The 55903-nt window shown below is 59.2% G+C and carries 52 protein-coding genes and 1 tRNA gene (2 of these 53 cut by a window edge); 20 read left to right on the plus strand and 33 right to left on the minus strand.

Features of this window, described 5'->3' with window-relative positions:
• From ACHQGU_RS02235 to tkt, 4 genes are all read right to left on the minus strand, one after another.
• Positions 1-604, minus strand: the 5' portion of a protein-coding gene (locus tag ACHQGU_RS02235) for an HAD family hydrolase (protein WP_395495723.1). The gene continues 311 nt to the left of window position 1, outside the view; 604 of the gene's 915 nt are visible here — the first part of the coding sequence; it begins with the start codon at positions 602-604; the stop codon falls past the left edge of the window.
• 46 nt (positions 605-650) lie between these two features.
• A complete protein-coding gene (gene gnd, locus ACHQGU_RS02240; RefSeq protein WP_395495724.1) occupies positions 651-1649 on the minus strand; it encodes a phosphogluconate dehydrogenase (NAD(+)-dependent, decarboxylating) in 999 nt (332 codons plus the stop codon).
• A gap of 34 nt (positions 1650-1683) precedes the next feature.
• Complete coding sequence (locus tag ACHQGU_RS02245; RefSeq protein ID WP_395495725.1) at positions 1684-4539, minus strand: bifunctional transaldolase/phosoglucose isomerase; 2856 nt, start codon at positions 4537-4539, stop codon at positions 1684-1686.
• 86 nt (positions 4540-4625) lie between these two features.
• Positions 4626-6728 (minus strand): transketolase, encoded by a 2103-nt coding sequence (gene tkt, locus ACHQGU_RS02250; RefSeq protein WP_395495726.1) that lies wholly within the window; start codon positions 6726-6728, stop codon positions 4626-4628.
• A gap of 581 nt (positions 6729-7309) precedes the next feature.
• On the opposite strand from tkt, the gene ACHQGU_RS02255 reads away from it, so the two are divergent.
• The 5 genes from ACHQGU_RS02255 to ACHQGU_RS02275 all read left to right on the plus strand — a co-directional run bounded on the left by ACHQGU_RS02255 (position 7310) and on the right by ACHQGU_RS02275 (position 12290).
• On the plus strand, positions 7310-7885 hold the full coding sequence (locus ACHQGU_RS02255) for an ankyrin repeat domain-containing protein (protein WP_395495727.1): 576 nt from the start codon (positions 7310-7312) through the stop codon (positions 7883-7885).
• Between the two features lie 93 nt (positions 7886-7978).
• Positions 7979-9046, plus strand: a complete 1068-nt coding sequence (gene hisC / locus ACHQGU_RS02260; RefSeq protein WP_215754338.1) for a histidinol-phosphate transaminase — start codon at positions 7979-7981, stop codon at positions 9044-9046.
• Between the two features lie 174 nt (positions 9047-9220).
• Positions 9221-9496 carry a hypothetical protein gene (locus ACHQGU_RS02265; protein WP_062142194.1) on the plus strand — a complete coding sequence of 92 codons (276 nt, stop codon included), beginning with the start codon at positions 9221-9223 and terminating at the stop codon, positions 9494-9496.
• Between the two features lie 147 nt (positions 9497-9643).
• On the plus strand, positions 9644-10702 hold the full coding sequence (locus ACHQGU_RS02270) for a transporter (RefSeq protein WP_062250179.1): 1059 nt from the start codon (positions 9644-9646) through the stop codon (positions 10700-10702).
• A gap of 232 nt (positions 10703-10934) precedes the next feature.
• A complete protein-coding gene (locus ACHQGU_RS02275) occupies positions 10935-12290 on the plus strand; it encodes an inorganic phosphate transporter (protein ID WP_395495728.1) in 1356 nt (451 codons plus the stop codon).
• Positions 12291-12342: 52 nt separating this feature from the next.
• On the opposite strand, the gene ACHQGU_RS02280 is transcribed toward ACHQGU_RS02275, so the two are convergent.
• Genes ACHQGU_RS02280 through ACHQGU_RS02290 form a run of 3 tightly spaced genes read right to left on the minus strand, consistent with a single transcriptional unit; the run spans position 12343 to position 14440 of the window.
• Positions 12343-12678, minus strand: coding sequence for a YnfA family protein (locus ACHQGU_RS02280; RefSeq protein WP_043549575.1), 336 nt, complete (start codon positions 12676-12678; stop codon positions 12343-12345).
• 17 nt (positions 12679-12695) lie between these two features.
• Positions 12696-13544 (minus strand): ABC transporter ATP-binding protein, encoded by an 849-nt coding sequence (locus tag ACHQGU_RS02285; RefSeq protein ID WP_062142175.1) that lies wholly within the window; start codon positions 13542-13544, stop codon positions 12696-12698.
• Positions 13541-14440 (minus strand): ABC transporter permease, encoded by a 900-nt coding sequence (locus ACHQGU_RS02290; RefSeq protein ID WP_252353899.1) that lies wholly within the window; start codon positions 14438-14440, stop codon positions 13541-13543. Before ACHQGU_RS02290 ends, ACHQGU_RS02285 begins: the two co-directional genes overlap by 4 nt.
• Positions 14441-14668: 228 nt before the next feature.
• Between ACHQGU_RS02290 and ACHQGU_RS02295 the strand changes: the two genes are divergently transcribed.
• Positions 14669-16105, plus strand: coding sequence for a transglycosylase SLT domain-containing protein (locus ACHQGU_RS02295; protein ID WP_395495729.1), 1437 nt, complete (start codon positions 14669-14671; stop codon positions 16103-16105).
• A gap of 137 nt (positions 16106-16242) precedes the next feature.
• Here ACHQGU_RS02295 and ACHQGU_RS02300 read toward each other — a convergent pair whose 3' ends face one another.
• From ACHQGU_RS02300 to rfaD, 8 genes are all read right to left on the minus strand, one after another.
• Positions 16243-17616, minus strand: coding sequence for a DUF2142 domain-containing protein (locus tag ACHQGU_RS02300; protein WP_395495730.1), 1374 nt, complete (start codon positions 17614-17616; stop codon positions 16243-16245).
• A complete protein-coding gene (locus ACHQGU_RS02305) occupies positions 17613-17960 on the minus strand; it encodes an EamA family transporter (RefSeq protein WP_062142171.1) in 348 nt (115 codons plus the stop codon). Before ACHQGU_RS02305 ends, ACHQGU_RS02300 begins: the two co-directional genes overlap by 4 nt.
• Positions 17957-18961 carry a glycosyltransferase family 2 protein gene (locus ACHQGU_RS02310; protein ID WP_395495731.1) on the minus strand — a complete coding sequence of 335 codons (1005 nt, stop codon included), beginning with the start codon at positions 18959-18961 and terminating at the stop codon, positions 17957-17959. The genes ACHQGU_RS02305 and ACHQGU_RS02310 overlap by 4 nt, the downstream gene beginning before the upstream one ends.
• A gap of 46 nt (positions 18962-19007) precedes the next feature.
• Positions 19008-19955 (minus strand): hypothetical protein, encoded by a 948-nt coding sequence (locus tag ACHQGU_RS02315; RefSeq protein WP_395495732.1) that lies wholly within the window; start codon positions 19953-19955, stop codon positions 19008-19010.
• Positions 19952-20752, minus strand: a complete 801-nt coding sequence (pgeF, locus tag ACHQGU_RS02320; RefSeq protein WP_395495733.1) for a peptidoglycan editing factor PgeF — start codon at positions 20750-20752, stop codon at positions 19952-19954. Before pgeF ends, ACHQGU_RS02315 begins: the two co-directional genes overlap by 4 nt.
• On the minus strand, positions 20749-21750 hold the full coding sequence (locus ACHQGU_RS02325) for a class I SAM-dependent methyltransferase (RefSeq protein ID WP_395496362.1): 1002 nt from the start codon (positions 21748-21750) through the stop codon (positions 20749-20751). The genes pgeF and ACHQGU_RS02325 overlap by 4 nt, the downstream gene beginning before the upstream one ends.
• A gap of 104 nt (positions 21751-21854) precedes the next feature.
• Entirely contained in the window at positions 21855-22709 is an 855-nt protein-coding gene (gene lgt / locus ACHQGU_RS02330) for a prolipoprotein diacylglyceryl transferase (RefSeq protein ID WP_062250166.1), read from the minus strand.
• 26 nt (positions 22710-22735) lie between these two features.
• Positions 22736-23716 (minus strand): ADP-glyceromanno-heptose 6-epimerase, encoded by a 981-nt coding sequence (gene rfaD, locus ACHQGU_RS02335; RefSeq protein WP_395495734.1) that lies wholly within the window; start codon positions 23714-23716, stop codon positions 22736-22738.
• Between the two features lie 194 nt (positions 23717-23910).
• Between rfaD and ACHQGU_RS02340 the strand changes: the two genes are divergently transcribed.
• The 3 genes from ACHQGU_RS02340 (at position 23911) to ACHQGU_RS02350 (ending at position 25898) form a co-directional block, all read left to right on the plus strand.
• On the plus strand, positions 23911-24504 hold the full coding sequence (locus tag ACHQGU_RS02340) for a LemA family protein (protein WP_043549582.1): 594 nt from the start codon (positions 23911-23913) through the stop codon (positions 24502-24504).
• A gap of 25 nt (positions 24505-24529) precedes the next feature.
• Positions 24530-25522 carry a TPM domain-containing protein gene (locus ACHQGU_RS02345; protein ID WP_395495735.1) on the plus strand — a complete coding sequence of 331 codons (993 nt, stop codon included), beginning with the start codon at positions 24530-24532 and terminating at the stop codon, positions 25520-25522.
• A 73-nt stretch (positions 25523-25595) separates the two neighbouring features.
• The gene (locus ACHQGU_RS02350; protein WP_395495736.1) at positions 25596-25898 is read left to right on the plus strand and encodes a putative quinol monooxygenase; all 303 of its coding nucleotides are present in this window, start codon (positions 25596-25598) and stop codon (positions 25896-25898) included.
• A gap of 101 nt (positions 25899-25999) precedes the next feature.
• On the opposite strand, the gene ACHQGU_RS02355 is transcribed toward ACHQGU_RS02350, so the two are convergent.
• Genes ACHQGU_RS02355 through ACHQGU_RS02365 form a run of 3 tightly spaced genes read right to left on the minus strand, consistent with a single transcriptional unit; the run spans position 26000 to position 27765 of the window.
• Positions 26000-26674, minus strand: coding sequence for a DUF799 domain-containing protein (locus ACHQGU_RS02355; protein ID WP_062142163.1), 675 nt, complete (start codon positions 26672-26674; stop codon positions 26000-26002).
• On the minus strand, positions 26671-27045 hold the full coding sequence (locus tag ACHQGU_RS02360; protein ID WP_395495737.1) for a DUF4810 domain-containing protein: 375 nt from the start codon (positions 27043-27045) through the stop codon (positions 26671-26673). Before ACHQGU_RS02360 ends, ACHQGU_RS02355 begins: the two co-directional genes overlap by 4 nt.
• Positions 27046-27102: 57 nt before the next feature.
• Positions 27103-27765 (minus strand): CsgG/HfaB family protein, encoded by a 663-nt coding sequence (locus ACHQGU_RS02365; RefSeq protein WP_395495738.1) that lies wholly within the window; start codon positions 27763-27765, stop codon positions 27103-27105.
• Between the two features lie 666 nt (positions 27766-28431).
• Between ACHQGU_RS02365 and ACHQGU_RS02370 the strand changes: the two genes are divergently transcribed.
• On the plus strand, positions 28432-31578 hold the full coding sequence (locus tag ACHQGU_RS02370) for a TonB-dependent receptor domain-containing protein (RefSeq protein ID WP_395495739.1): 3147 nt from the start codon (positions 28432-28434) through the stop codon (positions 31576-31578).
• Between the two features lie 161 nt (positions 31579-31739).
• Here the strand turns inward: ACHQGU_RS02370 and ACHQGU_RS02375 are convergent, their stop codons facing one another.
• Entirely contained in the window at positions 31740-33338 is a 1599-nt protein-coding gene (locus tag ACHQGU_RS02375; protein WP_395495740.1) for an L-lactate permease, read from the minus strand.
• Between the two features lie 289 nt (positions 33339-33627).
• Between ACHQGU_RS02375 and ACHQGU_RS02380 the strand changes: the two genes are divergently transcribed.
• On the plus strand, positions 33628-35058 hold the full coding sequence (locus tag ACHQGU_RS02380) for a lytic transglycosylase domain-containing protein (RefSeq protein WP_408874599.1): 1431 nt from the start codon (positions 33628-33630) through the stop codon (positions 35056-35058).
• A gap of 44 nt (positions 35059-35102) precedes the next feature.
• On the opposite strand, the gene ACHQGU_RS02385 is transcribed toward ACHQGU_RS02380, so the two are convergent.
• Entirely contained in the window at positions 35103-35516 is a 414-nt protein-coding gene (locus tag ACHQGU_RS02385) for an Ivy family c-type lysozyme inhibitor (protein WP_395495741.1), read from the minus strand.
• Between the two features lie 100 nt (positions 35517-35616).
• Between ACHQGU_RS02385 and ACHQGU_RS02390 the strand changes: the two genes are divergently transcribed.
• The gene (locus tag ACHQGU_RS02390) at positions 35617-36576 is read left to right on the plus strand and encodes a glycosyltransferase family 2 protein (RefSeq protein WP_395495742.1); all 960 of its coding nucleotides are present in this window, start codon (positions 35617-35619) and stop codon (positions 36574-36576) included.
• Between the two features lie 219 nt (positions 36577-36795).
• On the opposite strand, the gene ACHQGU_RS02395 is transcribed toward ACHQGU_RS02390, so the two are convergent.
• Both ACHQGU_RS02395 and ACHQGU_RS02400 read right to left on the minus strand, forming a co-directional pair.
• Positions 36796-36872: transfer RNA gene (locus ACHQGU_RS02395), tRNA-Arg, on the minus strand.
• Positions 36873-36943: 71 nt separating this feature from the next.
• Complete coding sequence (locus tag ACHQGU_RS02400) at positions 36944-37414, minus strand: hypothetical protein (protein ID WP_395495743.1); 471 nt, start codon at positions 37412-37414, stop codon at positions 36944-36946.
• A 255-nt stretch (positions 37415-37669) separates the two neighbouring features.
• On the opposite strand from ACHQGU_RS02400, the gene guaA reads away from it, so the two are divergent.
• The 3 genes from guaA to ACHQGU_RS02415 all read left to right on the plus strand — a co-directional run bounded on the left by guaA (position 37670) and on the right by ACHQGU_RS02415 (position 41961).
• Positions 37670-39271 (plus strand): glutamine-hydrolyzing GMP synthase, encoded by a 1602-nt coding sequence (guaA, locus tag ACHQGU_RS02405; RefSeq protein WP_062142376.1) that lies wholly within the window; start codon positions 37670-37672, stop codon positions 39269-39271.
• A 255-nt stretch (positions 39272-39526) separates the two neighbouring features.
• Positions 39527-41008: an Eco57I restriction-modification methylase domain-containing protein gene (locus tag ACHQGU_RS02410; protein ID WP_395495744.1), complete on the plus strand. Its 1482-nt coding sequence runs from the start codon at positions 39527-39529 to the stop codon at positions 41006-41008.
• Positions 41005-41961 (plus strand): BsuBI/PstI family type II restriction endonuclease, encoded by a 957-nt coding sequence (locus tag ACHQGU_RS02415; RefSeq protein ID WP_395495745.1) that lies wholly within the window; start codon positions 41005-41007, stop codon positions 41959-41961. The genes ACHQGU_RS02410 and ACHQGU_RS02415 overlap by 4 nt, the downstream gene beginning before the upstream one ends.
• A gap of 143 nt (positions 41962-42104) precedes the next feature.
• On the opposite strand, the gene ACHQGU_RS02420 is transcribed toward ACHQGU_RS02415, so the two are convergent.
• The 5 genes from ACHQGU_RS02420 to mtnA all read right to left on the minus strand — a co-directional run bounded on the left by ACHQGU_RS02420 (position 42105) and on the right by mtnA (position 46699).
• Positions 42105-42689 (minus strand): DUF3574 domain-containing protein, encoded by a 585-nt coding sequence (locus ACHQGU_RS02420; protein WP_395495746.1) that lies wholly within the window; start codon positions 42687-42689, stop codon positions 42105-42107.
• A 27-nt stretch (positions 42690-42716) separates the two neighbouring features.
• Positions 42717-43754 carry a cysteine synthase A gene (locus tag ACHQGU_RS02425; protein ID WP_395495747.1) on the minus strand — a complete coding sequence of 346 codons (1038 nt, stop codon included), beginning with the start codon at positions 43752-43754 and terminating at the stop codon, positions 42717-42719.
• 105 nt (positions 43755-43859) lie between these two features.
• Positions 43860-44780 (minus strand): DUF2272 domain-containing protein, encoded by a 921-nt coding sequence (locus ACHQGU_RS02430; RefSeq protein ID WP_395496364.1) that lies wholly within the window; start codon positions 44778-44780, stop codon positions 43860-43862.
• Positions 44781-44929: 149 nt separating this feature from the next.
• Positions 44930-45424 (minus strand): Cys-tRNA(Pro) deacylase, encoded by a 495-nt coding sequence (gene ybaK / locus ACHQGU_RS02435; protein ID WP_086653359.1) that lies wholly within the window; start codon positions 45422-45424, stop codon positions 44930-44932.
• Between the two features lie 180 nt (positions 45425-45604).
• Complete coding sequence (gene mtnA, locus ACHQGU_RS02440) at positions 45605-46699, minus strand: S-methyl-5-thioribose-1-phosphate isomerase (protein WP_395495748.1); 1095 nt, start codon at positions 46697-46699, stop codon at positions 45605-45607.
• A gap of 323 nt (positions 46700-47022) precedes the next feature.
• On the opposite strand from mtnA, the gene ACHQGU_RS02445 reads away from it, so the two are divergent.
• Positions 47023-47751 carry a histone gene (locus ACHQGU_RS02445; protein ID WP_395495749.1) on the plus strand — a complete coding sequence of 243 codons (729 nt, stop codon included), beginning with the start codon at positions 47023-47025 and terminating at the stop codon, positions 47749-47751.
• 425 nt (positions 47752-48176) lie between these two features.
• Here ACHQGU_RS02445 and ACHQGU_RS02450 read toward each other — a convergent pair whose 3' ends face one another.
• The 3 genes from ACHQGU_RS02450 to ACHQGU_RS02460 are packed head-to-tail and all read right to left on the minus strand — an operon-like array spanning position 48177 to position 50371.
• A complete protein-coding gene (locus ACHQGU_RS02450; RefSeq protein ID WP_395495750.1) occupies positions 48177-49214 on the minus strand; it encodes an asparaginase in 1038 nt (345 codons plus the stop codon).
• Between the two features lie 21 nt (positions 49215-49235).
• A complete protein-coding gene (locus ACHQGU_RS02455) occupies positions 49236-49811 on the minus strand; it encodes a hypothetical protein (RefSeq protein WP_395495751.1) in 576 nt (191 codons plus the stop codon).
• Positions 49808-50371: a Fur family transcriptional regulator gene (locus tag ACHQGU_RS02460; RefSeq protein WP_062142358.1), complete on the minus strand. Its 564-nt coding sequence runs from the start codon at positions 50369-50371 to the stop codon at positions 49808-49810. The genes ACHQGU_RS02455 and ACHQGU_RS02460 overlap by 4 nt, the downstream gene beginning before the upstream one ends.
• Before the next feature lie 227 nt (positions 50372-50598).
• Between ACHQGU_RS02460 and ACHQGU_RS02465 the strand changes: the two genes are divergently transcribed.
• Genes ACHQGU_RS02465 through ACHQGU_RS02475 form a run of 3 tightly spaced genes read left to right on the plus strand, consistent with a single transcriptional unit; the run spans position 50599 to position 53184 of the window.
• Entirely contained in the window at positions 50599-51477 is an 879-nt protein-coding gene (locus tag ACHQGU_RS02465; protein ID WP_395495752.1) for a metal ABC transporter solute-binding protein, Zn/Mn family, read from the plus strand.
• The gene (locus tag ACHQGU_RS02470) at positions 51474-52400 is read left to right on the plus strand and encodes a metal ABC transporter ATP-binding protein (RefSeq protein ID WP_082779360.1); all 927 of its coding nucleotides are present in this window, start codon (positions 51474-51476) and stop codon (positions 52398-52400) included. Before ACHQGU_RS02465 ends, ACHQGU_RS02470 begins: the two co-directional genes overlap by 4 nt.
• Positions 52393-53184 (plus strand): metal ABC transporter permease, encoded by a 792-nt coding sequence (locus tag ACHQGU_RS02475; RefSeq protein ID WP_062142390.1) that lies wholly within the window; start codon positions 52393-52395, stop codon positions 53182-53184. Before ACHQGU_RS02470 ends, ACHQGU_RS02475 begins: the two co-directional genes overlap by 8 nt.
• Positions 53185-53203: 19 nt before the next feature.
• Here ACHQGU_RS02475 and ACHQGU_RS02480 read toward each other — a convergent pair whose 3' ends face one another.
• A complete protein-coding gene (locus ACHQGU_RS02480; protein ID WP_256441415.1) occupies positions 53204-53338 on the minus strand; it encodes a hypothetical protein in 135 nt (44 codons plus the stop codon).
• 19 nt (positions 53339-53357) lie between these two features.
• On the minus strand, positions 53358-53852 hold the full coding sequence (locus ACHQGU_RS02485) for a flavin reductase (protein ID WP_062142388.1): 495 nt from the start codon (positions 53850-53852) through the stop codon (positions 53358-53360).
• A 60-nt stretch (positions 53853-53912) separates the two neighbouring features.
• Here ACHQGU_RS02485 and ACHQGU_RS02490 point away from each other — a divergent pair, with 60 nt between their 5' ends.
• Positions 53913-54935, plus strand: coding sequence for an enoyl-CoA hydratase/isomerase family protein (locus tag ACHQGU_RS02490; protein ID WP_395495753.1), 1023 nt, complete (start codon positions 53913-53915; stop codon positions 54933-54935).
• Here the strand turns inward: ACHQGU_RS02490 and ACHQGU_RS02495 are convergent.
• Positions 54923-55903, minus strand: partial view of an arabinose transporter gene (locus ACHQGU_RS02495; protein ID WP_253558773.1) — the 3' portion only. It continues 183 nt past the right edge of the window; the window shows 981 of its 1164 coding nt (coding positions 184-1164); its start codon lies beyond the right edge, outside the window; the stop codon is at positions 54923-54925. The two genes, ACHQGU_RS02490 and ACHQGU_RS02495, sit on opposite strands and share 13 nt — an antisense overlap.

Below are 55903 nucleotides of genomic sequence, written 5' to 3' on the forward strand. Positions count from 1 at the left end.
TAATATCAAGGAACCACTGGCTGGAGCGGGCGACGCTGGCGCGGCCTTCCAGCAGCATGCCGATTTCGGCTTCCTGCCGGGCGACGGCATCATAATCGGCAGAGGAGCCGGTGATTTTGCCAATCCCGGTGGTAGAACCGGCAAAGCTGGAGACAATTTGTGGCTCCATGCGCACCGCCTTGCGTTCCGGCTCTACGTACGCGCCGGTGGGGTTATCCACCAGCCATTCATGCCCACGGAACAGCCAGGCATCCAGATTATGCACTTTCAGCATATCCAGCGTATCCTGCACGGCCACCGGGTCCAGTGCCAGCTGGGAGCGCACAGTGCGATCGGCATTAAAGATCGTGCCGCCATTCAACGCGCCATAAGGCGTGTGCAGGCCGAGCACATCAAAATACATCTCAATCCCGCCGGGCGGACGGCTGCTGACGAGGCAGAGCGGAATGCCCGCGTCCTTCAGCGCCTGCACGGCGGCCAGCGTGTGGTGCGTGACCTGCTTTTCCGGGGTGAGCAAGGTGCCGTCCATATCGGACACCACCAGCTTGATGCGAGACGCCGGGGGCGCAAGAGCGGCGTGAAGGGCGTTATCGGTAACCGTCATGCTGCGTTTGCGCTCCCTGTGCTGTAACGCGGACTAAAAGAGCAGTTTAGTCTTTTGTTTCAACGTGTCCACCAAAGCCATACCGCATGGCAGACAGCACTTTTTCCGAGAACGTGTTGCCAGAGCGGGAGCGGAAGCGGGTGAAGAGCGCTGCCGTCATCACCGGCACGGGCACAGCTTCTTCAATCGCGGCTTCAATCGTCCAGCGGCCTTCCCCGGAATCATTCACTTCCCCGGAGAATTCGGAGAGGGATTCATTCTTGGTCAGCGCCTGCGCTGTCAGATCCAGCAGCCAGGAGGACACCACGCTGCCACGCCGCCAGACTTCCGCAATATCCGCCATGTTGAGCGAGAAGCGTTCATCTTCCGGCAGGAGCGGGGAGTCTTTGCGGTACATCACGTCAAAGCCTTCAGCAAAGGCCTGCATCATGCCGTATTCAATGCCGTTATGGACCATTTTAACAAAATGGCCGGACCCTGCCGGGCCGCAATACAGGTAGCCCTGCTCGGCACGGGGGTCCACGCCCTCACGGTCACGGCCGGGGGTGCGCGGAATATCGCCAATGCCGGGGGCAAGAGCGGACAGAATGGGGTCGATATGCTCAGCGGCTTCCTTCGCGCCGCCGTACATCATGCAGTAGCCGCGCTCCAGGCCCCACACGCCGCCGGAGGTGCCGACATCAATATAATCAATGCCTTTTTCAGCCAGCGTTTTGGCGCGGCGGATATCGTCCTTGTAGTAGGTGTTGCCACCATCAATCACAATATCGCCGCGCTGCATCAGGCCGCCCAGTGACATCACGGTTTCTTCCGTAATCTCACCAGCCGGGAGCATGGACCAGACAATGCGCTTTGGGCCTGCCAGTTTCTCCATCACATCCGTCAGGCTGCTGGCACCAACGGCACGACCGGCTTCCGCACGGGCCACCACTTTTTCAACAGCTGCGGGGTCACGGTCATAGACCACCACGTCATGTCCATGCCGTGTGAGGCGGACGGCAATATTGCCGCCCATTCTGCCAAGCCCGACGATGCCGATCTGCATACTCAGTTTTTCCTTATCGTGTCTTAATCGTATCTTACAGGGCGCCGTGCAGCGCAGTGGCCAGAGCGGCCAGACCGTCTTTCAGGGAACCGTGGATGTGCACACGCAGCGCACGGCGGCCCCGTTCGGCCAGAACATCAAAGTCGCCACGGGCCTGAGCGGCTTTCACCACGCCAAAGCTGTAGTTGGCACCCGGCACCGGCAGATCCTTCGCGTCATCCGCAGTAATCTGCAGGAACACGCCCGTGTTGGGTCCGCCTTTGTAGGCCTGCCCCGTGGAGTGCAGGAAGCGCGGGCCAAATTCTGCGGCTGTGGCAATGGTCTTGGCATCACGGATTTTCAGCCGGGTGTGCTGGATCCATTCCATCGTGGCGCGGTCACGCTCGATATAGGCCAGCAGCCCCACATAATCGCCCGCTTTTACGCGGTCGAAATGGGCTTTCAGAATGGCTTCCGCGCTGTCCCCTTTCAGGGCTTTGGCATTGGCCGGGTCCGCAAAGAAGGAGAATGACCCGTGCTGCGCAAACGGCTGCTCGGCGGGCAGTTTGCCGGTTTCGTTATAGGCGTCAGTCAGCTTGCGGGTTTCCACCTTGCTGGCTTCCACGTCCGGCTGATCAAACGGGTCAATCCCCAGGAACGCCCCGGCCACAGCCGTTGCAATCTCCCAGCGGAAGAATTCCTGCGCAATCTGGCGCTTGCTGTGCAGATTGATGGTGATAACCGGCTGCCCCGCGTCAATCAGCGTGGCAATGGCTTCATCCTGCTCATGCCGGTGTTCAGGCACCAGACGCAGGTAAACAAACAGGCGGTCGGTGCCGTAGCGTTTTGGTCCGCCCAGTGTTTCATCATCAATGGGGATGATGCCCTTGCCGTGCTTGCCGGTGGATTCCGCAATCAGCTGCTCCATCCATGCGCCGAAGTCGGCAATCTGCGGGGTGGCGATAATGCTCAGCTTGTCCCGCCCGAACTGCGTTGCGGCCACACCCATGATGGTACCCAGCAGCACACCGGGGTTCTGGGCCGGCGGCACGCTGGCATCGCTCATCCGCACGCCGCGCAGGGCGTCTTCCAGAAACAGCTTCAGCGGCAGGCCGGCGGCAGCGGCGGGCACCATGCCGAAGTTGGACAGCACGGAATAGCGGCCACCAATCTGCGGATCGCCTGCAAAAATCTTCCAGAAGCCGTCTTTTTTGGCCAGGGCTTCCAGCCTGGAGCCGGGGTCGGTAATGGCCACAAAGTGGGAGCCAGCCTTCTCACCCAGTGCGCGTTTGGCAAGGTCATGGAAGTAGGCGAGCATGATGTTCGGCTCAAGCGTGCCACCGGATTTGGAGGCGACGATGAACAGCGTGTTCGCCGGGTCGATCTTCTTTTCAAACGTGGCAACCTGCTGCGGGTCCGTGCTGTCCAGCACATACAGGTGGCCAAAGCCTTCATGCTTGCCAAAGGTCATGGCCAGCACTTCCGGCCCAAGGCTGGAGCCGCCCATGCCCATCAGCAGAACCTGCTGGAAATTGCGGGCTTTCACTTCTGCCTGAAAGTTTTCCAGCTCGGACAGGTGGGCCAGACGGTCTTCAACAATGTTGAGCCAGTTCAGCCATTTGCTTTCCGGGCCATTGGTCCAGACAGAGGCGTCCTTGTTCCACAGTTTGCGGATGGTGCCGTCTTTGCGCCATGCCGTCAGCCCTTTCTGCACCGCCTCTTCCAGCGGGGCGGGGAGGGCGGTCTTCATGTCGGTCAGCTTGTCACCCAGCATGGCCTGCTGTTTGGCGGCAACGGAGCCGAGCAGGCTGTCAAAGGCTTCCTCAAAGGAGGTCACGCCTTCATCCACCAGCGTGGCGGTCACGCCGTCCAGATCCAGCTTCAGCCGTTCGGCTTCACTCATCACGTGGCGGGCGTCATCAAGGCCAGCCATCAGCGTTTCGGACACGGTGCCGTGGTCACGGAAGGCATCCATGGTGGCGGGCGGCACGGTGTTGACGGTATGCGGGCCAATCAGGCTGTCCACATACAGCACGTCGCTATAGGCTTTGTCCTTGGTCCCGGTGGAGGCCCACAGCAGGCGCTGCGGCTGGGCACCGGCGGCTTCCAGCGCCTTCCAGCGCGGGGTCTGCATGATTTCCTGCCAGTAGCCATAGGCCACCTTGGCATTGGCAATGGCGACCTTGCCGCGCAGGGCTTTCAGGGCGTCTGCGTCTTTGTCACCGGCTTTCACGCGGCGATCAATTTCGGCATCAATCTTGCCGTCAATGCGGCTGACGAAGAAGGAGGCGACGGACGCGACTTTGGACAGGTCCCCGCCCTTTTTCTGCAGGTCTTCAAGCCCCAGCAGCCACGCATCCACCACGGCCTTGTAAGCAGAGAGCGCGAAAATCAGCGTGACGTTGACGTTGATGCCCGCAGCAATGGTTTCCCGGATGGCCGGGATGCTTTCCGGCGTGGCCGGAATTTTGATCATCAGGTTGGGTTCAGCCACATCAGCCCACAGGCGCTGGGCTTCATGCGCTGTGCCTTTTTCGTCCCGTGCCAGATAGGGGGAGACTTCAAGACTGACAAACCCGTCTTTCTTGTGGGTCGCCTCATACACCGGAGCCAGAACATGGGCTGCGGTCTTGATGTCCCGCACAGCCAGCTTTTCATACAGCGTGCCGGGGGAGACATTGTCATGCGCCAGAACGTCGCGGATCTGCGCGTCATATTCCGTGCCTTCCCCCATCGCCTTCTGGAAAATGGCCGGGTTGGAGGTCACACCACGAATATCGTCGTCCTGCACAAGGCGTGCCAGAGAGCCGTCTTCAACAAAGGAGCGGCGGATGAAGTCAAGCCACGGAGACTGCTGGACCGAGGCAAGGCCCCGCAGCGGGTTGGCACCTTTAGAAGAAGAGGCAGTCATGCTTGGCATCCTTTCTGCACACCGCCCGGCCTTTCAGACTGAACCGGGCGGCATAGAAGCATCTACTATCGTATGAAGCTGCGGCCTCAGCCCACCTGGCGGCGGGCTGCTTCCAGCACTGCTTCCGGCGTAAAGCCGAATTTCTTCGCCAGCTGACCAGCCGGAGCAGACGCCCCAAAGCCGCGCATGGCGATAATTTCACCCGTCGGGCCCGCATAGCGGTCCCAGCCGATGGGGGAGCCGGCTTCAATCGTCACGCGGCCCGTGACGGAAGGCGGTAGCACCGTATCACGGTAAGATTGTGGCTGGGATTCAAACACTTCCCAGCTCGGCAGGGAGACCACACGGGCCGGAATGCCGTCTTTGGTCAGCGCTTCATACGCGGAGACAGCCAGAGAAAGCTCACTGCCGGAAGCAATCAGAATGACCTTCGGTGTTTCCTTGCTGTCGGCCAGAATGTAGCCACCTTTCGCCACGCCAGAGGCCGGGGCAAAGCGGGTGCGGTCCAGCGTGGGCAGGTTCTGGCGGCTGAGGGCCAGTGCCACCGGGCCATCCTGCTTGGCAATCAGGTAGCGCCAGACTTCGGCCACTTCGTTCGCATCACCGGGGCGGAAAATGGTCATGCCCGGCGTGGCGCGCAGTTGCACCAGCTGTTCGATAGGCTGATGCGTCGGCCCATCTTCCCCCACGCCGATGGAATCATGCGTGAAGATGTAGGTCACCGGCTGGTGCATCAGGGCAGAAAGCCGGATCGGGGCCTTCATATAATCGGAGAAGATCAGGAACCCGGCGCAGAAGGGGCGCAGGCCATACAGCGCCATGCCGTTCACAATCGCGCCCATGGCATGCTCACGCACACCAAAATGGACGTTGCGGCCACCGTAGGAGCCATTCCATGCGGCAGGCTGGAAGCTCTGCTCGCCTTTCAGATTGGTTTTGGTGGACGGTGCGAGGTCAGCCGAGCCCCCCAGAAGCCAGGGCAGGCGGCCAGCAACGGCATTCAGCACTTCACCAGAGCTGGCGCGGGAGGCAATGCCTTTTTCACTGGCGTCATAAACCGGGATCTGCGCATCCCAGCCTTCCGGCAGTTTGCCGCCCAGAATGGCGTCCAGTTCAGCCGCCAGTTCCGGGTGAGCCGTGTGATAGTCGTTAAACAGCTTTTCCCATGCGGCGCGGGCTTTGGCGCCCCGTGTGCCCATGCCATCCTGCATGTGGGCCTGCACGCCGTCCGGCACATAGAAGCTCTGGTCTTCCGGCCAGCCATAGGCTTTCTTGGTCTCGCGGATTTCTTCCACACCCAGCGGTTCACCGTGGGCTGCGGCAGTGCCGGCTTTATGCGGCGCACCCCATGCAATCACGGAATGGACCAGAATAAAGGTGGGGCGTTCGGTCTCGGCTTTGGCCTGCGCCAGAAGGTCCTTCAGGGCGGCGGTGTCGTTCGCGTCCTTCAGCACCAGCACCTGCCAGCCATAGGCGGCAAAGCGGGCGGCGACATCTTCTGTCAGCGCAAGGTCGGTGGAGCCTTCAATGGAGATGCGGTTGGCATCATACATCCACACCAGATTGCCCAGCTTGAGGTGGCCTGCGGTGGAGGCGGCCTCGCTGGAGATGCCTTCCATCATGTCGCCATCGCCACACAGCGTGTAGACATGGTGGTTGAACAACTCAAAGCCCGGCTTGTTAAAGCGCGCGGCCAGCCATTTTTCCGCCATCGCCATACCGACGGAGTTGCCACAGCCCTGCCCGAGCGGGCCGGTGGTCGTCTCAACGCCGGTGGTGTGGCCGTATTCCGGGTGGCCGGGGGTTTTGGAATCGAGCTGACGGAACTGCTCAAGGTCGGCAATGGTCAGGGACGGCTCATTGGTCACCTTACCGTTCTTCACCTGCCGGACCCCGGCAAGGTAGATCAGCGAATAGAGCAGCATGGAGGCATGGCCGATGGACAGTACAAAGCGGTCCCGGTTGGGCCAGAGCGGGTCTGCCGGGTCGTAGTTCAGAACGTCCTGCCACAGGGTATAGGCAACAGGCGCCAGCGCCATGGCTGTGCCGGGGTGGCCTGAATTGGCTTTCTGAACCCCATCCATGGAGAGCGTGCGGATGGTGTTAATGCACAGGTTATCGAGGTTGGCCGTCCCCCCGGCTTCCAAACCGTTCGGTGCGCGAAGAGGGGTGGGAAAAGAGGCACGCATGCTAACCTATCCTTCAGAGTGGACGTTTTTTGTTTTGGCCCGGTGAGACCACGCACCGGAGCAGCCCGGCAGGAGATCAGGGTTGTGCACAATCACACGGTCCGGCGTTATTGGGCAAGAGAGCAGGTGCGAGACTCTGCCTCTTCTCTGCGGGCCGGATGGTAGCTGACTGAACAGGCAACGCAGCATGGTGGGTGGAGGCTGCGTGGAGGCAGGGGTGAATCTCATTTTTGAGATTGTCGCGCAGCGCAAAACAGGCTTTTCTCCGTTCAGAAGAACAGGCAGCAGACCGGGTTTTTCTCCCCTTTTTTGCAGGAGGATGATCACAAGGCCTTGCTTTACAGCCGCTATCACTTGCGCGTGAGGCAACGGAAAGAGGCAGTTTTTCCCATGTGCGGGCTTCGGGTGCCGGGATGGCGTGCCCTCCACGTCCGGCAGGTCAGCCCCGCCATGGGCAGGAAACGCTGCACAGGCTGGGGCGTTTGCAGTATAGAGGGCAGCAGTCCATAGCGTCACCCGGTCCGTCGGGCCGGTGGCTGACGCTGTATTTGAGTCGATAAGAATTTTTCCGGAGGTCGAGCATGACACAGGTTTCTTCTCAGGACCCGCGTTCTCAGGGCACGCAGACCCCGGGCGCCGGACCTGGGCTCTTTGGTGACTTTACGCAGGAGCAGGTGGAAGCCCTGTTCATCAACGCGGCGCGGGAAGGGGAGGCTGATCTGCTTTCCAGCTTTCTGGATGCGGGGATGGACCCCAACCTGCGGGCGGAAAAAGGCTACACGCCGCTGATTCTGGCCTCCTATAACGGCCATGTTGACGCTGTCAGCACGCTGCTGGCACGTGGGGCCAAGCCGGATCTGCAGGATGAAAAAGGGGCTACGGCGCTGGCCGGGGTGGCGTTCAAGGGCTTTCTGCCCATCGCCCGCCTGCTGCTGGATGCGGGGACAAAGGTCGATGTGCCCAACGCTGTTGGCCGCACCCCGCTGATGTTTGCCGTCATGTTCGGGCGCGATGAGATGGCGAAGTTGCTGCTGAAAGCCGGAGCCAGCCCGACCCACCGTGACGGCGAGGGTCTGAACGCGCTGGATCTGGCCCAGCGGCAGGGCAATGCCGCCCTCGCTGCGCTGATCAAAGAGCAGAACGCCGGGCAGGCCTAACGTTTCTCAGGCTTTTCAGGCGGAAACGCATCGTTTAGGGGTGAAGGCAGTCCATTAGGGGGCTGCCTTTTCTTTTTGCGGATGTTTTCAGCCATGAGCCGTTTCTGGAGTCCTCTTGTTCACCGCCTGACGCCGTATGTGCCGGGCGAGCAGCCCAAAATGGCCGACCTGATCAAGCTGAACACCAACGAATCCCCCTACGGGCCGTCTCCCCGCGCGCTGGACGCCATGAAGGCCGCCGCGGATGACAGCATGCGTCTGTATCCGGACCCGGAAGCCACGCGCCTGCGCACCGTTCTGGCTGAGCGCGTGGGGCTGAAGGCGGAGAACGTGTTTGTCGGCAATGGTTCGGATGAAGTGCTGGCCCACGCCTTTCAGGCCTTCTTCGCGCATGGCGAGCCGATCCTGTTCGCGGATGTCACCTACAGTTTCTACAAGGTCTATTGCGGCCTGTATGACCTGCCGTATCGCCTTGTGCCGCTGAATGCGGAGATGGGCGTTGATGTGGCCGATTATGCCGGCCCATGCAGCGGCGTGGTGCTGGCCAACCCCAATGCCCCAACCGGCATCGCGCTGGATCTGAACGCGGTCCGTCGCCTGCTGGAGATGCACCCGGACCGCGTGGTGCTGGTCGATGAAGCCTATGTCGATTTTGGCGCGGAAAGTGCCGTGGCACTGGTGAAGGATTATCCGAACCTGCTGGTGGTGCAGACCTTCTCCAAATCCCGCGCGCTGGCCGGGGCGCGGGTAGGCTTTGCCTTTGCCCAGCCGGAACTGATTGAAGGCCTGACCCGCGTGAAGGACAGCTTCAATTCCTACCCGCTGGACCGCATTGCGCAGGCCGGGGCCACCGCTGCGGTGGAAGATGAAGGCTGGTTTCTGAACAGCGTGGAAAAGGTGATCACTACCCGCAAAATGCTGTCCGCAAAGCTGGCCGAACTGGGCTTCAAGGTCTTGCCTTCACAGGCTAATTTTGTCTATGTTCACCATGCTGACCGCGATGCTGCGGAACTGGCGGCGGACCTGCGGGAGCGCGCCATTATCGTCCGGCATCTGCGCGGTGTGCGCACATCCTCGTGGCTGCGGATCACGGTTGGAACAGACCAGCAGTGCGAGATGCTGCTTTCTGCCCTGCGGGAGATTCTCCTCCGCAACCGCTGAATACGGCGTTCGGGCAGGTCTTGAGCCTGCCAGACCAGTATTTGTGCGTACTCTACATAAAAAAACGGTGTTTCCCCCGCCTGTCCGGCCTTGTCCGGAGGCGGGCGTGTGTCTGTGTGCTCTGGCAGCCTGTGGCTGCTGAAGGGCGGTTACAATAATCAAGGGAGTGAACCCATGCGTGCCTTTCATGGTCAAATGTCAGACAACCAGCCCATCCGCCGCAGCCTGCCGGAAAAGCAGAAACAGCTGCGGGACCTGAAGGAAACGCTGGCCACCATGAAGTCCCACACCTCTCCGGCGCTCAAGGAAAGCGTGCGGAAGCGGATTGCCCAGCTGGAAGCGGAAATTAAGGCTGCTCCGGCGCTCAAACCGGCCCGCAAGCCTGCCGCAGCCGGTGCCCGTGCAGGCGGGGATGCCCGTCGTCCGGCCCGCCCCGTGCGCCCGCGCTGAGGTTAAAACCTGCAAAACTAAGGGAGCCTTGGTCCCGTAAGCCTGCTGTGATATGAACCGGACCAGTTTGCGGCGACCGGTCGTGGACAGTGCGCTTCCTTACGGGACAGGCAACGATCGCCCTTTCGGGAAACAGGGAGTTCAGCGATGGCCGGAAAAGCCTCCTCCACTTTACCTGAGTCAATCTCGGAAGGCGGCACACTGCTGCGTGATGGCCTGATCTGGGCCATTTTCTGCCGCCCGGGGCATGAGCCGGTGGAGCTTGAGCGGGACGTTGTAACCCAGCGCCTGCTCACCGGCGCGTTCCCGCCGGAACTGGCCAATACGGACGGGTGGGCGTGGTTCCACTTTGATATTGTCCACACCCTCTCCCGCACGCAGATTGAAAGCATTCCCTCGCTGCCGGAAGAAGTGCGGCAGGTGCTCACCAATCTTGAGCGCAGTATCCGTCTGGATAGTGAAGATGAGACGGTGTTTGGCGCACTCCCTGCCTTTGATGACACCACCACGGATGATGACCGGAACGTCAGCACATGGCGGTTCGCGCTTGAGCCGGACTTGCTGATCACCACCCGCCGCCACCCGATTCCCGCGCTTGGCGTGGTGTTTCATGAGCTGCGGCGCGGTCTGGTGCCGCGTTCCCCCGCTAATCTGGTGGATCGTGCGCTGCTGGAATTTGCCGATACCCTGCGGCGGGACTTTGCCCGGCTGGATGACCAGCTGGACCGCGCGGAAGATGTTCTGCTGATGCTGGATCGGGATACAGATCTGGGACGCATGAGCGGTCTGCTTGGCCTTGTGCGCCGCCGCTCCACGGAACTGCGCCGCGTGCTGGCCCCGGTGGACCGTATTTTTAAAGATGAAGAGATGGAACTGCCGGAATGGGCAGAGGATGACCTGCGCGACCGGTCCCACCGACAGGTTCACGCCGCACTGGATGACCTTCTGGCCTTGCAGGACCGTGCGCGTTCCTTGCAGGACGAACTGACGTCCAATCAGGCGGAAGAAACCAACCACCGTCTGTATATCGTCTCCGTCGGCACGACGTTGATGCTGCCGGCCACGTTCGTCACCGGCTTTTTCGGCATGAATACCGGCGGCATGTTCCTCACGGATGGCTCATGGGGCACGGTGGAAGCGGGCGGCCTGTGCTTTGCCATCATGTTTGGGACCTGGCTTCTGCTGAAGTTTACCCGTCTGCTTTAAGCTAAGCCGGACACTTTGAGTCCCGCCGGTTTACCTAACTCCTGAAGAACGCTTGGAAAGTTTTGGATCGGCATTGCTCTCGGCCTATTCGCAAAGCAGATCAGTCCCAGTTGGCGGCAAGAAAAACACAAAACAGGATCAGTTAAGGTTTTATGAATTTCGCTGTTGAGGCAGTGAAAAAACTAAAAAACTGGTCTTAATGCGAAGCAGTGCAACACAGGTACTGGTTCCCATGCTTCATTTTGCTCCGTATTCGGTGCTTTCCATTCTGGCGCTGACCACCTGCTTTCTGCTGGTCTGCGTTTTTGAATTTGTTAACGGTTTTCATGACACGGCCAACGCCGTGGCCACGGTCATCTACACCCACTCCCTCAAGCCGCGCGTGGCCGTCATCTGGTCCGGCCTGATGAACTTCATCGGCGTGCTGGCGGGCGGTATCAGCGTGGCCTACGGGCTGGTGGAACTGCTACCGGCAGACGTGCTGTCTCCTCCGAATGGAGACCCGGCCATCCCGATGCTGATCTCGCTGTTCGGCACGGCGCTGGCGTGGAACCTGGTGACCTGGTGGTTCGGGATCCCCAACTCCAGTTCCCACTGCGTGATTGGCGCGCTGATTGGCGTGGCCATTGGGGATGCGTTCCTGCACACACGCGGGCTGGGCAACAGTGTGGACTGGTCCCAGATCTGGAAAGTGCTGCGTGCACTGGCCGTTTCCCCCATCCTCGGTCTGGTCGGCGCGGGCGGCCTGTATTTCATCCTGAAGCATGTGGTGAAGGACCCGGAACTCTATCAGCCGCCGCAGGGTGAAAAGCCCCCGCATGGCTGGGTGCGCGGCCTGCTGATCCTCACCTGCACGGGTGTCAGCTTCTCTCACGGTAGCAATGATGGTCAGAAGAGCATCGGCCTGATCATGCTGACCATTATCGGCATCCTGCCCGCCACGTTCGCACTCAGCCCGAACGCTGGTTCCCACATCCCGCAGATTGCCCCGCAGGCGGTTATCGCTGCTCCGCTGCTGCAACAGTATGACCATGACGGCCTGCGGGAAGAAGCGCTGGCGTCCGTCGCGCGCCTGCAGACGACTGACCCCGGCAACGTTGTCGCCTCTCAGTTGCGCGCAGATATTTATGAGGTTCTGGCTGGCCTGAAGTCTGTGTCTTCCAGCACGCAGGCGTCTGACGCGGACAAGAAAAATGCCAAAGACATCAGCGCCGTTCTGCGCCCGACCGTGGAATACGCCCCCTGGTGGGTGCGTCTGCTGAGCGCTCTGTGTCTCGGTCTTGGCACGATGATTGGCTATAAGCGGATTGTGCATACGCTGGGCGAGAAGATTGGCAATACACATCTTACTCCCGCACAGGGAGCGTCCGCCGAACTGGTCGGCGCGGGCCTGATTGCCACTGCGGGCTATACCGGCCTGCCGGTCTCAACCACGCACATCATCACGGCGGGTATTGCCGGGACCATGCTCGGCTCTGGCAGCGGCATTAACCCGAAGATGCTGACCAAAATCGCACTGGCATGGATATTCACCCTGCCCATCACCATCGCGATTGCCGCGACGCTGTTTTACGTCATCAGCATGTAAAGCCGGTTTCCCCCTGCCGGCGCTCACGAGGGCGGGCAGGGGGGCTAACGGCTCAGGTGCCTCGGGGTGCCAGCAGGATCATGGATGCCCCGCCCAGACAGATCAGCGCGCCCAGCAATTCCCATTTATCCGGGGTGCGCCCTTCCACCACGCGCATCCAGATGAGCGATGCGGTGATGTAAATCCCGCCATAGGCCGCATAAGCCCGCCCCGCAGAGTCCGACTCAATACGGGTGAGCAGAAGGGCGAAGACAATCAGGCTGACAAGGCCGGGCACCAGCAGCCATGCCGAGCGACCTTCCTTCAGCCATAGCCAGACGGCAAAGCATCCGGCAATTTCCGCAAAGCCTGCGGCCAGATAAATCAGAAAAGGCTTGAGTAAAAGCACGGCATGTTCCTGTTTGTTCAGGCTTTGTCGTCTGGCACCTGCATGTCCACACGGTAGGCGGCCATCACCTCGGCGGTTGGGCCATCCAGGCGGATCTGCCCGCCTTCCATCCAGATCAGCCGGGTGCACCATTCTTCCAGCACATCCAGCGCGTGGGAGGTAATGACCAGAATATCCGTATTGTTCACCACGGAAGACAGGCGCTTTTCCGCGCGCTCCCGGAAGTGGAAATCTCCCGCCATGAACCATTCATCCATCAGCAAAATCTGCGGGGTAATGGCGGTGGCCAGCCCAAAGCCCAGACGCACGATCATGCCGGAAGAATAGAGCCGCACAGGCAGGTCAAGGAAGGTATCAAGCTGCGCGAACTCCTCCACATCCTGCTCAAGCTGGCGGATCTGCGCCGTGCTTAGCCCTTTGTGGCGGCCCATCAGAGTGATGTTTTCACGCCCTGTCAGTTCCGGGTTCATGCCGGAATTGACATCCAGCAGGGCCGCAACCTGCCCGCGAATATGCACGTTGGGAGCATCCGGCATGTAGATGCCCGCCATCACCCGCAGCAGGGTAGATTTGCCGGCACCATTATGGCCAATCAGCCCAACCCGTTCCCCGGCCCGGATCTCTACAGAGACATCATCCAGCGCCTGCACATAAACCGGGCCGCCATCAGGCCGGTCCATCCGCACTTCGCCACCGGTGCGCAGGCTGCGGGAATTGGTGAGAGCCGCCTTGCCGCGCTTGAACAATAGCTTCTTGAGGGAGCGCGCGCCCCCATGAAAAATCGGGAAGTCGAGTGACAGATCCCGGATGCTGATGGAGGACGTGCCGGGGGCAACCCGCCCGGCGTCAAAAACGGAGCCACTCATACCCAGAACGCCAGTTTGCTGCGGGAGCGGGAGAACACAAACAGCGCGAGCAGGCAGAACACCACGCTAATGCCACCGGAAATCAGCCAGGACATCGCGGAGGGGATCTGCCCGAGGAACGGCCGGCGCACAATTTCCAGCAGGGAATAGAAGGGGTTGAAATAGAGCAGCCACGCGTGCCCGGCGACCTGCTTGGGTTCCCAGATAATGGGCGTGATGTAGAAGATGATCTGCATGATACTGCCCACAATGGGCGGAATATCGCGGAAGCGCGCACAGGCACAGCCCAGCAGCAGGCACAGCGCCACACTATCCACCAGCCACAACAGCAGCGCGGGCAGGGCCAGCACGACATCGGCTCCGGGGGAGATGCCAAAAATCAGGAAGACAACGACCGGCACAACCAGATTGTAACTGAAAACAATGCCGCAGCGCATCATGGTTCGCAGGGCCTGCACCGTGTAGGGCATGTTGACCGAGCGCAGGGTTTCCGTGGCGCGGGTAAAGGTCGAACAGCTCTCAAGAATCAGGGCGGACAGGCCCGTCTGCCATAGAATTATCGAAATTGAGAGGTAAGGCAGGTAATCTTTCAGAACAAGATGAAACAGCTGGGAATAGATCAACCCCATGGAGCCGATCATGATTGCCGTTGTCAGCGTCAGCCAGAACGGCCCCAGTGTGGACCCGCTGAATTGCAGCCGGATATCCAGCCAGCCCAGCGTCGCCGCCAGACGCCACAGCCGGAAGCCATCCGCAATATCCTTGCAGGCCATCACCACGCGTGAACGTGCGCGCGGTGCGGACTCCAGCGGGCCGGACCCGTTCGGGCCAGCCGCAACGGGCGGGGCAGGGGCTGTAAAGCCTGTATGTTCGGTGGAACCGGAACTGACCATCATGCCCTCTCGCCTATCCGATCACGCAGCGGCCCGCAACTCCCGGGCCATCCTGCAAGACGCATATTCTGGCGGAAAAGTCGGGCGGAAGTGCGGCGGAAGCCGGGATGATCTGTTGCATGAGACAGGCTGGCGTTATAGAGACTTAGAGAAGATTCTTTCCATATACTCTCAGGAGAATCCCCCGCTGGCCGGTGGTGTCTCCTCGCGTGGGCAGGGCGGATATAATCCATGACATCCAGACGACCCCCCTTCCGTTTTTATCAGACCCTTGCCCCGCAGCGGCGCAAGGTGCTGCGTCGTGCTGTGCGGACGTCCCCTCTTCTTGGTCTGCTGGCGCTGCTGGCTGCCTGTGCCGGGCAGCCCGGTACGGGGTCTCCGTCCATTCCGGTAGCGGAAGAAGCTGAGCAGTATCGCGCCCACGCCCGGTCTTACTACGCCCCGCCCGGCCCGCCGGAAGATCCGTGGGGACCGTATATTCAGGAAGCTTCCAAAAAGTTTGACGTGCCGGAAGAATGGGTTCGTGCCGTCATGCAGCAGGAATCCGGTGGTCGCCTGTATCACAATGGCCAGTTTGTCACCTCAGCGCCCGGTGCGATGGGCCTGATGCAGCTGATGCCGCCCACGTATGATGCTCTGCGCTACGCTTATAATCTGGGTGATGATGCGTTTGACCCGCATGACAACATCATGGCGGGCACGGCCTACATCCGCCAGATGTACGATGTGTATGGCTCCCCCGGCTTTCTGGCAGCGTATAATGCTGGCCCCGGACGGCTTGAGGACTTCCTGACGCGCAATCGTACCCTGCCGCGTGAAACCCGGAACTATGTGGCTTCTATTGGCCGCCGGATTGTGGGTATCTGGCCGGTGAACCGCTCTCAGGCGGATATGCTGGTGGCCAGTCATGACAGCATGGCTCTGGCGTATCAGCCGGTGCAGTCCAACACGGCAACAAGCTCCGTCCGCACGGCATGGCAGCGCAGGCAGTCTGGCCTGCCGACGGATAGCCAGCCTGTGCAGGTGGCAGAAGCCGCAACAGACAGCAGCACGACTGATGCCCCGTCCTACGGTGCGGACTGGCATCCGGTCTCTCGCGCCACGACGCCGTCTTCTACGCGCAATGATGTCAGTTCCGTCTGGGCACAGCGTCTTGCAAGTTCTGGCACAGCGAGCAGCGGCGCATCGGAAGCGCCGGTGCAGGTGGCGCAGGCGGTTGATGCGTCTGAACCGGTGGAGGATGCCGGGGACGAGGCGCAGGCTGCGGCAACCCCGGCAACGGTTGCTCCGGCTCAGCCCCACGTGCTGCGTATTGCCGCTGTCACACCTGCCGCTACACCGAGCCGTAGCCGCTCCTTCCATCTGGTCTCTCCGGCCATGGCAGAGCCCGCTCCGCTGCTGAGCAAGAAAGCCCGCGCGCAGGAGCCACGGAACTGGGCCATTCAGGTGGGGGCGTTCAACACGGCCTCCATGGCGCAGCAGGCTACAGGGCAGGCCCGTAATCAGGCCACGCTGTCTGGTGCGAAGGCACAGGTTGCTGCCGTGCAGGTCAAAAAAGGCCGCCTCTACCGCGCCCGCCTGACCAACCTCTCACACACAGACGCCGTAGCTGCCTGCCGCCGCCTGAGCGGATGTGTGCTGGTTTCTCCGGACTCCTCTGGGTCCTGAGGGATTTTTAGAGGCTGTTTTAAGCCCGTCAGGTCTTCCTGACGGGGCCTGCTCCCGATCTGCGTCGGACGCAGGAACGGGCCTCAGTCTTTCTGTTTGTTCTGGGAAAGTATAAAATTACCTAAGCATTTTAGACTTTAGAGCCCGATATAATAGCGCGTCAAAAGAACGGGGATCATGGCGTGAACAGAGAAAAGAAAGACGACAAGAAACAGGGAAAATGCGCAGAGGGACCGTGGCGTTATTTTCATTTCCCCTAAAGCATAAGCTAAAAACAGAGCCGGAATGAGAAAATATCGTCCCTGAATGCCGTCAATTTCTGAGGCACTTATGGGGGTCCAGGCGAGATATAAAGCGGTAAAAATCAGCAGGAAGGAGGTAAGCCCCATGCCAGCCAGAATGCCTGATATTTGCCATGTGTCACGCTGGTTTTTCCAGGATATGGCAAGCAGGGCTGTGGCCACCAGAAGCAGGCTCTCCGTAAAATAAAAACGCGCCGGAAACAGAGTATCCAGCCAGCCCAGAATGCCAAGAAAAGAGTAAATATAGAAACTCTGCTTATCGGGATCTGTCACGGTGTTGAAAAGCAGATGGGCAAAATGGAACGGGTGCAGAAGAATGCCGAGGAGTTTTCCAGAGGCAAAAGAGCCCTGAGACGGAGAGCTGACCGTCATCTTCATGGCCAGCATTGTCCATCCAATTGAAAAGGCAGAGCACGCCACAGCTTGCCAGAGGACAGTCTTTTTCCGGGTATAAAGCCAGACTATGAAGGGCAGAAGAAGTATAGGCAGGGCATGAAGTCTGCATGTAGAGACCAGTGCCACAGAAATAGTGAAAACAGCCAGCAGAGCAGGGGGTGCCTGTTCCCTAAGGCGTGTGATCTGGCAGAACGTAGAAAGAGCCAGTAACAAAACCGCCGTAGCCATGCCATCCAGACTGGCAGCGCCAGACTGGAACAGCGTCATGGGGATGGCCAGAAGGGCCAGAACCAGAGCATTGGGCGGGTAAATTGCAAAAGCGATAATAGTAATAAGGCCAGCGGAGACTGCGGCAAGCAGGCGGGCCAGCCTGTAGGACCGGTCAATGGACAAGTGCATTAGCTCGCCGGCCAGAAGTCCGATGGCCTGCGGTGTATAAATAACCGGGAAATAATACCCGGTTCCCGGCGCGACGGTGAAGACTTTCCGGGAGGTCCATTGAAACTGGCTTGCCGTCATCAGGTCATTCTGCGCGATTTTTTTTTCAGGATGCCCCTCATATTTGGAAAGATAGTCGATGTAACTTTCCAGCCCTGAATCGACGAACCCGCCTGAGGCCTGACCGGGCGGGGTTTTTAGAAAAAATTCTCCCTGTGCGAGCCAGTAAGCGCGTTTGAGATGGTCGCGCTCATCTGGTGACTGAAGGGGAGGGACAAGGCCTGTTTCAAGAAAACAGAAAAAACTTATGAAAAGAGCTGAAAAAATAACTAAAAATTTTGGAGAGAGCCGATGAAATGAGCGAAGAATGGTCATAATTTCTGGCCCAGAGACACAAGAATGCCAGCGACAATCAAAAAGACCCCAGCGGCATAGTGCCAGCTGAAATTTTCATGCAGGAAAAAGTGGCTGAGGAACGGGACAATGGCAAAAGCCAGTGCCATGAAAGGATAAACCCGGCCCAGTTCTGAGCGCTGCAACAGCCAGACCCAGCCTATTGTTGTAATGCCATACAGGATGAGGGCGACCAGCAGGACGCTCAGGGCGCCCGGGTCCATGAAGCTTCCGGCCTTATTGAAGCCATTCGCGCTGATCTTGAAGAGGATCTGACCAATGGAGATGCCAATGACGCAAAGGATGGCAAAAAAGATGTCTGTCATGGCATTTTTCCGGAGTAAGGGCGTTGTGTCAGGCAACGAAGGCTTCTTGCACCATTTCGGCCGGGTTCGGACTGGATATCATAGGATAGGAAGGCCAGCAGGAACTGGATTCCCAGAATAATGGGCAAAGCGGCCAGCATGACGGTGCCGGCAGACGCGTAAGTGCCACGCTGGAGGCTGTAAAACCAATGCAGCCCTCCGTAAATACATCCATAAAGGATCAGCAAAATGCCGGCTGGCAATTCAAAAGAAGAGACCGACATATCGCGCAGATAGTAATTGTAAAAAATTCTTTTGAAGAAATTTTCAATATTTTTCGAGAAAAATTCAAAGAACACTTTCTTGATATTTAACCCGCTGACTTCATCTCCGTAATGGGCGCGCATCGGAATATCTCTGACAATGGCGCGTACGGTATTCAGCCGGAACAGCATATCGGTTTCAAAAAAGTAGCGGCGGCTCAACTTGTCGAAGGGCAGTAACGCCGCAACATCTTTGTGGATGGCGGTATAGCCGTTTGTCGGGTCAAAAATGCTCCAGTATCCGGATGAGAATTTCGTCAGAAAAGACAGGCCTGCATTTCCCAGCAAACGGATTTTCGGCATGCTGGCCACGTCTTCCGGATTAAAGAAGCGATTGCCTTTTGTGTAATCAGCGTAGCCCGCAAGGATGGGGGCAATAAAGGTGGGGATCAGCGCCGGGTCCATCTGACCATCGCCGTCAATTTTGATCATGATCTCCATATTATCGGCCATGGCAGCCTGATAGCCGGTCAGAACAGCGCCCCCAACGCCCTGATTGGTGGCGTGCTGTATAACGCGTACGCGGGGGTCCTGGCAGGTGGCGGTTACATACCGACCGCTTTCTTCCGGGCAGCAGTCATCCACCACATAAATGGCGGAAACTTCCGGGCCAATACGGCTGATAACGTCCAGAATAAATGTCCGCACACGGTATGACGGTATGACCACCGCCACACCGGCCTGTTCTGTGACGTCCATTGTGCCCCCCCACTTGTCCCGCCTGACCTAAAATAAGCCCTGCTTTTTAACTTTTCTTGTTTTTCTGCGGGTCTTTCCCACCAGCCGGCGGCGGCAGCGGCGCGTTATCACGCCCGGAATAGCGGTCGATAATCTGGCGGACAGCACCTGCGGCTTCCTGTGCGGCAACGACTGCGATGTCGCCCCAGTAGCCGTCCAGTGAGTGGGCTTCAATATCATGGAGCTGCGTGGCGGCCCCGGCTTCCTTGCCGTTCTTGTCCGCAACGCGCCAGACAATTTCAATATGCTGCTGCGGGTGGCCCGTGGTGCCAGCCGGGCCGGGGCTCAGCTTGACGGTGGTGGCCACGGAGAAATCCGCGTTTTCCGCCGCATTCTGGAGCGTGTCCGCCGTATTGCGGAAGGACGCGGCAAAGGCGCGGCTGAGCGAGATATCGCCATCGCCCGGCGCACCCTGCACCCCTTTGAAATACACACGGGCTGCACGGTGCTTCAGGCTGTGCGGGTCTTTTTCCATATCATCGGCCTGAATACCCGTCAGCACGGACGCCACCTTGGGGGCGGCATCCTGTGCGGCAAGGCTGAGTGTGGCCGGGTCCGCTGCCGCCCAGAGCTGGGCCTGAAGCGGCTCACCTTCCTGGGTTGCGCGAATTTCGTTCTTCGGCGTCATGACCATATAGACAGGCACAATCTGGTCACCGCGAACGTCGGCCCGCATCTTCAGCCACCAGTCACCGGGGCGCACGGGCTGAGCCATGGCCGGAATGGTCTGTTGCAGCAGCTCGGCTGCCACATCCTTGGTCCACAGTTTGGCGGCATCGGGAGAAAGCTGGCTATCCGTCGGGACCGGGATATCCAGCCGGGACGGAGGCGCATTGGCCGCCAGCCGCGTGGCTTCCTTGCCGGGGTTGGCAAAGGGGTGTGGCATATCAATACAGCCGCTCAGCAGGATCACGCCCGAAAGAGGAAGGGCTGTGTGGCGGAAGAAACCGCTCATCTGGTCTGCACTCCTGTCGCAATCACTGAAATCTGGTGGCCAATGGGGCCGCCCCCGGCCAGCGTGCGCCGCCGGTGGCTGAAAAACCGTTTTTCATCCGCCAGTGTATCCATACCAAGGGCGGCGACCTGCCCAATGCCTGCCCGTTCCAGCCGGAAGACGCACCAGCCAGCCAGATCAAACTGATAATGGCCGGGTTTGCCGGGGGTAAAAAAGCGGGCGGCCTGTGGGTCGGCCGAGGTGATGGCGGCGTGCATGTCCTCACCGGTTTCATAGCTTTCCTGCGCAATGCAGGGTCCAACCACGGCGCGCACATCGGTGGGTTTTACGCCCAGTGCCTGCATGGCCTCCAGCGTGGCTTCCAGTACCCCGGCCAGCGCCCCGCGCCAGCCTGCATGAGCCGCCCCCACGGTCTGCCCGTCCTTTGAGGTAAACAGAACCGGCGCGCAATCCGCCGTAATCACGCCCAGTGCCACATCCGGCAGGCGCGTCACCATAGCGTCGGCCTGTTCGCCTTCTCCCGGTGCCCAGGGTGTTTCCACCGTAATCACACGCGGGCAGTGGATTTGTGTCACACCCAGCAGCTTCTCTGGTGCCACATTCAGGCATTCGGCCACGCGACGGCGGTTTTCGGCCAGATTGGCCTGGTCATCCCCTGCGCGGGTGGAGCAGTTCAGGCTGGCATACGGGCCGGTGGACACGCCGCCTTCCCGCGTAAAAAAGCCATGCCGGGCCGGGGCCAGCAGCGGGCTGGTCAAGGGGGATGGGCGTGTGGGAGCGGTCTGGCCGGATGTCATTCAGCCGGTCCTTTCATAAAGCCGGGGGGCATGGGGAGCGAGGGAGAGGTGAGGGCCATAACCCGGAAAAGATGCCCCATCTTTTCCGGTGCGGCCAGTCTGTGTGCGCCGCTGCGCAGGTCAGCCGCATCCTGCGGGCTGGCGTGGGCGGCGAGTTGTTCTGTACGTTCCATCAGCCCTAAAGCACGTAAAAACGTCCCTTGTGTGACAGCCCCCCAGATCGCCGCACCAGCCTGCCGAGCCGCAGCGGCAAAGGCGGTAAAATCCACATGGGCTGTCAGGTCAGCCTCGCCTGCGGCTTCCAGCGGTTTGGCCGGGCGGGCATGGCTCAGGGCTTGCAGAGAGTCTCCGGTCCTGCTGGAATTATGGCCGTAATCCAGAAACAGCGCGGCACCGGGCGTGCGGGCAAAACGCTGCCCGAGCAGGCGGGCAATGTCCAAAGCGGGTTCACACAGTTCCACCACATAATCCGGGTCCAGCGTCCGGCCATCCGGCAGGGTGGGTGCGGGGCAGGGCACACAGCAGAACGCGCCGTTTTGCACGTAATGCTCCTGCCAGCCTTCGGCTGTGTGCAGAAACTGCCGGATGGGTAGCGCGTCCAGAAACTCATTGGCCACCAGAATCAGCGGCCCGTCCGGCAGGCTATCCAGCGTGGTGTGCCAGGTGGGGGAAAGGTTTGGAACGCGGGCCACAAAAGGCGCGAGGGCTTTCGCCTGCGCCTGCTGCATCAGCGGTGAAGTTTCCACCAGATGCACCTCAAGCGCCTGCGCAAAAGCAGGCACACGGGCGGTAATCAGGCGGAGCTTGTCGGCCATCAGCGTGCCGCGCCCCGGTCCGGCTTCTGCCAGCACAACCCGCTCCGGGCGACCCATGCTGACCCAGACCGTGGCGGCCCATGCGCCCAGAAGCTCGCCAAAAACCTGCGAGATTTCGGGGGCCGTAATAAAGTCAGTCAGAAGGGGATGCGTGGCGTAATACCGCGCATTGGCCCGCGCCATGAAGGCATCCAGCCGTTCTGGCTGCGGCTCATGTTCCGACGCAGGCCGTTGTGGCGGCAGCCCGTCGGGAGCAGGAGAATGCGCGGACATGGCGCTGCGCCTCGTCAGGCCTTGGGGCCCTGAGTGGTGTCCGGGACGGGGTCAGGCAGACCGGCATAAACCGGGCTGCGGCGGGCGTGCAGCATCAGCGCCACACCGGCCGCAAGCATAGGCACACACAAAACCTGACCCATAGTGACCCCTCCAGGCAGGAAGCCCAGAAACGCATCAGGCTCCCGGAAAAACTCGCAAAAGCTGCGCGCGCAGGCATAGCCCGCCAGAAACAGTCCGGCCAGAAAACCGGGGCGTTCTCGCACGCTCTGTTTGCGGGAGGCCATGAACATGACAAGGAACAGCAGCAGCCCTTCCGTCAGCGCTTCATACAGTTCGGACGGATGGCGCGGGATCGGCCCGGCATCGGGGAAGATCATCGCCCAGGGCAGGCTGGCCGGTGCTTCCCGCCCCCACAGTTCCCCGTTGATGAAGTTAGCAATGCGCCCAAGTCCCAGCCCCACCGGCACGGCCACAGTCACGCGGTCTGCAAACGCCAGAAAGCTGATTTTGTAGCGCCAGGCAAACAGCGCCATGGCGATAATCACGCCCAGTGCCCCGCCGTGGAAAGACATGCCGCCCTTCCAGACCTGTAGAATGGAGAGCGGATGCGTCAGGTAATAGCCCGGCTGATAAAACAGCACATAACCCAGCCGACCGCCCAGCAGGACGCCGAGCGTGACCCAGCCCAGAAAGTCATCGGCCTGATCGGTCGTGGCGGCGCGCGGGGTGAGGCGCACCAGCCTGCGCAGCAGGGAAATCCCCAGCACAATGCCGATAATGTAGGACAGCGCATACCACCGGATCGTCAGTGGTCCCAGATGCACCAGCACCGGGTCAAATTGCGGAAAGAGAAGAACTGGCAGCATGCGTCAGGATGTCCGGACAGAGGGGATCAGAGATATGGGTTACCCGTGGCAAGGTAGCCTTGCACGTACTGACGGATACCGATTTCAAGTGGTGTAAACCCGGCCGTATAGCCTGCCCACCGCAAGCGGGTAAGGTCTGCCTGCGTGTAGGACTGATACTGCCCGCGCAGACTTTCCGGCATGTCGATAAAGTCTACGCGACGTTCGCACCCGGCAGCGTCACACACGGCATGGGCCAGATCCAGATAGGACCGGGCAATGCCGCTGCCGCAGTTGAACAGGCCGGAGACGGAGGGGGTGTCATACAGCCACAGCATGACATCCACCACGTCCCCTACCCAGATGAAGTCACGCATCTGCTGGCCGTCGGCAATGTCCGGGCGGTCGGAGCGGAAGAGGCGCGCGGGGTTGCCGGCTTTCACCTCGTCATACTTCACCTTCACCACAGAGATCATCTTGCCCTTGTGGTATTCATTCGGGCCGTAGACGTTGAAGAACTTGAGCCCGGCCCACTGCGGGGGCTGCGGGGCGTGCGTCTTCAGCCCGGCCATCACATGCTGGTCAAAAGTGTGTTTGGACCAGCCATACAGGTTGAGCGGTGTCAGGTGGTCGAGCTTTGCCGGATCATCAGAGAACAGCTCCGGCTTGTCGGCAGCGCCATAGGTGGCGGCGGAGGACGCATAGATAAAGCGTGTGTCCGTGCGCGCGCACCAGTCCCACAACATCTGTGTGAGCGCCACATTGGTCCGCCACACAAGGTCGGCGTCCCGTGCGGTGGTCTCACTGATCGCACCCATGTGGAACACGGCGTCCACCTTCGGGTTTGTGGCCAGAAAAGCCTCAAGCTCTTCTGGTGCCACAACGCGAGAGGGGGCATGGGCTGCCAGATTCCGCCATTTCAGGTCAGAACCCAGCCAGTCCACCACCACGGTTTCCTCCCCGCGGCGGGCGAGGGAAGCCTGAAGGCATGAGCCAATGAAACCGGCGCCACCGGTAATGATAATCATGGCGGGAGTTATAAAGGGCGCGGCCTCTCCCTCCAAGATGCAAGGCGGCTTTTGCGCTCTCTTTTTATAGAGAAGGAAATATTTCGCTTTCCCGGAGCGTTTTCGCGTAAAGAGAAACAACACACGGAACCGTGAGGGGTGGTTTGCGTCCCCTGAAACGGATCTGTTTTGATGCGTTTACTAAGGATACCTAGATGAAGAAGCTTCTCATCCCCGCGATTCTGATTGTTGGCCTGCTGTTTATTTTCGGGTCCAGCTATAACCGCTTCATGGCGGCCGACCAGAACGTGCAGGAACAGACCGGCCAGTTGCAGAATGAAGTGCAGCGCCAGTCCGACCTCATCCCCAATCTGGTCAACACCGTGAAGGGCTACGCCACGCATGAGCATGACACGCTGACGGACTACGCAGCTGCCCGCTCTGGTGAAACCCCGCTGAACCGCATTGACCCGCGCACCGTGGACAACGCGACCCTCCAGCAGAAAATTCTGGAAGCCCAGACCCGCAACGCCAAGGAAATCAGCGCGATTAACGCCGTTGTGGAACAGTCTCCGCAGCTTCAGGCCAATCAGGACTTCACCCGCCTGATGGTGCAGCTGGAAGGCTCCCAGAACCGCATTACCGTAGCGCGCCAGCGTCTGCAGCAGGCCATTCTGTCCTATAACCAGACGGTCATGCACTTCCCCGGTAATCTGGTGGCAGGCATCATGGGGTACCATGCTCGCGTGTACTATCAGGCCTCCCCGGAAGCCCAGACCCCGCCGGTTGTTGATTTCTCCAAACACTGAAACCAGCGCGTTGAGGCATAACACCATGCGGCAGGATCACCTCCCCACGTTCCGCGCTTTGCAGCCCGTGATGCAGGCGGGTTTTCTGGCGCGTATGGCGGCTGCCTGCTCTGGGCTGCTTGTGTTGCGCTGGCTGGCCGGGCGGGGGCTGCCGCGTGTGGCCCGTGCCCGTGCGTTCGGGCTGGCCTCCCTTCTGGGGCTGGTGCTGTGCGGGCTGGGGGCGGGTCTTGCCGCCCCGGCATGGGCGGATGATGGCGTGCTGCTGCGGCAATGGGTGACGGACCCGCAGAATGTTCTCTCAGCCGATGAGAACGAGGCCCTCTCCCACAAGCTCTATCAGCTCTCCCAGACTGTGCCGGGCAACCCGCAGATTCTGGTCTCTCTGCCCGGCCATGTGGAGGATATCAGCCTCTATGCCAACGAGGCCTTCCACAAGACCGGCATTGGCAAAAAGGGCGTGGATAACGGCCTTCTGATCGTGCTGGATATCCCCGACCGTCAGTCCCGCATTGAGGTGGGCTACGGGCTGGAAGGTGTGCTGACCGACCTGCAAACCAATGACATCCTGCAAGCTGCCAAGCCCGATTTGCAGGCAGGCCATTACGCACAGGCCATCAACGGCATTGTGGATGCGCTGGCCACTGAGCTGACCCATGCAGACCCTGCCGACATTGGCGGGAATGCCTCTGCCCAACAGCCGGATTCCCAGACAGACGCCATGGAGGCGCTGATTGGGCTGGTTGTGCTGGGGCTGCTGTTTGTCGCGCTGCCCATCTGGCTGATCCGCCGGTCCCGCCGTCACGCAGCACTCTATCCGGGGGGCTATGTGCCGCCGGAAGTGCAGGCCGAGCGGAGTGCAAAATGGAGCTTCTTCCTCAACCTTGGCCTCAACATTCTCTCCGCCATTCTGCAAAGTCGTGGCGGCGGTCGGGGTGGCGGGTCCTCCGGTGGAGGTGGCGGCGGCTTTAGCGGCGGCGGAGGGGATTCCGGCGGCGGCGGGTCGCAAAGTTCCTGGTAAGACGGGCAGGGGTGTTTGCTCCCCGAACCGTCTGGCCATGTTTTAAGAATGATCTGAGTGAAAGATAAACGACGTGAGTGAAGAAATTACAGTTGTTGCTTTTCTGAAAGCTAAACCGGGTTCAGAGAAAATCGTGGGGGATGCCATGGCAGCCTGCGTGGCCCCGACCCTGAAGGAAGAGGGCAACATCTCCTACGTGCCGCAGCAGGATCAGGACGATGCGCAGACCTTTGTGTTTGTGGAGCGCTGGACCAGCCGCCAGACCCTGAACGAGCATATGGAAACCCCGCACTTCAAGACGCTGATTGCCAGCGTGAAGGACCATCTGGCCGCCCCGGCCGCCGTGCATGTGCTGAAGCCAGTTGCCGGGATCTGATTTCCATCAGGTCTGAGAGTTAAAAAAACCGGGATGGCCTGATGGCTCTCCCGGTTTTTTTGTGCCTGCGTGCGGTAGGGCTGCGCGCGGTGCGGATGGTCTCAGTCCGTGCCGTATTTCACGGAACGCGGGCCATAAAGCATCCCGTCTGGCGGACCAACCCGCAGCAGACGTTCCGCCGCGACATGGGCTACATCAAAGCTTTGATCCGTCAGATTATGCACCGCCTGTTTGACCGCAGCGGTGACGAGGAGGCCAATAATGCCTCCGGCCGCCACCTGCGGGTCGCCCACATCACTACTATTCGCGGTGGCAGAACCACTCCACAGAACGCTGCCGGTTTTCAGGTCCACCAGTTTGGAGGTGGCCGTGACAACCGTATTGCTGCTGAGAACCTGATAGACGGAGCCATAGGCCGTAATGGTGGTGTACAGCGCAGCATCGGCCCCAAAAACGGACTGCAATTTGGCCGCCGGGGCCTGCATGATGTCATCCGGCGTATCCAGCCCGTTCTGGCGGAAGGTTTCAATTTCCACCGCGACTGGCACCACATAATAGCCGCCTTCGGCCAGCGGGTGCGTCATCTGTGCAATCAGGCCGTTGGAAGCGTTCACATCCGGTGTGTGGTTGACCGGCGGCAGAACCAGAATGGAGCGCGGTTTGGCGGAGCGGAAGGCGGTATAGTCTGGCGCTTTGGCTGTCGTGGTGCTGCAGGCCGTGGCCATCAACGGCAGGGCGGCGCAGAGGCACAGGCGGGCAAGGTGAGAGAGCTTCATGAGGATGGCTGCGCTTTCTGGCCAAGGTTGTTCAGCAGAAAATCCATGTAGGTTGCGGATTCAGGAAACAGCGTTTTTTCCTGACTGAATTCCTGCTGGGCCAGATCTGTCCTGCCAGTGGTGGCGTAGAGCATGCCCAGATGCGCGTGGAAGCCCGGCGGAAGTGCGAGCCCTTTGGCCTGTGCTTTCTGCACATCCTTTTCCAGAACAATAATCTGGGCCTGCGGGTTGGTTTGCCCTTTCAGATACAGATATTGCTGGGTGGGGAAATCCTGCCAGCTATAAAGGGGCGGGGTTTTGCCCCCATTGGAACATGCAGCCAGACAGCCCAGCAGGCCGAGGCCCGCCAGTGCTTTTTTGGACAAAGCCATAAGCGATAAAATCCAGTTTTGAGAGACGCATTTTGAGAAGCAGAGGGGCAGCGCGCCTTACCGGATCTGCCCTGCATCCACCTGCTGCGCGAGATGATTGACGGCATCCTGCACGGCCAGATCAAGCACCTTGCCATTCAGCGTGGAATCATAGCTGGCGGTGCTGCCAAAACCGATAATTTCACGGTCAGACAAGGCATATTCCGCAGCGCCTTCGCTGGACGTGACAATCTGTGAGGTCAGAGGGTTGACGATCTGAAGACTAACTTTGGCATAGGCAATCTGCTTGTGGCCCCGGCCTGCAATGCCAAACAGCTGCTGGTCTCCCACTTCCTTGCGGCCAAATGCCGTGACATCCCCGGTAATCAGATAATTGGCGCCCTGAATGCTCTGGCCCTGCTTGAGGAACGCGGCTTCCTGCCGGCCTTCCGTCAGATTATCGCGGTCCATCACGTTAAAGCGACCGCTCTGCTGCAGGCGGGTCAGCAGAATGGTGCGGGCCTGATTACCCAGACGATCAATCCCGTCGGAAAAAATGCCGTTCATGTAATTGGAGCGGTTGGCAAACTTGCCAGCCGCAATCGCCACACGCGGCCCGTTATAAGGCGTCTGGGCACTTGCAACCGGAGGAACGGGCAGCGTGCGCGAGGATTCCGTTGCGCATCCACACAGAAGCAGACCAGTCAGGGCAAGGCTGCTCACAGAAAAAATAGAACGCAAACCGATAATCCTTATAAAAATTATAATGTGAGCAATGTATACTAATATTTAGAAAAATTGTGAATACTTTTGGATGGCATGAAGAAGGCGTCTAATTTTTAAACCGATTGCTGTTTGTGTGGTCCTCTTCCCGTTTTCTTCTGAAAAAGAGGCTGAAAGCATTCCAGAACAAAAAAACAGCCTCCCCGCAATCGCTAGTCTGTATGACCTCCGGCCAGCCCTGTGGACGTCTCTTTTTGCCTTCTGAAAGAAATAAGGACTGCGTGCAGATTCTGGCCGAGATGTTCTGCGTGCACGGCTCACGAAGAGCAGGAACAGGTTTGGAAAGGAGGAAGGCGGTCCGACTACCTACAGTCTCAGAGGCTTGCATCGTGCAGACGAGCCGGTTTACAGCCGATTCTTAAGAATTTCTCTTCCAGTCACTCAGAAGGGGTGCTTCAAAAAAGACACAAATCATGCAGAAATTGCATATCTGAATTCCCTTGTATGCAATGAGAAGGGAGAAGTGTGTCGAAAATGTATCATTTCAGGTGCAAAATATTACCCACTTCTATTTTGGGGCTTCCCGACCTCACGAAAAGGCGGCTTTTAAGAAATTACGAGCTTAAAAACTATTTCACACCTTACACCTTGGGAACGAATTTGATGGTGCAGAGACATCGCAGATTGACGAAACACGGGCAGAGCAAAAAGGGGCGCGTTTCCCTGTCCTTTTCCCTGCTGTATGTTTTGCCGGTTCTTACTGCCAGCGCGCCGGTTTTTGCGCAGGCTGCCGCGCCACAGGATGCAGCGAATGCGGCAGAGGTTACGCCGGGTTCTGCCAAAGCCTCAAAGAAATATGTCACCCGCTCCAAAGCAAAAGCGGCTACAAATTCAGCACCGACTAAAGCATCTGTCGCCCCGGCTGCTCCGGCCGCTACTGCCCCGATCAGTGCCTCAAAAACCAGTGCTGCGCGCACAACCGTTTCCAATGCCCGCCTTGCTGCTGCGGAATCTAACAAGCCGGAAAGTGTGACGGTTATCGGGTCGCTCTTTAAAGATCCTAACCTGAAAAGCATGTCGCCCATCACGCACATTTCGCGGCAGGACATGCAGCGTCGCGGGTTTGCAAACGTCACGGATGCTTTGCAGTCTCTCTCGTCCAACGGGGCAGGGACGCTGGCAAACTCCTTCTCGGCAAACGGTGCGTTTGCCGGTGGTGCCTCTGCGCCGTCCCTGCGTGGCCTTTCAACAGACTCAACGCTGGTGCTGATGGACGGCATGCGTCTGTCCTACTATCCGCTTTCTGATGATGGTGAACGCAACTTTGTGGACACCAACTGGATGCCCTCTTCCATCATGGAATCAGTCGATACCATGGAAGATGCAGGCTCATCCCTTTACGGTGCGGATGCGGTCGCCGGTGTGATCAACTACAACACCCGTAAAGAAATCAAAGGGTTTGAAGGCAACGCGGAAGGCGGTCTTGCGCAGGGCGGCTTTGGCGGTCATCAGAAGCTGTATGCAACATACGGTGTGGGTGACCTGCACCGCGATGGTTACAACTTCTACGTCAACTCTGAATATCAGCAGGATGACGCCATTTATAACCGCCAGCTGGGCTACCCGTATAATACGGCGAACCTGACCGGCATCGGCGGGATTGACGGCACAACAAACGTGTCTGATGGCGCTGGCGGCATCAATAACTTTGGCGCAACGCCGGTTGCTCTTGTCCGCCCCAGTGATGGCGGCAACAGCGGCACTGGCGCATGGCAGTTGCTTAACCAGTCAGCGGGTTGCGGTAAATATGGCTCCGTGGTGACGGGTGCAGTGGCTGGTGCTGCGGGCACCAGCCAGGCGTGCTCTCAGGATTCCGTCCACGATTATTCCCAGATTTCGCCGTCCCTGCGGCGCATCAGCGCAACCGCGCATCTGACTGTGGACGTGACCCCGCGTTCTCAGTTGACGACGATGTTCATGTATTCGCAGTCTCTGTCTGAGTATTCAAGTTCACCGTATGCGGCACGTTCACGCTCTCAGTCCCGGAATGCGGATAGTTACAGCACGCCGCTTCCTGTCTATTTGCCGGACGGCTCTCTGAACCCGAACAACCCGTTCGCCGCGCAAGGTGAAGAAGCCGAAATTAACTACGCCTTTGGTGACCTTACCCCAACCACGGAGCAGTTCAGCCAGAACTTCCGTGGTGCCCTTCGTTACGCTGGTACCGCAGCCTCCCATTGGGGGTCTGACTGGAATTACGACGTTAACTTCACCGGCATGAACACCATGTTGCAGCAGACCATTACGGGTGCTCCAACCATTGCCGGCATCAAGAACGCCATCATCAATGGCACCTACAATTTTGTTGATCCGTCTGAAAACAGTCAGGCTGTTCTGAATTCCATCGCGCCGAAAAACGTCATGAACGCCCGTTCTCAGGAATATTCGGGTGACATGCATGTGTCCAAAGGGCTGTTCCGCCTGCCGGGCGGTATGGCGAACCTCGCGATCGGTGGGAACATTCGTTACGAAGCTCTGAACGACCCAAGCGCAAACCCCTATGACCGTAACAACCCGGATGCGCAGTATGTAGGGTACATTAACCCCTTCAACGCCGCAGGCAGCCGTTGGGTTGAAGCCGGATACTGGGAGCTCGGTCTGCCATTCCACAAAATGGTGCAGGCTGATATTTCCGGCCGTTATGACCATTACGCTCAGGGCAGCGGGTTTGGCCGTTACTCACCCAAAGCCGGTCTGTCCTTCACGCCCGTGCGTCAGCTTACGCTGCGCGGCACGTTCTCCCGTGGTTTCCGTGTGCCCAGCTTTGCGGAAACAAACGGCATGAACGTGGCCTACACCACGTATAACGTGACCAACCAGAACTTCATCAACCAGCATCTTAACGCCAACGGCACAGCCAACAGCTATGCACAGGCTTACAGCCTTGGGCAGAACACGGCAGGTAACCCGAACCTGAAGCCGGAAATTTCCACCAACTTTACCGGCTCTGCCATTATCCGCCCCACGGACTGGCTAAACTTCACGTTCGGATATTACTACATCAAGAAGAGCAACTACATTGCGCCGAACCCGCTGGGCGCGACGGCTATTGCAAATGCATGGCTGACGGGCGGGGACGCCGCTCTTCCGGCAGGCACAAGTGTGACGCCGGATGTGGTTGATACACAGAACCCCACTGGGCAGGTTCGGCCCTACATGGTTAACCTGGCCTACCTGAATACCCGCAGCCTCGTCACAGATGGCGTGGATATGAAGGTGAACGCCAATGTGCGTCTGCCGGGCTTCCTGCGGGATGTCCGTCTCATCAGCACCGGGCAGGCAACCTATGTCCGCTCCTTCAACCTGACAATGCCGGACGGGCAGGTGCAGCATTGGGCTGGCACGCTGGCACCGTACAACGCGGTTTCTGCCTCCGGCACACCCCGCTGGCGTGCTAACTGGTCCAACACCTTTATCTGGAAAAACCTGTCTGTTACGCCGACGGTTTACTATACCAGCGGCTATAAGAACGTGGCGGAAGATACCAACGGTGTCGGCACCCGGAGCTGTGGGGATAGCGCCAACCTTCTGGTCGGCAGTGCATACGCTCCCACCAACCAGTGCCATATTAAAAACTGGTGGGATGTGGATCTGAACGTGACCTATCGTATCAACGACAGATGGCGCGTTTACACCACGGTGTATAACCTGCTGGGTTTCCGCTCTCCTGCTGATTACGGCACGTATGGCTCCTACCTTTACAACTCTGCCTGGACTGAAAAAGGTGCCATCATGCGGTCCTTCCAGTTCGGTGTGAACGTAACCCTCTAATCCGAAAAACAAAGTTTGCAGGGCGGTGTTTCCTCACCTCCCTGCGGTTCTTTCGGGATACTGCGGACGATATGCAAAAGGGTCAGAGGATTATCCTCTGACCCTTTTTTATGGGCTGTTGCCCGTAGTTTCGGGAAACAGCCAGAACGGAATGCGCCGCCCTACCGCATAACAAACTGCTGCACCGCCACCATCACCCCAAGGCAGATGGTCAGGAACAGGCTGTGTTTAAAGGTGCGGGCCAGCACCACGCCTTCCTGCCCTTTGAGGGAGGTTACCGCCACGCCCGTGGTGATGTTCTGCGGGGAGATCATTTTCCCCATCACCCCGCCGGAGGAGTTGGCGGAGGCAAAGACCACCGGGTCCAGTGAGAGCTGGTGTGCTGCCGCCACCTGCAAATTGCCGAATAGCGCGTTGCCGGACGTATCGCTGCCTGTCAAAAAGACTGCAATCCAGCCGAGGAAGACGGACACGAACGGGAACAGAACCCCCGTGGAAGCTACGGCGTATCCCAGCGTGTAGGTCATGCCGGAATAGTTCATCAGAAAAGCCAGCCCAATGGTCAGAGCCACCGTCACTACGGCCAGCCAGCCCTGCCGTGCGGTTGTGATCAGTGCGGCCCAGATTTTACGTGGCGCAAGGCGGGTAAAGAGAGCCGTCAGCAACGCAGAAATCAGAATGGCAGTGCCCGTACCCAGAGGTTCAAAGTTCCAGACTGCTGCATAGGGTTTCTGATACAGCGAGATAAAGACCTGATGGTCCAGCCCCGGCCAGTGGATGGGCATCGCGCCAATTTTGGCAATGTGCAGGGAATCCCACACAATCACCACCAGCACGACTGTGATCCACGGAATCCAGCCCTGCCAGTGTGGGCCGTTCCAGTCGCCAGCCTTGCGGGGAGCCTGTTGCAGAATACGGTCGTCAATGGCGTGGGCCGGGTCAGGCGTCGGCTGCCAGATTTTCAAAAATGCAATGGTAGCAAGAAGGGAAACGCAGGAGGAGAGCACATTGGTTAGGCTGTATGTCACCCAGCTGGATACAACCACCAGTGTCAGCGCAAAGCTTCCGCTTGCCACTACCAGCACCGGCCAGATCTGCCGCAGTGTGGACCAGCCCGCATATAGTACCATCACATAAAACGGGATAAAGAAGGCAAAGGGTGCAATCTGGTGGCCAATGGTCGCCCCCAGCGTATCGGCGGGCAGGCCGGTAATGGAAGCCAGCACGGTAATGGGAATACCAAGGCCGCCAAACGCCACCGGGGCGGAGTTGAAGATCAGCACATAGGTCAGGGCTTCCAGCGCGGGAAAGCCGAGCATGATCAGCAATGCGCTGGTAATCGCGACAGGTGTGCCAAATCCGGCAACCCCTTCCAGCGCGGCGCTGAAGCAGAAGCCCAGCACGACCAGCATAATCCGGCGGTCATTGGGCAGATGGGTGATGATCCATTGCCGGAAGGCGTCAAACCGACCACTTTCCATGGCGATGTTGAAGAGAAACAGCGCTGAGAGCGCAATCCACATCACCGGCAGGAAGGAGAAAATCACGCCGTTGCTGATACTGGCGAGGGCCAGCGAGACCGGCAGCCCCCAGACGCCAAGGGCCATGATGACCCCCACAATCAGCCCACCCAGCGTGGCCTGCCATGCGGGGCGCCTCAGCACGCCCATCAGGACCAGCGTGGTGAGAATAGGGGCGGCAGCAAGAAGAAAGGAAAGAACCAGAGAGTGACCTGCAGGCACGAGAGGCTGAATAAACATGATCGTCTCTTTGACAGGATTAATCCCCAAAACGGGAAGGTCCTATGCGTAACGTGCAAGTCTGTAAGAGGCTGACTCACGTTTGAGTGTAAGAGGCGGAGAAAAGCCGTTTTCATTAAAATGACATAATAGTAACCTTAACAGCATCATCCCTGATGTCAGGGTCATTTGAAGGTTTTTAGCGGAGCGTAGGGTAAAACAGGCGCGTCAGGCGGCAGAGCAGAGCCGGTGGCGCAGGGATAAGGGGCAGATTGTGCGGAGTCGAACACCAAAAGCACATTCACTTTGCGTGCTGGCGACAGCGCTCGGGCTGGGGGCAGGTGGTTTTCTGCCTGCGCAGGCCGGTTCCTATCACGCTGTGTATGACCCCAATGCCGCGTATGACCCGGACGCTATTTACGATATGGGCACTGTCGAGACCACGCACCCGGCCTATCGCGCTCCCGGCCCGGCGGAAGACCCCTGGGGGCCATATATCCGGCAAGCCGCTAAACGCTTTGCTCTCCCCGAGACGTGGATCCGCGCGGTCATGCAGCAGGAATCCGGCGGCAAACAATATCTCAATGGCGGCCTGACAACGTCCGGGGCCGGGGCTATGGGGCTGATGCAGCTCATGCCCGCTACCTATGCGGACATGCAGAGCCAGTATGGTCTGGGGGGCGACCCTTATAACCCGAAGGACAATATTCAGGCCGGGGCCGCCTATATCCGCCTGATGTATGACCGCTACGGCGCACCGGGCTTTCTGGCCGCCTACAATGCCGGGCCGGACCGGGTGGATGATTACCTGAATAATGGCCGCCATCTGCCGGATGAAACGGTGAATTACGTGGCCGCTATCACCCCGCATCTGGGCGGTGGCGTGGCCGTGCGTGGCAAGTGGGCGCCTGTGCCTATCCAGAGCACAACGCAGGTTGCGTCTTCCGAGGCCTATTACGCGAAGGCCGATCTCTCCCGCACCGCCGATGGCTGCCTGAGAGACCCGGATGCCGCGTATGATCCCTCTGCGCCCTGCCTGATGGACCGCGACATTCCCCACCCTGACCCGGTGCCCGAGGCCACAAGCCCGGCTCCTGTCGCAGTGGCGCAGGACGATGCATCTGCCGCTCCTGCGCAGGCCCAAATGGCGGCCAATACGGGCACTTCCAATGTTGGACAGTTTGCGGCTGGTTCTTCATCTTACGGAACAGAAGCACCCATACAGACAGCATCCTCTGCCCCTGTAACCCAGTCCGCTACCATCACGCAGGCCAGCCTGCCACCGGCTCGCGTCATGCCGGCCTCTTTCACGTCTGCGCCGTCATCCCGCGCTCCCGCAGCCCGTGTGCAAAATGCTGTTTACACGTCGCCCGCATCGTCTTCTGCGCATGTGTTGAGGCTACCGGCTTCCTCTTCTTCGTCCGCCGGGGCCAGCCGTGCCCCGATGCTGTCTTCTGCGGTTGCAACCCGATCTTTGCAAAAACCGCATACCGGTAAGGGTGGCACGGTGCAGGTGGGGGCTTTTGCATCCTATGCGGAAGCGCGGCGTACAGCAGAAAGTGTAAACCGTGTTCTCGCATCTCGCTCCATGCAGGCAACGCCGACTGTGCAATCAGTCTCCGTTTCCGGAAAAGCCATGTATCGGGCACAGCTTGTCGCCAGTGATGGCGCAGGCGCTTCCGGCGTTTGCCAGATTCTCCATGCCCGCTCCATGCCGTGTATCCCGGTAAGGAGCAGCTAAGCCGGCGGGCAATGATCACACAGGGTCATTGCCCATATAAGGCGTTATTTTGCCGGATCGTCCGGGTTGTTCTTGTGGTAAGACGCCGTGAGTACAGCAAGGGTTTCCGCATTCGGCTCACCCAGAGGCAGCTGGTAAAGCATTTTGCCGTAACGGCGGGACAGCAGGCCCCATGTCGCTTTGCCATCTTCTGAGAACACAACATCAAGCTGATGGTCACCGCAGTCATGCGGTTTGCAGAGATGGCCTGTCAGATAGGTCTTGCCGTTCTGCTTCAGCGTTTCAGCCGGTGCAGAAACAGCCGCGGCTTTTGTAACCCAGTCAGGCAGTTCCGTCATGGTTTGGTAGGCGTGGCGGTATTTGACCGTATTGACCAGATCCGCCGTGGTTTGCGTGCTTTGTGCAAAAGCCGGGGTCGCAAGGCAAAGCGCCAGTGCCAGCAAGGGGAGTTTTTTCATTCTTGTTGCTCCTGTCAGAAGACTGCAAAAGGATAGCCCCTCCAGTGTAAACCCGTTAGACTCAAACACAGAGTATAAAATACGGATGTAAAAGACCCAGATGAACACGAATGCGGGACTAGTGGACTTCCTGAATGGCCTGAATCATCGCGCAAAACGCGCGTTTGATACGCTGCGGGCCGGACCATGCTGGCAGGTGCGGTCAGACGTCACCATTCCCGCTTTGCGGCATGCTGCCCTGCTTATGCTGGTGAAGGATGAAGCCGATATTCTGGGGCTGAATTTACGGCATCATTACCGGCTGGGTTTCCGGCGCTTCTTTATTCTGGATAACAACAGCACAGACGGTACAGCGCAGGAAATTGAGTTTTTTCGAAAAGATGCGCCTCAGGCTGATATTTTTTATGCGCAGGATTATCAGGACGCTTATTATCAGGCTGCAAAAATGCAGGCTCTGCAAAAGTTTGCAGAAACCTACCTGCGGCATGTTGCCAACCCGCCAGACTGGATCTTTTTTGTGGACGCGGATGAATTTATCACCTGCTGCCACACTGGCCCAAAAGCGGGCGAAAAGTTCGCCCGGGTGCTGATGGACCCTCAGGCCCGGCTTCTGGTCTTCCACTGGGCGCAGGCGGCGTTGGTCACAAGCACGCCGCCTTATCGGCTGACAGCCTTTGGCTCATCACTGGCCGAAACAGAGTGCGTAGTCTGGCCCGCCATGCGGCAGGAGGTCACAAAAGTGGCGCTCCGGACCGGCTACGGGCTGACAACAGGGCAGGGTAACCATTTTGTGGAACAGGTCGATAGTGTGAAGGACCACACCCGGCTGATGATGGAAGCCGGGGTCTGCATGTTGCACTTTCCGCAGCGCTCCATGGCGCAGATTGAAAGAAAAGTGCTGAACGGCATGCGTGCCCTACAGGCAAGTAATCTGCCGCCGGAAATGGGGAAACATTGGCGGGAGCATTATGACCGTTATCAGCGCGAAGGCTCCGGTGCGTTACGCGCGTTGCTCACGCAGCATCTGGCGCTGTGTCTGGCAGAAGGTCAGGACACATAACTCAGTGTGCTCTCTGGCCGCGCTGCCCGGAATCCCGCAAATATCCATGCAGACAGTCAGGTTTTCTGGAAATTTTATAGAAAATGGAAAAATAACCCGCTGAGCGGGAAATCCCTTAAGCCAGCCTGTCTCTGTAAGGCAGAGAAAAGCGGATCAGTGATGCACAATCCCAGACAGAAAGTTCTGAAATCTAAAGTGCTTCAAATTGAAAAAGGGAAGTGGTGCACCCGAAGAGACTCGAACTCCTAACCCCCAGATTCGTAGTCTGGTGCTCTATCCAGTTGAGCTACGGGTGCGCCTTGACGCGGTGTTTAGCCGGGGGCGCCGGGTCTGGCAACCCCCAAAATTCACATGAGGCGATTTTTTTTCAATCGTCCCCCATAAAGTTCTTCCAGGCCCGGCCTTCGGGGCGTTTGAGCGTGACGTGCGCACGGCATTCCGGCGTGCCGTAAACGCCTTCAAACGTATCGCCCACCGGATGCGCTTCAAACACCATAGGGAGTTGCTGGTGGTGGGAGTCCTGCAGGATCAGCTGTGCATGATAATGCTGCGTCTTCTTATCCGGCACACCACGCAGCACCAGCGCGCCCATTTCCGGCGTGAAGGTGATGTGCTTGGGCTGGACCTGCATGAGCGAGACCGTATGCACCGGGCAGTTGTGCCCTTTCTCGGCCACCAGCGTGCCAATCCATTCCCCATACGGGTCATCCGCCGCCGGGGCCGCCGCGCCACAGACCAGCGCCAGCAGGGCAACCCCCGCCAGCGGCAGGGCGCGCAAAGGCTGGCGCGAGTGGCCGGTGGAGGTCTTGCCGGGGGCCAGAAGAGAGAAAGGATTCATGAACACGCTCCTGTCAGAGAGAAGATCCGGGGCCAGATGCCCCCGTTCAAGGGTCTCACCTGCGCCACGCCTTTATAAAATGATGCTGCGGAGAGTCTTATTATAGGGTGACGTTTGTAACCCATCGCTTTATATCCGCTGTCTAGCATACAGCTGCCCCGTTGCCGGTGCCCCCTGTTTCCGGCGCTCTGCCCCGGTGGTGGCTGTCCGTCGTTTAGAATGCCGCTCAGGCGCTGACCAGAAAGACAGTAGCTCATGCCTGCCGATGCCACCATCCCCGCTTCCTCCACCAAACTGGACGAGTCCCTTCATCAGGACCGTATCCTGATCCTGGATTTTGGCAGTCAGGTGACACAGCTTATTGCCCGCCGCGTGCGGGAAAGCGGTGTCTATTGTGAAATCTGGCCGTTCACCGCCACGGCAGAGCGCATCCGCGCTTTTGCACCCCGCGGCATTATTCTCTCCGGCGGCCCTGCCAGCGTGACCAACCCGGATTCTCCCCGCGTGCCGGCAGTGGTGTTTGAGATGGCCGTGCCGGTTCTGGGCATCTGCTACGGCCAGCAGGCCATGTGCCTCCAGCTGGGCGGCCAGGTTGAAAGCTCCGACCACCGCGAATTTGGCCGCGCCTTTGTTGATATTGTGGAAGACTGTGCCCTCTTCCGTGGCGCATGGGCCCGCGGCAACCGTGAGCAGGTGTGGATGAGCCACGGTGACCGCGTGACGGAACTGCCCCCCGGCTTCCGCATTGTGGCCGTGAGCGAAGGCGCACCGTTTGCCGTTATCGCGGATGAAGGCCGCCGCCTGTATGGCGTGCAGTTCCACCCGGAAGTGGTGCACACGCCGCATGGTGCCGCCCTGCTGCGCAACTTCACGCATAACGTGGCGGGCTGCTCCGGCACATGGACGATGGCTGGCTTCCGCGAGATGGAAATTGCCCGCATCCGTGAGCAGGTTGGCACCGGCAAGGTGATCTGCGGTCTGTCCGGCGGCGTCGATTCTTCCGTGGCGGCTGTGCTGATTCATGAAGCCATTGGCGACCAGCTGACCTGTATCTTTGTCGATCACGGCATGCTGCGTGCGGGTGAGGCTGAGGAGGTGATTGAAACCTTCCGTGGCCGCTTCAACATCACGCTCGTGCATAGGGATGCGTCCGAGCTGTTCCTGCGTGAGCTGGATGGCGTGACGGACCCGGAAATCAAGCGCAAGACCATTGGCCGCCTGTTTGTGGAAGTGTTTGAGGAAGAAGCCACCAAGCTGGGCGGCGCACAGTTCCTCGCACAGGGCACGCTGTATCCGGATGTGATCGAGAGCGTCAGCTTTACGGGTGGCCCGTCTGTCACCATCAAATCGCACCATAACGTCGGCGGCCTGCCGGAACGTATGAACATGCAGCTGGTCGAACCGCTGCGTGAACTGTTCAAAGATGAAGTGCGCGATCTGGGCCGTGAGCTGGATATCCCGGAAGCCATTGTCGGGCGGCATCCGTTCCCCGGGCCGGGTCTGGCTATCCGTATCCCCGGTAACATCACGCGGGAAAAACTGGACCTGCTGCGGAAAGTGGATTCCGTCTTCCTTGAAGAAATCCGCGCTGCTGGCCTGTATGACGCCATCTGGCAGGCCTTTGCGGTCCTGCTGCCGGTCCGCACCGTGGGCGTGATGGGCGATGGCCGCACGTATGATCAGGCCTGCGCCCTGCGCGCTGTGACCAGCACGGACGGCATGACGGCGGATGTCTACCCGTTTGACATGAGCTTCCTCAACCGCGTCGCCGGCCGCATCGTCAACGAAGTCCGCGGCATCAACCGCGTGACGTATGACATTACGTCCAAGCCCCCGGGCACGATTGAGTGGGAATGATTCCAGATTCGGCCCTAGATGATCTGGGTATGTTTTGTTTTAGAAGAAGCCCGCTGCAACGCGGGCTTTTTTCGTTGCTATCGTTGATAGTATTTGTGTGGTGCCTAGAAGAAATTTTCTAGGACATAGTGAGCAGTTCTGATAGAAATATTATATTATTCTTATGTTTATGGTTGAAGGTCATACCCGATCTAGAAATGCTTTGTGATTACAAACAGGTCGTTTGTAGAACGATCAGAATACTGAGGAACGGGAATGCGCCAACAGCTTGAAACAGCCGATAGAGTGCGTCGTAAGGTTGCCACCAAGACCTCACAGAAGCATAAAGCCGAGTTCGGCCAATTCCTGACGCCCTCAACGATAGCTCGTTTTATGGCTTCGTTGTTCCCGACGAGCACTGCACATGTTTGCAAGCTATTAGACGCAGGTGCGGGAGTTGGTGCATTATCCTGTGCTTTTCTTGACCGCTGGATGGCTGGCGGCTTCAATTTTAATTCTATTGAGGCAACTGCATATGAGATTGATGACAATTTGCGCAGTCATCTTGAACACCATTTGAACGGATACGAGGGTGTAACTTCCAATGTTATTGCGGGTGATTACATCGATCTGACGACAGCTGATGATTTGTTCAGAATGAAACAGCCTTCAGGCTATACCCATGCAATCCTCAATCCGCCATATAAAAAAATCAGTAGCAATTCGGCGCATCGGTTGGCTCTTCGTCGTGCTGGCATTGAAACAGTAAATATGTACAGTGCTTTCGTTGCATTGGCTGTTAAGCAGCTTGCGCCGGGAGGTCAGATCGTAGCTATTATTCCGCGTAGTTTTTGTAATGGACCATATTATCACCCCTTCCGTAACTTTATTCTTGAACGTGCGGCTGTCCGGCACATGCACTTGTTTGCGTCGCGGAGTAAGGCATTCAGAGACGATCAAGTTTTACAGGAAAATATTATCATCCGTTTGGAAAGAGATGGTCAACAGGGACCTGTAGCAATCTCGACATCAACTGATGACACATTTTCTGATCTTGTAACACATGAGTATTCCTTTGATAGGATCGTGTTTCCTGATGATCCGGCACGCTTTATTCATGTCCCGACATCTCCCGTGGAAAACGCTATGGAACTCTCTGATGAGATCCGTTGCACGCTGGCCGATTTGGGTATCAAGGTGTCAACCGGACCTGTAGTTGATTTTAGGCTGAAAGATTACCTGAGCGACATGCCAGGGAAAAATACAGTTCCTTTGCTTTATCCGTGCCATTTCACCAGCACTGGCACTTTATGGCCTATTAATGGCGCCAAAAAACCGAACGCCATAACACGCAATGAAAATACTGAAAAATGGCTGTATCCTAACGGTTTTTATTGTGTTGTCCGTCGTTTTTCGTCCAAGGAAGAAAAGCGACGGATCGTGGCGAGCGTAGTTGAGCCTGCATCCTTCGATAATGTGCCCGTATTGGGGTTCGAAAATCACTTGAACATATTTCATGATAATAAAAAGGGGTTGCCAGAGGCTCTGGCTCGCGGACTTTCTGTATTTCTTAATTCGACTGCAGTTGATGAGATTTTCAGGCGTTTTAATGGCCATACGCAGGTTAATGCAACCGACCTTAAGAGAATGAAATACCCAAGCCGTGAAACTCTGATAAAACTTGGTGAGTGGGCGAAACAGCAAGGAGCGCTCACGCAAGCACAGATAGACGCCCAGTTAGGAATTCTAATTACATGAATGATAAAAATGGGTTCATTGGAGCAGCGCGTCAGATTATCATTGCACTGGGGTTGCCTAGAGCTCAACAAAATGAGCGTTCTGCACTTTCCTTGCTGGCTTTGTTGAACCTTACGCCGGGCAAGGTATGGAAAGACGCTGAAAACCCACTGTTGGGCATTACACCCATCATGACGTGGGTGCGCGAACACTATGGCAACGATTACGCACCTAATACTCGAGAGACGTTTCGCCGGCAGACCATGCATCAGTTCTGTGAGGCTGGCATTACTCTTTACAATCCTGATAAGCCTGATCGGTCAGTGAATAGCCCGAAGACCGTTTATCAGATTGAACCGGCTGTTCTTACCCTAGTGCGTACTTTTGGCACATCAGCATGGCATGATAGTTTGACTGTTTATTTGGCGAAGCGGGAAACGCTGGTTGCTCGCTATGCCAAAGAGCGTAAACAGAGCCGAATTCCAGTTGAGATTGCGCCAGGTAAAGAAATTACCCTTAGTCCTGGGGAGCACAATGAACTGATTCGAAATATTATTGAGGATTTTGCTCCGCGTTTCTCACCAGGCAGCGTTCTAGTTTATGTTGGCGACACGGGGGAGAAGTGGGGCTACTTCGACGCACCTCTGCTGGCTGGCCTTGGTGTTGATGTGGATTCACACGGGAAAATGCCAGACGTAGTGTTGCATTACACGGCGAAAAATTGGTTGTTATTAGTTGAATCCGTTACCAGTCATGGCCCGGTTGATGGAAAGCGTCATGCTGAACTGGCAAGGTTGTTTGCTGGATCGACTGCCGGGTTGGTCTATGTAACAGCTTTCCCGAATCGAGCTACTATGGGGCGCTATTTGGGAGAGCTTGCATGGGAAACAGAGGTCTGGGTTGCAGATGCACCATCCCATCTGATCCATTTTAATGGAGTGCGTTTCCTCGGGCCGTATGAGGCTGAGAAATAAGTGTGTAAAAGAAAGCAAGTCCTTATTTTATTGAAGGACTTGCAGCAGGAGCGTTTAGGTAAAAAAGTTATAATCATAGATATTAATTCAGACAAAATTAAATTGGAAAATCATTTAAAAACTTCTTGAAATATAATAATTTTTCAAAACCCCGCGCAAACCGGAGCCACGGCCAGCCCCACAGACTGCTGCTCAAAGCGCTCTTTGTAGCGGTTGCGGATGGTGTCCAACCGGGTGGGGAGATCCTGTGTTGGTGCGGCAATGATCGTCACCAGTCGGGCTGGTTCCTGTGAGACGCGCCCGGTTTGTGGGTCCTGCCATTGTCCCTGTGCGGACAGCACGGAAAGCCCGGCAGGGAAGGCGGGGGTGAGGGTGGTTTTCAGAAAATCCCGCCATTCAGAGGCAGAAATAGCCTGCCCGCGCGGGCGCGTCTGCCCAAACAGCAGCGTAATGTTCAGCATCGGGTGTGTCTGAAAAGCCTGACACAGCGTGCCGGTCCCATTTGCGGACGTTGGCTCTGCAATCTTTGAGCCCGCTTCCAGATTGGCCGTGGCGGGTGGCGCGCCAGTCGTGGTGGCCGGGGCGTGGGCCGCAGACGTGCCGACAATGCTCTCAGCACCGGGGGCGACAAGCGCGCTGCCGCACCCGCTCAGAACAACGGCCATTCCGGCCAGCGCACCCCACCGATGGATGCTGCGCGAAGGAAGCAAGGGTGTGCGGACCGGCATGGTGATGACCTCTTGTTTATCCGGTTGTTAATCCAGCCAGGGGGCAACCGGCAGGTTTTTGCCCCGCAGGAAGGTGGGGTTGAACAGCTTGGACTCATAACGCGCCCCGCCATCGCACAGGATAGTCACAATCCGGTGCCCCGGCCCAAGCTTGCGGGCCGTGCGGATGGCAGACGCCACGTTAATGCCGGAGGAGCCACCGACCGACAGACCTTCATCAATCAGCAGGCTGTAGATAATGTCCAGCGCTTCCGGGTCGGGAATGCGCTCGGCATCATCAATCGGCGCGCCTTCAAGGTTGGCCGTCACGCGGGACTGGCCAATGCCCTCGGTAATGGAGGAGCCGGAAACGGACAGATCATTGTCCTTCACCCAGCCATACAGGCCAGAGCCTTCCGGGTCAGCCAGCACAATGCGCGGGGCCTTCACACCGGCCTTGCTGGCGGCGTCATGCAGGCCCATGGCCGTGCCCGCCAGCGTGCCGCCGGTGCCGCAGGCGCAGGTAAAGGCATCAACTTTACCGTCCATCTGCTGCCAGATTTCCGGCGCTGTGGTGGCGCGGTGGCCTTCACGGTTGGCAAGGTTGTCAAACTGGTTGGCCCACACGTAACCGCCTTCTTCCGCCAGCCGGCGGGAGACATGCACGTAATTGCCTTCATCCCGATACGGCTTGGCTGGCACCAGCCGCAGGTCCGCGCCAATCATGCGCAGAAAGCTGATTTTTTCCTGACTCTGCGTCTCAGGCATTACAATAATGCATTTATAGCCGCGTGCATTGGCCACCAGCGTCAGCCCGATACCGGTATTGCCAGCCGTGCCTTCCACCAGTGTGCCGCCGGGCTTCAGCACGCCCCGGCGTTCGGCGTCTTCAATAATGGCAAGGGCTGCACGGTCCTTCACGGAGCCGCCGGGATTCATGAATTCGGCTTTGCCGTAAATCTCGCAGCCAGTGGCTTCAGACGCCTTGCGCAGGCGAATAAGCGGTGTGCCGCCCACAGCGCCCGGCATATCGGCAGAAAGGGTGTGCCAGCCGGGGCGGGCGGAGGACGTTGCACTGTCAGTCATATCTGGTTGCACCTTCTCGCTTCGTTCAACAGGCTCGCATCTGCGCGCATCAGATCATGAAGTCTGTCGTATTCAGAACAGGATAACAAGATGGTGCCGGGGTGTTTACAGCCCCGCGTCCGGTTCCGCCTCTGCATCATAGAGCACTTCCAGAATGGTGCACCACGGATAACGCGAGTCATAGCTCTCGCCGCTGGGGGCGGAGATGTGGCCGGTTGCGTCCGTTGGCACATGCGTCAGCGCCACGGCATCATCAATATTACCGCCAATAATGCTTAGCTGGTGGCCAAAAGGCTGCCCGGTCTGGTTGGTGGCAACCACATACCCGCAATGCGCCGGAAAGCCGTAGGAGGTCGGCAGGCTGGAAAAGCGCACGGACGTTTTGGCGCGGCCACGGCCCACGCAGATCAGGTCACCCTGTTTGGGCACATAGGCCGCCGGGTCCTGTGCGCGCAGGACGGAGGACTGCCCCGCAGCCGCTGCATTGATATAGGTGGAGTGGTTGGGAGAATACGGGAAGCGGTTATTCGCCCCGGCCACACGCATGACATAAGAGATAAAGGCCGCGGACCACGCATAATCGCCGTCATGCACAAAGTTGGTCAGGCGGCCACTGGCGTCATGCTTGCCGGTAAACGTGGATTCCGTCACGTCCGGGTCCATCCCGATCCACCAGTATTCCCCAACACGTTCCCACAGGCCGGGGGCGCGTTCGGGTTTGACGGAGGCAATCTGGGGTTCCGGGCGCAGTTCCGGGTCATCATCATTCACCGGGCTGCCGAACATCCGCCATTCCCGCATGGCAATGGCTACCACGTCCTGCCGGTTGAACGGTTCATAATTGCGGGTGGCAAAATCCGGCACGTGGCCGGAATAGCTGTAGCCGTAGCTCCCTGCGCTGCTGCCTGCAGCGGTGGTTGCGGTGGGGCGAGCCCCCGGAACGTGCGAAGGTTGCGCCGCACAGGCTGCCAGACATAAGGGGGCCAGCAGGGCAACAGAGAGCTTGCGTGACAATCTCGTCTCCATCCAGACAAATCCCTCCGGGGTGCCCGGAGCGTCAGGAGCCCTTGCCGTCAAGAGCTCTCCTGTTCTGCATAAGCCGCCCCGCGACGTGGGAAAAGAGGGGAGTGCCTTTTTCACGGCCCCCCTGTTTCCTTTTTGTCGCGTCTGTGTCTTCAGGCAGCCGGTTCAACCGTCAGGTCAGCTGTCTGGCCGTTGACGCATTTTACGGCGTCTGCCGGAGCCAGACCGACCACCAGACCACGCCCGCCGCCGTTGATGTACATGATGTCCTGCTTGAGTGCGCTTTTTTCAAACACAACGGGCACCTGTGTGCGGGAGCCAAACGGGCTGATGCCGCCAACCTGAAAGCCCGTCAGCGCTTCTGCCTTTTCCGCCCCCAACATCCGGGCGTTTTTACCACCGAACAGGGCCGCGACCTTTTTCAGGTTCATTTTCTGATGCACGGGAATAACCGCACACACCACCTGCTTTTTATCAATTTCGACCATCAGGGTCTTGAAGACCTTTTCGTTATCAATCCCGATACCTGCTGCGGCGTGCAGGCCAATTTTGCCGGGGTCAGACACATACTCATAGTCATGCATGGTGTAGGCAACGCCATGGGCCGCCAGAAATTGGGTTGTGGGGGTTTCTATCGTCTCAGACATGCTCTTGCCCTTTCAAAATGGCATCATGGCGCGGACTGTATTGCGTCGTATAGCGCTTATCAGGCGCAGGCCGGGGGCCGTCAAGAAAAGCCGTGCGCATAGGCGTATGCACAAAAAAATGCGGCACCGGACAAAGGGGGGCGGTGCCGCAGGATCAGGCTCGGATGAAAGGCTCTTTATTTACTGTTCAGGAAACAAAGAGCGCAGGCCTTCTTCTGTCGCCGGGCAGATGCCGCGCTCAGTAATCAGGCCCGTCACAAGCCGGGCCGGGGTGACATCAAACGCCGGGTTGGCGGCCGGGCTGCCGTCCGGGGTAATCTGCACACGGGTCTGCCTGCCATTCTCGTCCCGGCCCGCAACATGCGTGATCTCGGACGCTGCCCGTTCTTCAATAGGGATTTCCGTCACGCCATTGGCCACGCTCCAGTCAATGGTGGTGGAGGGCAGAGCCACCCAGAACGGCACCTTGTTGTCCTGCGCGGCCAGCGCTTTCAGATACGTGCCGATCTTGTTGGCGACATCCCCTGTGCGGGTCACGCGGTCTGTGCCCACAATGAGCAGATCAACCTGACCATGCTGCATCAGGTGGCCGCCAGCATTATCCGCAATGACCGTATGCGGCACACCGTGGCTGCCCAGTTCCCACGCGGTTAGGGCAGCCCCCTGATTTCTCGGGCGGGTTTCATCAACCCACACATGCACATTCAGCCCTTCATCATGCGCCATGTAGATGGGGGCCAGTGCCGTGCCCCAGTCCACGGTGGCAATCCAGCCCGCGTTGCAATGCGTGAGCAGGTTAATCTGTGTGCCAGCAGGGCGGTTTTTGGCAATCTCACGGATCAGTTCCAGCCCGTGGCGACCAATAGCCTCGTTCTGGGCGGCGTCTTCATCACAAATGCGGCCTGCTTCCGCATAGGCCGCAGCAACGCGGTTCTCCGGGGCAACGGGACGCAGGCTGTTCAGCATACGGTCAATCGCCCAGTGCAGATTTACGGCTGTGGGTCGTGTGGCAGCCAGCATGGCGGCGTTCTGCTCCATCGCGGCATCACTGGCGTCCTGCCGCAGGGCCAGCGCAAGGCCGTAGGCTGCCACAGCCCCAATCAGCGGCGCGCCGCGCACCTGCATGGTGCGGATGGCATGAGCCACCTCCTGCTGAGTGGTCAGGCGCAGTATATCGAGGGAGAAGGGGAGGCGGGTCTGGTCAAAAATGTGAATGGACCAGCCATCTTTTTCATTCACCCAGACGCTGCGATACGGCGTGCCGTTGATCTTCATGAACCTGTTCCTGTCAGGATTGGGGATATGCGCTGATAATACCGGAGAGTTCATCGGATCACCACTCCCGGTCTGCGGACATGGGGTGTCAGCGGCCGGAATGGAACCCCTGGCACAAGGTGGGTCTCCGTAAAACGCCGGTTATTCTTTCTGGTTCTAAAGTATTTTTTGCATTTTCTGTTGTTTTTGTTATGAATGACACGAGTTTCAGGTCATCGGGGCGCCTTTCAGGAGCCTTTCCTGAAAGAGTAAAAAGAATTAATTCTATAATCTCGTTTGTATTTCTTAAAGTTTTGCAAGCGGGGATCAAAATGGAGTTTTGAATGAGCGAAACCAAAAAGCGCCGCGCCACGGCCCGGACTTCCGTATCCGCCGCCCGTACAGCCCCGGTTGCCACGCGCCGCACGCGCAAGACCCCCGCAAAAAACGCGGTAGTGGAAGAAGAAATTGCACCCAAGGCTCCGGCTCGTAAGCCGCGCAAGGTTGCCGCTGCAAAAGTGACGGACGCTGTTAAACCGGCCCGCGCTCCCAAAGCTGCAAAAGCTGAGGCCGCCCCGAAGAAAAGAGCAACCGCTGCAAAAGCTCCGGCCAAAGCCGCTGCCAAGCCCGCCATGCGCACCCCGCGCAAAGCCGCCGCCGCTGCTGCCGAAGCCAAACCGGCAACCCGCGCTACACGCCGCAAGGTTGTAGAAACCGTTGTGGAAGCACCGGCTCCTGCACGTCGTGGCCGTCGTCCGGCTGCTGCCGCTGCTGTTGAAGTCGCAAAGCCGGTTAAAGCAACGCGCAAAGCCGCAGCCCCCAAGCAGGCTGCTGCTAAAACCACCACGGCCCGTAAGGCTCCGGCCCCGGTCAAAACCCGCACACCGCGCGCTAAAGCTGCTCCGGCAGAAAAGAAAGTGCGTCTCTCCGCTGTTGAAAAACTGCGTATTGTGCAGGAAACACGCCGCCAGAAGCGCTATGACCGTCTGGCAGCAGAAGCGGCTGAAGCCGCAGCCAAGCCCGCGACAACGCGCGGCCGCAAGGCTTCCAAAACAACCCGCAGCAAGAAATAAGTTTCTCCGGTCTGGCCTCCTGTAAGCAGGGGGCGGACCGATCTGCTGCGCCAGCCGGGATCCTGTTTTATGCAGCGCTCTCCCGGCTGGTTTGGTTTCCGGCAGGCCAGAAAATCTCTGCTGCCGATGGTCTTTTTCTCTGGATGAAGACGTTTTGTGGGTCAGACAGACGCATCATGTCAGACCATACACCCTAAAAATATTTTAATGCTTTCTTCAAAATAAACGAATTTTCTATAAAGTGTTTTTGTTTTGTTCTTGTTTTTCCGACAGGCACAGTTGTAAGAGGCGGGTTTGCAGGCGCGCAGGAGTAAGCCGTAACACCTATAAGAAGGCAGCGCCTCACGGCAACGCAGATCATAGCCTGAGGCCAATCTCCACGCTGCCATAAGGGCGATGCAGGCGTTTTATAAAACCGTGATATCTCAGGCCGCTGCGTCGGGCAGTCTGTCTCCGGCCAGTTCACGAGAGGCGCGGAGTTCACCTACCACCAGACCGTTCCAGTTTTTAAGCGGGCGCCGCATAAAGTGGTTCAGGATCGGGGCATCTTCACCCCCAAAGCGGGCAATCAGCGCCGCCGCAGCCGTTTCCGCAGCCCGCACGCCGCCATCCCGACATTTAATGGCAATGCCCAGACCTTTTTCCGGCAGAATGGCAATCATCACGCCTTCCGCGCCCATTTTGGTCAGCACACGCGGGGCCAGATCCTGCATGACCAGCGTATCAAACTGGTCCGTGCCCGCAATCATGAACGGCGCAGAGGAAATGGCAGCCCGCAGACGTTGTGCAGCCTGCGCACGGTCCGCACTCAGCCCCGTGCCGGTGGCAAAGCGCGCATAGGCCAGTGCCAGGGCAGAGAGCGGAATGGCCCATGTGGGAATAGCGCAGCCATCCGTGCCCCGGTTGGCATCGGTATGCGGTACACCCGTCACATCGGCCAGCGTGCGGGCCATGGTCTGCATGATGGGGTGTTCCGGGCGGATGTAATGGGCCGGGTCCTGCCCCGTCGCGCAGGAGAGGCAGATAAAGCCCGCATGCTTGCCAGAGCAGCAGTTATGCAGCGCGCAGGCCTGCTCACCCGTGGCTGCCAGAGCGCGGGCCGCATGGGCATCCAGCGGCCAGTGGGTGCCGCATTCCAGCACACCATAATCCCACCCGGTGCGGCCCAGCATGTCTGCTGCAACGGCAATATGCTCAGGCTCCCCCTGATGCGAGGCACAGGCCAGCGCCAGCGCGTCCTGCGGCAGAGAGTATTTGTCCGCAGCGCCTTCCGTCAGCAGCGGTAACGCCTGCAGGGCCTTCACGGTGGAGCGCGGATAGATGGGGGTGGCGACATCACCCGTGGCAAACACGGTTTTTCCCGAGGCATCCATCACAACAGCCGCGCCATAATGGCGGGATTCCACCCGGCCTCCGCGTGTGACCTCAGCCAGAAGCGTGTCGCTTTGCGTGTTTCCTGTCATGGTTGCTTATCGATCCTGTTTCTATCTGCTTCCGCTCAGCAGATAACACGGAGCGGAAAATTCTGCGCTGTGGTCCGGTTCCGGTTCCAGCCACTCGGAGACCATGGTGCGCCGCAGACGTAGCACCACAGGTGTTGTGGCGAAAAGTCCCGGTGGGTCATCAGTCATTTTCGTCAGCCAGTGCGCCACACCACCACGCTCTGTCAGCAAAAGCGGGTGGGTTTTCCGCAAGGGCAGGCCATCGGCCAGAAACTGGCTGGCTGTGTCTGGCTCCGTGACCAGATAAAGCCAGCTGTCAGGTGTGGCGTGCGGGGAAAAGCCAGTGGCAGGCACAGCAGAAAGCCGAAGTTCTTCGGTATCCAGATGCGTGCGGGGTGGCCGGGGGCGCGGCGGCAGAGGGTGCGTAAACAGATCGGTCTGTAACGGGTTTTCCGCTTTTGCGCGGGGTGCGCGTCTGGCGGACGTTGTCCGCTGGGGTCGGTCAGCGTCTGTCTCGTGGGCCGGTGTGGTCTGCGTGCCAGCCTTGCGGGGTCTTTTACCGGGCTGCGCACCCAGCAGGTCAAACTGCACAGGTGGGCGGCCCGGTTTTGAGGTCATGAAGGGGAGGGGGCAGCCTGTTTGCGGGCGGCTTTGCCTGCCGGGCGGGCTTTGGCAGCACAGTCGGCGCACAGGCCAACGACTTCAATGGACGCCCCCTGCATGACAAAATCCTGCTCCCGGCAAATGCCGCGCAGTGTTGTCAGCAGGCTGGAGTCCGCAATTTCCGTCACACTCTTGCAGGATTTGCAGATAAGGAACTGCGCCGTGTGCAGGCAGGTATCATGATCGTGGTCATGGCAATGGTCGGGGTCGTGGCCGGGTGCGTCATGCAAAAGATGGGTGCAGGGCACAAAGGCGGACAGGCGCTCAATCCGATGGATCAGCCCGTGTTCCAGCAGAAAGTCCAGCGCGCGATAGACTGTCGGCGGTGCCGGGCGACGGTCCGGGGTTTTGATCTTTTCCAGCAGGTCATACGCGCCAACCGGGGTTTTTGCGTCCAGAATCAGACCAAGAATTTCGCGGCGCTGCTGCGTCATGCGTCCACCCTGCCGGGTGCACAGGGCATCCGCCCGGTCGAGCTGGCTTGTGGTCGCGGGGGAAAACTCTGTGGGGGTCATGCGGTCACTACAGTCTGCGCGGCAGAAATCACGGTTTGTCTCCAGTCCGGCCTTGGGAGCGGGTGTATCTTACGCGTGCCAGAGAGTGAACGCAAAACAGACCAGCCCTTCGGGTTCTGGTCAAACTCATCATGTTATAATATCACGTTCACCCGGCTGGCGGTCACAGGACTCGTTTGCCGGTCTGCACTGCCTCTGTGAACAGCCGATCGACAAGGATCAGCCTGATGCGTTTTCCTGCTTCTGTTTTGTCTTGCCTGATGCTTGCCGGCATATGGTCCGGTTCTGCTACGGCGGCGGAAACGCCTGTGGTGGTTGCTGCGGAAAATACGTGGGGCGATCTGGCCGCGCAGGTGGCGGAGCCGGATATGCACGTCACCTCTATTCTGAACGCACCGACCATCGACCCGCATCTGTATGAACCCACCCCGGCAGATGCCCGGCTGGTGGCGCAGGCCAGCCTCGTGGTAGCGAACGGCGCGGGGTATGATGCCTGGCTGGACCGTCTGGTGCAGGCCCGGCGCGGGCCGCCGGTGCCGGTGGTGAAAGCGGATGGCTGGACTGGCTGGCATGAGGGCGATAACGCGCATCTGGCCTATAATCTGCCTGCGGTTGCGGCCTTTGTGAGCCGGTTTATTGCCGCCTGTCAGGCGACGGACCCACAGCATGCCGGGGCATATGAAGCACGGGGTAAAACCGTCATGGCCGCCATTCAGACTGTTCTGGACGCCATGACCACCCTGCGCGCGCAGGTGCAGGGCCAGCCCGTAGCCGCGACGGAGCCCGTCTTTACCCCGCTGGCCGATAGCCTCGGTCTGGTGATGAAGGAGCAGGCTTTTCAGGTGGCTGTCATGAATGATGTGGAACCGCCGGCGTCCTCCGTGGCGCAGTTTGATGCCGATATCCGCCAGCATGCCGTGCGGTTTGTGGCCTATAACGCACAGGCCGACCGCCCCTCCGTGCAACGGCTGATTGCGCAGGCGCATGCTGTCGGGGTGCCGGTGCTGCCGGTGCGTGAGATCATGCCGCCCGACACCCACTGGCAGGACTGGATGCACGGTATTCTGACGCAGGTCGCGCAGGTGCTTGGCCAGCCTACCCCATGACATTCCCCCTATCATCTCCGCACGATCCCAATGCCTGTGGCCACTCTCATGCCGGATCAGGCGCGCAGAGTGCGGCAGAGCCTGCACAGGCGCACCTGTCAAAACCGCACGCTGCACCAGAGAGCATCAGCCTGCAGGATGTCACGCTGGCACGGGGTGGCCGCGTTGTGTTGAGTCAGATCAGTCTGGCCATCCCGCAAGGCAGTTTTGTCGGGGTTCTGGGGGCCAATGGAGCCGGGAAAACAACGTTGTTTCACGCGCTTCTGGGGTTGGAGCCGGCAGTGCAGGGAAGCATGCAGATCAACGGTCAGCCGGTGCGCCGTGGGCATCGCGCTGTGGGTTATATGCCGCAGATGCGCAAGCTGATTGGCGGGCAGTTTACCGGCTGGAGCATGGTGGCCTCGGCCCTGCACGGGCAACGCTGGGGGCTACCCTGGTATGGTCGCGCCGGGCGAGCGGCGGTGGATGCCGCTCTTGCGGCAGTCGATGCGCAAGACCTGGCGCAAAGGCCAGTTGCTGCGTTGTCTGGCGGGGAGCGCCAGCGGCTGCTGCTGGCGCAAACGCTGCTGGATGATCCCTCTGTGCTCCTGCTGGATGAACCTCTGGCCAGTCTGGACCCCGCCCGCATGCGGGAGACAGTGGAGCGGATTCACACCCTTGCGCGCGCCCGCAACATGACGGTGCTGATGTCCGCCCATGATATTAATCCGCTGCTCGGCCTGATGGACCATGTGCTGTATCTGGCCCGGGGCAAGGCGCTGCTCGGCACGGTGGATGAGGTGATTACCACCAAAGCTCTCACGGCCCTGTATGGCGCGCCGGTGGATGTGGTGCGGGCCGGAGGGCGTGTGTTTGTGGTGGCGGAAGGCGGCGGCTCGGCCTTGCAGGAACATGACTGCGGAGGGTGCGGCGCGCATGCTTGATTATGACTTCATGCGCACGGCATTTCTGGCCGCACTGCTGGTGGCGCTGGTGTGCGGCCCGGTTGGCTGGTTTCTGGTGTTGCGCGGGCAGACCTTCGCCAGCCATGCGCTTTCTCACGTGGGGTTTGCCGGAGCAACCGGCGCGCTCATGCTCGGTCTTTCCCCCCTGACCGGACTGGCCGGAGGTGCACTGGCTGCCGGTATTCTGATGGGTCTGGCCGGAGACCGCGTAGCCGGGCGTGATGTGATGATCGGCCTTGTGCTGTCCGTCGCCATGGGCGTGGGGGCGCTGTTCCTGCACCTGCTCACCCGCTCGGCCAGTGCGGCCACGGCGCTGCTGTTTGGGGATATTCTCGGCATCAGCCCCGGTATGCTGGGCTGGCTGGCGCTGCTTTCCGCCGGGTGCCTGCTGGGGCTGGGCATCATGGCCCGCCCGCTGCTGTTTGCCACCCTGCAACCGGAAATGGCGGAAGCCAAAGGCGTTCCGCTTCAACTGCTGGATGTGCTGTTTCTGGCTCTCGTGGCGATTGCCACGGCAGAATGTGCGCAGATAACCGGCGTTCTGCTGGTCTTCACGCTCATGGTCGCCCCGGCGGCAACCGTGCTGCGGCTGGGCCTGTCCCCGCTCGCTGGGCTGGGCGCAGCTGCCGGTCTCGCTCTGGCCGAAGCATGGGGTGGCCTGATTTTGTCATGGTATACAGATTGCCCGACCTCCTTCTGGATTGCCCTTCTGGGCGGCGCGGGCTTTCTGCTGGTCGGGCTGGTGCAGCGTTTTAGGGCGTAACAGCCCTTAAGCCTGCTTTTTACTGCGGCAAAGACCAGTCCAGCCAGCCCCACAGCAGAATGAACACTGCCAGACACACATGAATGATAATCAGCGTGCGAACGGTAATAACCGGCACGTCATCTTCATGTTCCATTTTGGGGCGAGGGGCCATGGGTCAGGGTCCTGTCAGATTAAGGCGCCGTATGCGGCAGGGCATGATAGGCGCGGTTGAAATAGACAAGCCCACCCGCCGTTTCATGAATGCGCAGGGCTTCAACCACCCCAAATAGCACACTATGCGTGCCCACTTCCACAATCTGGCTAATGCGGCAGTCAAACGTGGCCACGGCCTCTTCCAGCACCGGTGCGCCGGTCGCCAGTGTGGTCCAGTGCCCGGTGGCAAAGCGTTCCGCCATGCTGTTGGGGCTGGCAAAATGGTTGGACAGCGCCTGCTGCGTGGCGGAAAGCACGTTCACGCACAGCGGCCCCCCCATCACAAACGCCTCACGCGCGCGGCTCGCCCGGTTCAGGCAGACCAGCAGGGTCGGCGGGGTATCCGTCACGGAGCAGACGGCGGAGGCGGTAAACCCCACGGGGTCTTCCCGCGTTCCAGTGGTCACAATATTAACAGCAGCACCAAGTCTGGCCATTGCGTTGCGGAAGGTACTGGTTTCCAGCGCCAACATCTGCTCTCCTTCATCCCACTCCAGACGCAGTGTTTTGTGCATGAATATAAGAGGAAAGCAATGACTGAAGCCCTCCTTTCCGGCACGCCGACCGTCAAAACAGAACGGATAGGGCCGGTGGGCCGCATCCGGCTGGACCGGCCGGCCAAGCTTAATGCGGTGGATCTGGAGATGGCGGAGGGCATCGCCCGTGTGCTGGAGGCCTGGGAAGAGGACCCGGACGTCACGCTGCTGCTGCTGGACAGCACAAGCCCGCGAGCCTTCTGCTCCGGTGGAGATCTGCGCGCTTTGAGCGATCTGATCCGCGTGGAAGGACCAGAGGCCGGGGTGCGGAAAATTACCCGGGTGTATGGCGTCATGCGGCAGATTGCGGCTTACACGAAACCGATTGTCTCGCTGCTGGATGGGATCGCCATGGGTGGCGGCATCGGGCTGGGCGGCCATGTTCCGTATCGGGTGGTCACGGAGCGGTCTGTGCTGGCCATGCCGGAAACCGGCATTGGCATTACGCCGGACGCCGGGGGGTCATGGATTCTCGCCCAGATGCCCGGCCTTTCCGGCTTGCGGCTGGCGCTCCTTGGGGAGCGGATGAACGGGGCTCAGGCGGTTCAGAACGGGTTTGCGGATTATCTGCTACCATCAGGCAGCCTGCCGGATCTCGTCACGCAACTCGCCACTCAGCCGGTGCCGGATATGCTGGCAACGCTCGCCCAGCCGGTTCCGGCCGCTCCGGAACATGCGGTGGAGGCATGCTACAATGCGCCCGATCTGGCGCAGGTCCTGCACAATCTGGAGGCCGACGGCAGTGAAGCCGCCCGGCAGGACCATGAGGCACTTTCCCGCCTGTGCCCGTTTTCTCTTCAGATCACATGGGCCGCATGGCACCGGGTGCGCACGCTGGAGTCACTGGATGACGCCTTTGTGCAGGAAACCACACTGGTCAGCCACCTGATGCATCGCCCGGATTTTCTGGAAGGGGTGCGCGCCAAGCTGATCGACAAGGACAACGCGCCGCGCTGGCAGCCCGCCACGCTGGATGAGGTCAACCCGGACGAGGTCGCGCGCTGCTTTCAGCGGCTCTGAGGCTTAAGTGCTAACAGCAGGCACACAAGGCCTGCTCCCAACATGGCGCACAGGCTGCCCAGCAGGAAGACTTCGGCATAACCGCTGCGGTCTGCCAGAAACCCCGCCAGCGGCCCGGTGGCGGCGTAGGCCAGATCCTGAAAGGCGGAAAACCCGCCAAGCGCTGTGCTGCGCATGGGGGCGGGCACCAGATGCACCACTTCCACCCCCAGCGAGGGGTAGACCATGGAGCAACCTGCTCCCGTCAGAAACGCGCCAACTAATGCGACTTCCGGCGAGTGCGCCCCCCAGATCAATGCCAGCCCGACGGCTTCCACCAACAGGGACGGGAGGGCCACTTTCAGCCCGCCGATCCGGTCCGGCAGATGTCCGCACAGCAAACGCATAGCCACAAAGGCCACGCCAAAGCAGGTCAGCCCCCACCCGGCGTAAGACCATCCCGCCTGCAAAAACCGCAGAGAGAGGAAGGCCCCGAGGGCTGCAAACCCAATTCCCTGCAAGGCAACAGCCAGCCCCGGCCAGCGGATCTTGTTCAGAATGGCCCAGAACGGTTCCCGATGCCCCGTATGCAGAGGGGCGGCTGGCAATGTGCTGATCAGCGCCAGCCCCACTAACGGCAGAGCAGCGCTCACCGCCATCAGGATGGCAAAACTGAAGTGCTGATAGACAATCAGCCCCACCGGTCCCCCCACCGCAAACGCGCCATACATGGCGGCCCCGGTCCAGGCCATCACCCGGCCTGCCTGCGGTTGCCCGGCCAGACCAATACCCCAGCCCATCATGCCGACAATACACAGGCTCTCACCCAGTCCCAGCAAAAGCCGCCCGGCAATCAGCACGCCATAGCGCCCGAATGGGGGAAGGGCGGGCAGGGTGGAGAGCAGGCAAAGCCCGCAGGCCAGCGCGTACAGCACCAGTCCACGCCGCATGCAGCGGTGTCCGCCCGAGGCATCGGCAATCTGCCCGGC

The organism is Acetobacter sp. KSO5, from assembly GCF_044094635.1.
GTDB lineage: Bacteria > Pseudomonadota > Alphaproteobacteria > Acetobacterales > Acetobacteraceae > Acetobacter > Acetobacter cerevisiae.

What these genes read in the sequence shown, in the direction of transcription:
- gnd (WP_395495724.1), bottom strand. Translation starts at nt 1,649, where the DNA reads ATGCAGATCGGCATCGTCGGGCTTGGCAGAATGGGCGGCAATATTGCC.
- ACHQGU_RS02245 (WP_395495725.1), bottom strand. Translation starts at nt 4,539, where the DNA reads ATGACTGCCTCTTCTTCTAAAGGTGCCAACCCGCTGCGGGGCCTTGCC.
- tkt (WP_395495726.1), bottom strand. Translation starts at nt 6,728, where the DNA reads ATGCGTGCCTCTTTTCCCACCCCTCTTCGCGCACCGAACGGTTTGGAA.
- ACHQGU_RS02255 (WP_395495727.1), top strand. Translation starts at nt 7,310, where the DNA reads ATGACACAGGTTTCTTCTCAGGACCCGCGTTCTCAGGGCACGCAGACC.
- hisC (WP_215754338.1), top strand. Translation starts at nt 7,979, where the DNA reads ATGAGCCGTTTCTGGAGTCCTCTTGTTCACCGCCTGACGCCGTATGTG.
- ACHQGU_RS02265 (WP_062142194.1), top strand. Translation starts at nt 9,221, where the DNA reads ATGCGTGCCTTTCATGGTCAAATGTCAGACAACCAGCCCATCCGCCGC.
- ACHQGU_RS02270 (WP_062250179.1), top strand. Translation starts at nt 9,644, where the DNA reads ATGGCCGGAAAAGCCTCCTCCACTTTACCTGAGTCAATCTCGGAAGGC.
- ACHQGU_RS02275 (WP_395495728.1), top strand. Translation starts at nt 10,935, where the DNA reads ATGCTTCATTTTGCTCCGTATTCGGTGCTTTCCATTCTGGCGCTGACC.
- ACHQGU_RS02285 (WP_062142175.1), bottom strand. Translation starts at nt 13,544, where the DNA reads ATGAGTGGCTCCGTTTTTGACGCCGGGCGGGTTGCCCCCGGCACGTCC.
- ACHQGU_RS02290 (WP_252353899.1), bottom strand. Translation starts at nt 14,440, where the DNA reads ATGATGGTCAGTTCCGGTTCCACCGAACATACAGGCTTTACAGCCCCT.
- ACHQGU_RS02295 (WP_395495729.1), top strand. Translation starts at nt 14,669, where the DNA reads ATGACATCCAGACGACCCCCCTTCCGTTTTTATCAGACCCTTGCCCCG.
- ACHQGU_RS02300 (WP_395495730.1), bottom strand. Translation starts at nt 17,616, where the DNA reads ATGACCATTCTTCGCTCATTTCATCGGCTCTCTCCAAAATTTTTAGTT.
- ACHQGU_RS02305 (WP_062142171.1), bottom strand. Translation starts at nt 17,960, where the DNA reads ATGACAGACATCTTTTTTGCCATCCTTTGCGTCATTGGCATCTCCATT.
- ACHQGU_RS02310 (WP_395495731.1), bottom strand. Translation starts at nt 18,961, where the DNA reads ATGGACGTCACAGAACAGGCCGGTGTGGCGGTGGTCATACCGTCATAC.
- ACHQGU_RS02315 (WP_395495732.1), bottom strand. Translation starts at nt 19,955, where the DNA reads ATGAGCGGTTTCTTCCGCCACACAGCCCTTCCTCTTTCGGGCGTGATC.
- pgeF (WP_395495733.1), bottom strand. Translation starts at nt 20,752, where the DNA reads ATGACATCCGGCCAGACCGCTCCCACACGCCCATCCCCCTTGACCAGC.
- ACHQGU_RS02325 (WP_395496362.1), bottom strand. Translation starts at nt 21,750, where the DNA reads ATGGCGCGGGCCAATGCGCGGTATTACGCCACGCATCCCCTTCTGACT.
- lgt (WP_062250166.1), bottom strand. Translation starts at nt 22,709, where the DNA reads ATGCTGCCAGTTCTTCTCTTTCCGCAATTTGACCCGGTGCTGGTGCAT.
- rfaD (WP_395495734.1), bottom strand. Translation starts at nt 23,716, where the DNA reads ATGATTATCATTACCGGTGGCGCCGGTTTCATTGGCTCATGCCTTCAG.
- ACHQGU_RS02340 (WP_043549582.1), top strand. Translation starts at nt 23,911, where the DNA reads ATGAAGAAGCTTCTCATCCCCGCGATTCTGATTGTTGGCCTGCTGTTT.
- ACHQGU_RS02345 (WP_395495735.1), top strand. Translation starts at nt 24,530, where the DNA reads ATGCGGCAGGATCACCTCCCCACGTTCCGCGCTTTGCAGCCCGTGATG.
- ACHQGU_RS02355 (WP_062142163.1), bottom strand. Translation starts at nt 26,674, where the DNA reads ATGAAGCTCTCTCACCTTGCCCGCCTGTGCCTCTGCGCCGCCCTGCCG.
- ACHQGU_RS02360 (WP_395495737.1), bottom strand. Translation starts at nt 27,045, where the DNA reads ATGGCTTTGTCCAAAAAAGCACTGGCGGGCCTCGGCCTGCTGGGCTGT.
- ACHQGU_RS02375 (WP_395495740.1), bottom strand. Translation starts at nt 33,338, where the DNA reads ATGTTTATTCAGCCTCTCGTGCCTGCAGGTCACTCTCTGGTTCTTTCC.
- ACHQGU_RS02385 (WP_395495741.1), bottom strand. Translation starts at nt 35,516, where the DNA reads ATGAAAAAACTCCCCTTGCTGGCACTGGCGCTTTGCCTTGCGACCCCG.
- ACHQGU_RS02390 (WP_395495742.1), top strand. Translation starts at nt 35,617, where the DNA reads ATGAACACGAATGCGGGACTAGTGGACTTCCTGAATGGCCTGAATCAT.
- ACHQGU_RS02400 (WP_395495743.1), bottom strand. Translation starts at nt 37,414, where the DNA reads ATGAATCCTTTCTCTCTTCTGGCCCCCGGCAAGACCTCCACCGGCCAC.
- guaA (WP_062142376.1), top strand. Translation starts at nt 37,670, where the DNA reads ATGCCTGCCGATGCCACCATCCCCGCTTCCTCCACCAAACTGGACGAG.
- ACHQGU_RS02410 (WP_395495744.1), top strand. Translation starts at nt 39,527, where the DNA reads ATGCGCCAACAGCTTGAAACAGCCGATAGAGTGCGTCGTAAGGTTGCC.
- ACHQGU_RS02415 (WP_395495745.1), top strand. Translation starts at nt 41,005, where the DNA reads ATGAATGATAAAAATGGGTTCATTGGAGCAGCGCGTCAGATTATCATT.
- ACHQGU_RS02420 (WP_395495746.1), bottom strand. Translation starts at nt 42,689, where the DNA reads ATGCCGGTCCGCACACCCTTGCTTCCTTCGCGCAGCATCCATCGGTGG.
- ACHQGU_RS02425 (WP_395495747.1), bottom strand. Translation starts at nt 43,754, where the DNA reads ATGACTGACAGTGCAACGTCCTCCGCCCGCCCCGGCTGGCACACCCTT.
- ACHQGU_RS02430 (WP_395496364.1), bottom strand. Translation starts at nt 44,780, where the DNA reads ATGGAGACGAGATTGTCACGCAAGCTCTCTGTTGCCCTGCTGGCCCCC.
- ybaK (WP_086653359.1), bottom strand. Translation starts at nt 45,424, where the DNA reads ATGTCTGAGACGATAGAAACCCCCACAACCCAATTTCTGGCGGCCCAT.
- mtnA (WP_395495748.1), bottom strand. Translation starts at nt 46,699, where the DNA reads ATGAAGATCAACGGCACGCCGTATCGCAGCGTCTGGGTGAATGAAAAA.
- ACHQGU_RS02445 (WP_395495749.1), top strand. Translation starts at nt 47,023, where the DNA reads ATGAGCGAAACCAAAAAGCGCCGCGCCACGGCCCGGACTTCCGTATCC.
- ACHQGU_RS02450 (WP_395495750.1), bottom strand. Translation starts at nt 49,214, where the DNA reads ATGACAGGAAACACGCAAAGCGACACGCTTCTGGCTGAGGTCACACGC.
- ACHQGU_RS02455 (WP_395495751.1), bottom strand. Translation starts at nt 49,811, where the DNA reads ATGACCTCAAAACCGGGCCGCCCACCTGTGCAGTTTGACCTGCTGGGT.
- ACHQGU_RS02460 (WP_062142358.1), bottom strand. Translation starts at nt 50,371, where the DNA reads ATGACCCCCACAGAGTTTTCCCCCGCGACCACAAGCCAGCTCGACCGG.
- ACHQGU_RS02465 (WP_395495752.1), top strand. Translation starts at nt 50,599, where the DNA reads ATGCGTTTTCCTGCTTCTGTTTTGTCTTGCCTGATGCTTGCCGGCATA.
- ACHQGU_RS02470 (WP_082779360.1), top strand. Translation starts at nt 51,474, where the DNA reads ATGACATTCCCCCTATCATCTCCGCACGATCCCAATGCCTGTGGCCAC.
- ACHQGU_RS02475 (WP_062142390.1), top strand. Translation starts at nt 52,393, where the DNA reads ATGCTTGATTATGACTTCATGCGCACGGCATTTCTGGCCGCACTGCTG.
- ACHQGU_RS02480 (WP_256441415.1), bottom strand. Translation starts at nt 53,338, where the DNA reads ATGGCCCCTCGCCCCAAAATGGAACATGAAGATGACGTGCCGGTTATT.
- ACHQGU_RS02485 (WP_062142388.1), bottom strand. Translation starts at nt 53,852, where the DNA reads ATGTTGGCGCTGGAAACCAGTACCTTCCGCAACGCAATGGCCAGACTT.
- ACHQGU_RS02490 (WP_395495753.1), top strand. Translation starts at nt 53,913, where the DNA reads ATGACTGAAGCCCTCCTTTCCGGCACGCCGACCGTCAAAACAGAACGG.